General features: G+C 60.5%; 57 protein-coding genes (2 of these 57 cut by a window edge). 26 read left to right on the top strand and 31 right to left on the bottom strand.

Features of this window, described 5'->3' with window-relative positions:
• From gcvP to arcD (JMV15_RS19620), 8 genes are all read right to left on the bottom strand, one after another.
• Positions 1–2,012, bottom strand: the 5' portion of a protein-coding gene (gene gcvP, locus JMV15_RS19655; RefSeq protein WP_038451319.1) for an aminomethyl-transferring glycine dehydrogenase. The gene continues 826 nt to the left of window position 1, outside the view; 2,012 of the gene's 2,838 nt are visible here — the first part of the coding sequence; it begins with the start codon at positions 2,010–2,012; its stop codon lies beyond the left edge, outside the window.
• 10 nt (positions 2,013–2,022) lie between these two features.
• On the bottom strand, positions 2,023–2,406 hold the full coding sequence (gcvH, locus tag JMV15_RS19650) for a glycine cleavage system protein GcvH (protein WP_014719698.1): 384 nt from the start codon (positions 2,404–2,406) through the stop codon (positions 2,023–2,025).
• Positions 2,407–2,812: 406 nt separating this feature from the next.
• On the bottom strand, positions 2,813–4,321 hold the full coding sequence (locus JMV15_RS19645; RefSeq protein WP_003193823.1) for a sigma-54-dependent transcriptional regulator: 1,509 nt from the start codon (positions 4,319–4,321) through the stop codon (positions 2,813–2,815).
• Between the two features lie 173 nt (positions 4,322–4,494).
• Positions 4,495–4,857 (bottom strand): DUF5064 family protein, encoded by a 363-nt coding sequence (locus JMV15_RS19640; RefSeq protein WP_014719697.1) that lies wholly within the window; start codon positions 4,855–4,857, stop codon positions 4,495–4,497.
• Between the two features lie 18 nt (positions 4,858–4,875).
• Positions 4,876–5,805 carry a carbamate kinase gene (gene arcC, locus JMV15_RS19635; protein WP_019819394.1) on the bottom strand — a complete coding sequence of 310 codons (930 nt, stop codon included), beginning with the start codon at positions 5,803–5,805 and terminating at the stop codon, positions 4,876–4,878.
• Positions 5,806–5,941: 136 nt separating this feature from the next.
• Positions 5,942–6,952, bottom strand: a complete 1,011-nt coding sequence (locus JMV15_RS19630; RefSeq protein ID WP_014719695.1) for an ornithine carbamoyltransferase — start codon at positions 6,950–6,952, stop codon at positions 5,942–5,944.
• A 12-nt stretch (positions 6,953–6,964) separates the two neighbouring features.
• Positions 6,965–8,221, bottom strand: coding sequence for an arginine deiminase (gene arcA / locus JMV15_RS19625; protein WP_014719694.1), 1,257 nt, complete (start codon positions 8,219–8,221; stop codon positions 6,965–6,967).
• Between the two features lie 24 nt (positions 8,222–8,245).
• Positions 8,246–9,673, bottom strand: a complete 1,428-nt coding sequence (gene arcD / locus JMV15_RS19620; protein ID WP_014719693.1) for an arginine-ornithine antiporter — start codon at positions 9,671–9,673, stop codon at positions 8,246–8,248.
• Between the two features lie 397 nt (positions 9,674–10,070).
• On the opposite strand from arcD (JMV15_RS19620), the gene arcD (JMV15_RS19615) reads away from it, so the two are divergent.
• Both arcD (JMV15_RS19615) and JMV15_RS19610 read left to right on the top strand, forming a co-directional pair.
• A complete protein-coding gene (gene arcD, locus JMV15_RS19615) occupies positions 10,071–11,498 on the top strand; it encodes an arginine-ornithine antiporter (protein ID WP_014719692.1) in 1,428 nt (475 codons plus the stop codon).
• Positions 11,495–12,358: a DNA-3-methyladenine glycosylase family protein gene (locus JMV15_RS19610; protein ID WP_038451315.1), complete on the top strand. Its 864-nt coding sequence runs from the start codon at positions 11,495–11,497 to the stop codon at positions 12,356–12,358. Before arcD (JMV15_RS19615) ends, JMV15_RS19610 begins: the two co-directional genes overlap by 4 nt.
• Positions 12,359–12,473: 115 nt before the next feature.
• On the opposite strand, the gene JMV15_RS19605 is transcribed toward JMV15_RS19610, so the two are convergent.
• From JMV15_RS19605 to JMV15_RS19580, 6 genes are all read right to left on the bottom strand, one after another.
• Positions 12,474–13,823 carry a CoA transferase gene (locus JMV15_RS19605; RefSeq protein WP_038451313.1) on the bottom strand — a complete coding sequence of 450 codons (1,350 nt, stop codon included), beginning with the start codon at positions 13,821–13,823 and terminating at the stop codon, positions 12,474–12,476.
• 37 nt (positions 13,824–13,860) lie between these two features.
• Positions 13,861–15,207 carry a sensor histidine kinase gene (locus tag JMV15_RS19600; protein ID WP_014719689.1) on the bottom strand — a complete coding sequence of 449 codons (1,347 nt, stop codon included), beginning with the start codon at positions 15,205–15,207 and terminating at the stop codon, positions 13,861–13,863.
• A 64-nt stretch (positions 15,208–15,271) separates the two neighbouring features.
• A complete protein-coding gene (locus tag JMV15_RS19595) occupies positions 15,272–15,730 on the bottom strand; it encodes an LTXXQ domain protein (RefSeq protein ID WP_014719688.1) in 459 nt (152 codons plus the stop codon).
• A gap of 251 nt (positions 15,731–15,981) precedes the next feature.
• Positions 15,982–16,659, bottom strand: a complete 678-nt coding sequence (locus JMV15_RS19590; RefSeq protein WP_014719687.1) for a response regulator transcription factor — start codon at positions 16,657–16,659, stop codon at positions 15,982–15,984.
• A 100-nt stretch (positions 16,660–16,759) separates the two neighbouring features.
• Positions 16,760–17,059, bottom strand: a complete 300-nt coding sequence (locus JMV15_RS19585; RefSeq protein ID WP_014719686.1) for a YciI family protein — start codon at positions 17,057–17,059, stop codon at positions 16,760–16,762.
• Between the two features lies 1 nt (position 17,060).
• On the bottom strand, positions 17,061–17,657 hold the full coding sequence (locus JMV15_RS19580) for a septation protein A (protein ID WP_014719685.1): 597 nt from the start codon (positions 17,655–17,657) through the stop codon (positions 17,061–17,063).
• An 87-nt stretch (positions 17,658–17,744) separates the two neighbouring features.
• Between JMV15_RS19580 and JMV15_RS19575 the strand changes: the two genes are divergently transcribed.
• The 6 genes from JMV15_RS19575 (at position 17,745) to rluB (ending at position 22,674) form a co-directional block, all read left to right on the top strand.
• Positions 17,745–18,608, top strand: a complete 864-nt coding sequence (locus JMV15_RS19575; protein ID WP_003193798.1) for a PHP domain-containing protein — start codon at positions 17,745–17,747, stop codon at positions 18,606–18,608.
• Between the two features lie 13 nt (positions 18,609–18,621).
• The gene (locus JMV15_RS19570) at positions 18,622–19,251 is read left to right on the top strand and encodes an L-threonylcarbamoyladenylate synthase (protein WP_003193796.1); all 630 of its coding nucleotides are present in this window, start codon (positions 18,622–18,624) and stop codon (positions 19,249–19,251) included.
• 120 nt (positions 19,252–19,371) lie between these two features.
• A complete protein-coding gene (locus JMV15_RS19565; protein ID WP_164365898.1) occupies positions 19,372–20,070 on the top strand; it encodes a segregation and condensation protein A in 699 nt (232 codons plus the stop codon).
• Between the two features lie 12 nt (positions 20,071–20,082).
• A complete protein-coding gene (gene scpB / locus JMV15_RS19560) occupies positions 20,083–21,003 on the top strand; it encodes an SMC-Scp complex subunit ScpB (RefSeq protein ID WP_014719683.1) in 921 nt (306 codons plus the stop codon).
• A gap of 126 nt (positions 21,004–21,129) precedes the next feature.
• A complete protein-coding gene (locus JMV15_RS19555) occupies positions 21,130–21,321 on the top strand; it encodes a DUF1289 domain-containing protein (RefSeq protein ID WP_014719682.1) in 192 nt (63 codons plus the stop codon).
• Positions 21,322–21,465: 144 nt separating this feature from the next.
• Positions 21,466–22,674 carry a 23S rRNA pseudouridine(2605) synthase RluB gene (gene rluB / locus JMV15_RS19550; RefSeq protein ID WP_201491874.1) on the top strand — a complete coding sequence of 403 codons (1,209 nt, stop codon included), beginning with the start codon at positions 21,466–21,468 and terminating at the stop codon, positions 22,672–22,674.
• 193 nt (positions 22,675–22,867) lie between these two features.
• On the opposite strand, the gene JMV15_RS19545 is transcribed toward rluB, so the two are convergent.
• A complete protein-coding gene (locus JMV15_RS19545) occupies positions 22,868–23,827 on the bottom strand; it encodes a M29 family metallopeptidase (protein WP_014719680.1) in 960 nt (319 codons plus the stop codon).
• 73 nt (positions 23,828–23,900) lie between these two features.
• Positions 23,901–24,038, bottom strand: a complete 138-nt coding sequence (locus JMV15_RS19540) for a hypothetical protein (RefSeq protein ID WP_003175756.1) — start codon at positions 24,036–24,038, stop codon at positions 23,901–23,903.
• Between the two features lie 647 nt (positions 24,039–24,685).
• Here JMV15_RS19540 and JMV15_RS19535 point away from each other — a divergent pair.
• Both JMV15_RS19535 and arfB read left to right on the top strand, forming a co-directional pair.
• Positions 24,686–26,104, top strand: a complete 1,419-nt coding sequence (locus JMV15_RS19535) for an amino acid permease (protein WP_201491873.1) — start codon at positions 24,686–24,688, stop codon at positions 26,102–26,104.
• Between the two features lie 107 nt (positions 26,105–26,211).
• On the top strand, positions 26,212–26,625 hold the full coding sequence (gene arfB / locus JMV15_RS19530; RefSeq protein WP_003193787.1) for an alternative ribosome rescue aminoacyl-tRNA hydrolase ArfB: 414 nt from the start codon (positions 26,212–26,214) through the stop codon (positions 26,623–26,625).
• Here arfB and JMV15_RS19525 read toward each other — a convergent pair.
• Together JMV15_RS19525 and JMV15_RS19520 are read right to left on the bottom strand one after the other, a co-directional pair.
• Positions 26,622–27,818: an MFS transporter gene (locus JMV15_RS19525; protein ID WP_014719678.1), complete on the bottom strand. Its 1,197-nt coding sequence runs from the start codon at positions 27,816–27,818 to the stop codon at positions 26,622–26,624. The two genes, arfB and JMV15_RS19525, sit on opposite strands and share 4 nt — an antisense overlap.
• 103 nt (positions 27,819–27,921) lie before the next feature.
• On the bottom strand, positions 27,922–28,104 hold the full coding sequence (locus JMV15_RS19520) for a hypothetical protein (protein WP_014719677.1): 183 nt from the start codon (positions 28,102–28,104) through the stop codon (positions 27,922–27,924).
• A gap of 14 nt (positions 28,105–28,118) precedes the next feature.
• Here JMV15_RS19520 and JMV15_RS19515 point away from each other — a divergent pair, with 14 nt between their 5' ends.
• Positions 28,119–28,457, top strand: a complete 339-nt coding sequence (locus JMV15_RS19515) for a hypothetical protein (RefSeq protein WP_201491872.1) — start codon at positions 28,119–28,121, stop codon at positions 28,455–28,457.
• Between the two features lie 10 nt (positions 28,458–28,467).
• Here JMV15_RS19515 and JMV15_RS19510 read toward each other — a convergent pair whose 3' ends face one another.
• Positions 28,468–28,779, bottom strand: coding sequence for a DUF962 domain-containing protein (locus JMV15_RS19510; protein WP_014719676.1), 312 nt, complete (start codon positions 28,777–28,779; stop codon positions 28,468–28,470).
• Positions 28,780–28,939: 160 nt separating this feature from the next.
• Here JMV15_RS19510 and JMV15_RS19505 point away from each other — a divergent pair, with 160 nt between their 5' ends.
• Positions 28,940–29,998, top strand: a complete 1,059-nt coding sequence (locus JMV15_RS19505; RefSeq protein ID WP_073845677.1) for an AraC family transcriptional regulator — start codon at positions 28,940–28,942, stop codon at positions 29,996–29,998.
• Here JMV15_RS19505 and JMV15_RS19500 read toward each other — a convergent pair.
• From JMV15_RS19500 to JMV15_RS19470, 7 genes are all read right to left on the bottom strand, one after another.
• Complete coding sequence (locus JMV15_RS19500) at positions 29,955–31,409, bottom strand: TrkH family potassium uptake protein (RefSeq protein WP_003193780.1); 1,455 nt, start codon at positions 31,407–31,409, stop codon at positions 29,955–29,957. The two genes, JMV15_RS19505 and JMV15_RS19500, sit on opposite strands and share 44 nt — an antisense overlap.
• A gap of 303 nt (positions 31,410–31,712) precedes the next feature.
• Positions 31,713–33,050 (bottom strand): imelysin family protein, encoded by a 1,338-nt coding sequence (locus JMV15_RS19495; protein ID WP_201491871.1) that lies wholly within the window; start codon positions 33,048–33,050, stop codon positions 31,713–31,715.
• A gap of 126 nt (positions 33,051–33,176) precedes the next feature.
• Positions 33,177–35,228, bottom strand: a complete 2,052-nt coding sequence (locus JMV15_RS19490; RefSeq protein ID WP_201491870.1) for a putative bifunctional diguanylate cyclase/phosphodiesterase — start codon at positions 35,226–35,228, stop codon at positions 33,177–33,179.
• Positions 35,229–35,411: 183 nt separating this feature from the next.
• Positions 35,412–35,600 carry a hypothetical protein gene (locus JMV15_RS19485; RefSeq protein WP_019819367.1) on the bottom strand — a complete coding sequence of 63 codons (189 nt, stop codon included), beginning with the start codon at positions 35,598–35,600 and terminating at the stop codon, positions 35,412–35,414.
• Between the two features lie 152 nt (positions 35,601–35,752).
• Entirely contained in the window at positions 35,753–36,349 is a 597-nt protein-coding gene (locus JMV15_RS19480; RefSeq protein ID WP_014719672.1) for a superoxide dismutase, read from the bottom strand.
• 178 nt (positions 36,350–36,527) lie between these two features.
• Positions 36,528–37,127 (bottom strand): LysE/ArgO family amino acid transporter, encoded by a 600-nt coding sequence (locus JMV15_RS19475; protein WP_014719671.1) that lies wholly within the window; start codon positions 37,125–37,127, stop codon positions 36,528–36,530.
• Positions 37,128–37,132: 5 nt separating this feature from the next.
• The gene (locus JMV15_RS19470; RefSeq protein ID WP_014719670.1) at positions 37,133–37,534 is read right to left on the bottom strand and encodes an ACT domain-containing protein; all 402 of its coding nucleotides are present in this window, start codon (positions 37,532–37,534) and stop codon (positions 37,133–37,135) included.
• Positions 37,535–37,631: 97 nt separating this feature from the next.
• Between JMV15_RS19470 and JMV15_RS19465 the strand changes: the two genes are divergently transcribed.
• From JMV15_RS19465 to JMV15_RS19420, 10 genes are all read left to right on the top strand, one after another.
• The gene (locus JMV15_RS19465; protein ID WP_201491869.1) at positions 37,632–38,525 is read left to right on the top strand and encodes a LysR family transcriptional regulator ArgP; all 894 of its coding nucleotides are present in this window, start codon (positions 37,632–37,634) and stop codon (positions 38,523–38,525) included.
• Between the two features lie 52 nt (positions 38,526–38,577).
• Positions 38,578–39,576, top strand: coding sequence for an NAD-dependent epimerase/dehydratase family protein (locus JMV15_RS19460; RefSeq protein ID WP_014719669.1), 999 nt, complete (start codon positions 38,578–38,580; stop codon positions 39,574–39,576).
• A 127-nt stretch (positions 39,577–39,703) separates the two neighbouring features.
• Positions 39,704–40,528 carry a coiled-coil domain-containing protein gene (locus JMV15_RS19455; protein WP_014719668.1) on the top strand — a complete coding sequence of 275 codons (825 nt, stop codon included), beginning with the start codon at positions 39,704–39,706 and terminating at the stop codon, positions 40,526–40,528.
• Between the two features lie 148 nt (positions 40,529–40,676).
• Positions 40,677–41,936, top strand: a complete 1,260-nt coding sequence (locus JMV15_RS19450; RefSeq protein ID WP_014719667.1) for a D-mannose isomerase — start codon at positions 40,677–40,679, stop codon at positions 41,934–41,936.
• A 104-nt stretch (positions 41,937–42,040) separates the two neighbouring features.
• Positions 42,041–43,327 carry an ABC transporter substrate-binding protein gene (locus JMV15_RS19445; RefSeq protein WP_003193767.1) on the top strand — a complete coding sequence of 429 codons (1,287 nt, stop codon included), beginning with the start codon at positions 42,041–42,043 and terminating at the stop codon, positions 43,325–43,327.
• Positions 43,328–43,508: 181 nt separating this feature from the next.
• A complete protein-coding gene (locus JMV15_RS19440; RefSeq protein ID WP_003193765.1) occupies positions 43,509–44,417 on the top strand; it encodes a carbohydrate ABC transporter permease in 909 nt (302 codons plus the stop codon).
• The gene (locus JMV15_RS19435) at positions 44,410–45,255 is read left to right on the top strand and encodes a carbohydrate ABC transporter permease (protein WP_003193763.1); all 846 of its coding nucleotides are present in this window, start codon (positions 44,410–44,412) and stop codon (positions 45,253–45,255) included. The genes JMV15_RS19440 and JMV15_RS19435 overlap by 8 nt, the downstream gene beginning before the upstream one ends.
• 2 nt (positions 45,256–45,257) lie before the next feature.
• Positions 45,258–46,418, top strand: coding sequence for an ABC transporter ATP-binding protein (locus JMV15_RS19430; protein ID WP_014719666.1), 1,161 nt, complete (start codon positions 45,258–45,260; stop codon positions 46,416–46,418).
• An 85-nt stretch (positions 46,419–46,503) separates the two neighbouring features.
• Complete coding sequence (locus tag JMV15_RS19425; protein ID WP_014719665.1) at positions 46,504–47,853, top strand: carbohydrate porin; 1,350 nt, start codon at positions 46,504–46,506, stop codon at positions 47,851–47,853.
• Between the two features lie 97 nt (positions 47,854–47,950).
• Positions 47,951–48,796 (top strand): D-hexose-6-phosphate mutarotase, encoded by an 846-nt coding sequence (locus JMV15_RS19420; protein ID WP_014719664.1) that lies wholly within the window; start codon positions 47,951–47,953, stop codon positions 48,794–48,796.
• 113 nt (positions 48,797–48,909) lie between these two features.
• Here the strand turns inward: JMV15_RS19420 and JMV15_RS19415 are convergent, their stop codons facing one another.
• A complete protein-coding gene (locus tag JMV15_RS19415; RefSeq protein WP_169856377.1) occupies positions 48,910–49,770 on the bottom strand; it encodes a MurR/RpiR family transcriptional regulator in 861 nt (286 codons plus the stop codon).
• 220 nt (positions 49,771–49,990) lie between these two features.
• Here JMV15_RS19415 and zwf point away from each other — a divergent pair, with 220 nt between their 5' ends.
• From zwf to JMV15_RS19400, 3 genes are read left to right on the top strand one after another with little or no spacing between them, the layout of a single operon-like run.
• Positions 49,991–51,457, top strand: coding sequence for a glucose-6-phosphate dehydrogenase (gene zwf / locus JMV15_RS19410; RefSeq protein ID WP_014719663.1), 1,467 nt, complete (start codon positions 49,991–49,993; stop codon positions 51,455–51,457).
• A complete protein-coding gene (gene pgl, locus JMV15_RS19405) occupies positions 51,444–52,157 on the top strand; it encodes a 6-phosphogluconolactonase (protein ID WP_058409950.1) in 714 nt (237 codons plus the stop codon). The genes zwf and pgl overlap by 14 nt, the downstream gene beginning before the upstream one ends.
• 17 nt (positions 52,158–52,174) lie before the next feature.
• A complete protein-coding gene (locus tag JMV15_RS19400) occupies positions 52,175–52,840 on the top strand; it encodes a bifunctional 4-hydroxy-2-oxoglutarate aldolase/2-dehydro-3-deoxy-phosphogluconate aldolase (protein WP_019819350.1) in 666 nt (221 codons plus the stop codon).
• A gap of 205 nt (positions 52,841–53,045) precedes the next feature.
• Here JMV15_RS19400 and JMV15_RS19395 read toward each other — a convergent pair whose 3' ends face one another.
• Both JMV15_RS19395 and JMV15_RS19390 read right to left on the bottom strand, forming a co-directional pair.
• A complete protein-coding gene (locus JMV15_RS19395; RefSeq protein ID WP_014719660.1) occupies positions 53,046–54,221 on the bottom strand; it encodes an aminotransferase class V-fold PLP-dependent enzyme in 1,176 nt (391 codons plus the stop codon).
• 10 nt (positions 54,222–54,231) lie between these two features.
• The gene (locus JMV15_RS19390) at positions 54,232–54,468 is read right to left on the bottom strand and encodes a DUF3820 family protein (RefSeq protein ID WP_003193750.1); all 237 of its coding nucleotides are present in this window, start codon (positions 54,466–54,468) and stop codon (positions 54,232–54,234) included.
• Positions 54,469–54,672: 204 nt separating this feature from the next.
• Between JMV15_RS19390 and JMV15_RS19385 the strand changes: the two genes are divergently transcribed.
• Positions 54,673–55,140, top strand: coding sequence for a ferritin-like domain-containing protein (locus JMV15_RS19385; protein ID WP_014719659.1), 468 nt, complete (start codon positions 54,673–54,675; stop codon positions 55,138–55,140).
• Positions 55,141–55,276: 136 nt separating this feature from the next.
• Here JMV15_RS19385 and JMV15_RS19380 read toward each other — a convergent pair whose 3' ends face one another.
• Together JMV15_RS19380 and JMV15_RS19375 are read right to left on the bottom strand one after the other, a co-directional pair.
• A complete protein-coding gene (locus JMV15_RS19380; RefSeq protein ID WP_003193747.1) occupies positions 55,277–55,747 on the bottom strand; it encodes a MaoC family dehydratase in 471 nt (156 codons plus the stop codon).
• A gap of 56 nt (positions 55,748–55,803) precedes the next feature.
• Positions 55,804–56,376: the 3' portion of an alpha/beta hydrolase gene (locus JMV15_RS19375; protein ID WP_038451295.1), read on the bottom strand. Its footprint extends 372 nt past the window's final position; only the last 573 of its 945 coding nucleotides appear in the window; its start codon lies beyond the right edge, outside the window — the gene reads right to left on this strand; it ends in the stop codon at positions 55,804–55,806.

The raw sequence follows: 56,376 nt of genomic DNA, 5'->3' as shown, positions 1-56,376 counted from the left end.
ATGTACACCTGGCCGCCGTTGTCATGAATGATCCCGCAGATTTCGCGGATACCTTCCTCGAACACGCCGTGGGTGGACGGGTAGGTGATCATCAGCGCAGCGAGGTGCTCGCGGTGCTCGATGGCCTTGGCGCGCAGGTCTTCGATGTCGACGTTGCCGCGCGCGTCGCAAGCGGTGACCACCACGCGCATGCCGGCCATGTTGGCGGTGGCAGGGTTGGTGCCGTGGGCTGACGACGGGATCAGGCAGATGTCGCGACGTGCTTCGCCACGGCTCTGGTGATAGGCACGGATGGCCAAGAGGCCGGCGTACTCACCCTGGGAACCGGCGTTGGGTTGCAGGGAGATCGCGTCGTAACCGGTGGCCGCGCAGAGCATGGCTTCCAGTTCGCTGGTCAGTTGCTGGTAGCCGGCGCTTTGCGCGGCGGGGGCGAATGGGTGCAGGGCACCGAATTCGGCCCAGGTCACCGGGATCATTTCGCTGGCGGCGTTGAGCTTCATGGTGCACGAACCCAGCGGGATCATGGTGCGGTCCAGGGCCAGGTCTTTGTCGGCCAGCTTGCGCAGGTAGCGCATCAGCTCGGTTTCCGAATGGTAACGGTTGAAGACCGGGTGGCTGAGGATCGGCGACTGGCGCAGCAACGCGCTCGGCAGGGTGCTGTCGGTGGCGGCAAAGGCTGGCAGGGTTTTGCCGTCCGCGAAGATGGCCCACAAGGCCTCGATATCGGCCTGGGTGGTGGTTTCGTCGACCGACAGGCCAACGCGCTCGCCATCCACCACGCGCAGGTTGATGCGCTGGGCGCGGGCCTTGTCGTGCAGGGCGGCGGTGTGGGCGCCGGTGTTGAGGGTCAGGGTGTCGAAGAAGTGTGCCTGCTCGACGTTCTGGCCCAGGGCCGTCAAGCCCTTGGCCAGGATCGCGGTCAGCTGGTGAATGCGCTGGGCGATCTGGGTCAGGCCTTTGGGGCCGTGGTACACGGCGTACATGCTGGCGATGTTGGCCAGCAGCACTTGGGCAGTGCAGATGTTGCTGGTGGCTTTCTCGCGGCGGATATGTTGCTCGCGGGTCTGCATGGCCAGGCGCAGGGCCGGCTTGCCGAAGCGGTCGACGGAAACACCGACCAGACGGCCTGGCATGTCGCGCTTGAACGCATCCTTGGTGGAGAAGTACGCCGCGTGCGGGCCACCGAAGCCCAGTGGCACGCCAAAGCGTTGTGCGCTGCCAATGGCGACGTCGGCACCGAATTCACCCGGCGGCGTCAGCAGGGTCAGCGCCATCAGGTCGGCGGCTACGGCGACCAGGGCGTTGGCGGCGTGGAAGCGCTCGGTCAGCTCGCGGTAATCGAATACATCGCCGTTACTGGCCGGGTATTGCAGCAGGGCACCGAAGAACGCGCTGACGTCGGTCAGTTCACGCTCATCGCCGACCACCACATCGATGCCCAAAGGTTCAGCACGGGTGCGCAATACGTCGAGGGTTTGCGGGTGGCTGTGCACCGACGCGAAGAACGCGTGGCTGCCTTTGTTCTTGCTCAGGCGCTTGCAGAAGGTCATGGCTTCAGCAGCGGCGGTGGCTTCGTCAAGCAGGGAGGCGTTGGCAATCGGCAGGCCGGTGAGGTCGCTGATCAGGGTCTGGAAATTCAGCAGGGCTTCCAGGCGGCCTTGGGAAATCTCGGGTTGATACGGCGTGTAGGCGGTGTACCAGGCCGGGTTTTCCAGCAGGTTGCGCAGGATCGGCGACGGCGTGTGGCAGTTGTAATAGCCCTGGCCGATGTAGGTCTTGAACAGTTGGTTCTGGCTGGCGATGGTCTTGATCTTGGCCAGGGCCTGGGCTTCGCTCAGGCCGTCTTCCAGGCCGAGCACGCTGGTGCCCTTGATGCTTTCCGGGATCACGCTGGCGCTCAGGGCTTCGAGGGAATCAAACCCCAGGCTGGCGAGCATTTGCTGCTCGTCTTCCTGGCGCGGGCCGATGTGGCGGGCGATGAATTCGTTGGCGGTGGTCAGATTAACGGTCATGGCGCGCTCCTCAAGCTTCAGCGTTGGCTTTGATCAGACGGTCGTACGCATCCTGATCCAACAGCTTAGCCACTGCATCGGCATCGGCGGGTTTAAAGCGGAAGAACCAGCCTTCGCCCATCGGGTCTTCGTTGACCAGTTCCGGGCTGCCATCGAGCTTGTCGTTGACTTCGAGGACTTCACCGTCCAACGGCATGTACACACCACTGGCGGCCTTGACCGACTCCACGGTGGAGGCTTCGGCGCCCTTGGTATAAGCCTGCAACTCTGGCAGTTGCACGAAAACCACATCACCCAGCGCGTTCTGCGCAAAAGCGGTGATACCCACGGTGACGCTGCCATCGGCTTCGGCGCGCAGCCATTCGTGATCTTCAGTGAAACGCAACTCGCTCATGGAAACTCCTCAGGGCCAGAATCGTCTGGTGGACGGGATTGGAATAATGAGGAGTTGCTTAGCAATATCGCGGCCAACGTTATTAAATCGTTATAGATCAAAGGGTTAATAAATTCAGTCATAGGCGTAATCGAATATGCTGTAGCGTTTTCGCTACAGTCGAGTGCGTGAAAAAAAGCCTATGTGGATCAAAGCCTTGCATGGCGCGCAAAAAACAGGCTTGTAGCGATATCGTTACGCTGTAGCGCTTTCAGTACACGGAATGTCGTTCTCAGACCAAATCTGTAATGCGGTTTCTGTGGGAGCTGGCTTGCCTGCGATAGCGGTCTACCCGTCACTAAGGCGTTGGATGACCCAACGCTATCGCAGGCAAGCCAGCTCCTACAGTTGAACCGCGTTTATTCCGTCAGGGTTTGTTGGGAATGCCGTATTTGCGCAGGCGATGGGCGATAGCCGTGTGGGAGGTTTGCAGCCGGCTGGCCAGTTGGCGGGTCGAGGGGTAGCGGCTGTAGAGGCTTTCCAGCAGGCTGCGCTCGAAATCTTCCACGGCCTGTTCCAGGCTGTCGACTTCACCATCGCTCTGGCGAGCCACGGAGGTGCCGGCGATGTCCAGGTCGCCGATGTCCACCAGGCTGCTTTCGCAGATGGCGGCAGCGCGGAAGATCACGTTTTGCAACTGCCGCACGTTGCCCGGCCAGTGGTTGCCCAGCAGGGCTGGATAGGTACCCGGCGCCAGGCGGCAGACCGGGCGCTGGATCTGCGCGCAGGCTTGCTGCATGAAGTAGCGCGCCAGCAGCAGGATGTCCTGGCCGCGTTCACGCAAAGGCGGCACGGCGACGTTGAGCACGTTGAGGCGGTAAAACAGATCTTCGCGAAAGGTGCCTTCGCTGACCATCTTTTCCAGGTCGCGGTGGGTGGCGCTGAGGATGCGCACATTGACCTTTACTTCGCGGTCGCCGCCTACGCGGCGAAAGCTGCCGTCGTTGAGAAAGCGCAGCAGTTTGGCTTGCAGGTACGGCGACATTTCACCGATCTCATCGAGAAACACCGTGCCTTGGTTGGCCAACTCCATCAGCCCCGGTTTACCACCGCGTTGCGCGCCGGTAAAGGCGCCCGGCGCATAGCCGAACAATTCACTTTCGGCGAGGTTTTCCGGCAACGCCGCGCAGTTCAGTGCCAGAAACGGCGCACTGTGACGCGCACTGATGGCGTGGCAGGCGCGGGCCACCAGCTCTTTGCCGGTGCCGGTTTCGCCCTGGATCAGCAGCGGTGCATCCAGCGCCGCCACCCGTTGCGCCCGAGCCTTGAGCGTGCGGATCGCCGGGGACTCGCCCAGCAGCGCATCAAACCCTTCGGCATGGTCATGATGCAGCGCCGACAGTTGTTCGCCGATGCGGTTGGGCTGGTAGAGGGTAAGCAGGGCGCCAGCGTCGGTGATCGGCGTGGCGCCCAGCAGCAGGGTCTGGCCGTTGACGCTGATCTCGCGCAACGGTAAGCGAAAGCCCTGGTCCAGCAAGGTTTCCAGCAAGGCCGGATCATCGAACAGCTCGGCGATGCTCTCACCGGCCGGTTCACGCCCGTACAAGGCGATCAGCGCCGGATTGGCCAGCAGGATCTTGCCTGCACTGTCCAGGGCCAGCACCGGGTCGGTCATGGCCGCCAGCAGGGCGTCGAGTTGCAAGTGGCGACGCTGGCCCGGAAGGATGTCGACGACCTTTACCGCCTGCACGCCGTGCACGCTGAACAACGCATCGCGCAGCTCTTCAAGCACCTCGGCGCTGAGGGTCGGCGCATCGATATAGACATTGGGCGGCACCATTTCCACCGCATCCAGATTGAGATTGCGCCCACCGAGCAAGGCCAGGACTTCCTGGGTGATGCCGACGCGGTCGATGAAGCTGACGTGGATACGCATGGGGCGGATCTTGATTCTGGAGTGCTGAGGGTGGCCAGTATGCCTTGGAGCCGGTGGAGATCAAAATGTGGGAGCTGGCTTGCCTGCGATGGCGGTGGGTCAGTTACCGAAAATATCGTCTGACAGGTCGCTATCGCAGGCAAGCCAGCTCCCACATTCGATTGGGGGGCAGGTTATTCCAGGTGTTCGGGTTTGACCGGGTCGCCGGATTTCATATCCAACTGGTGGCGCACATCCTCAAACATCAGATCGTAATGCTTGTGCTGTGAACCGACGCTGCTATGGGTCTTGGGAATGCCGTATTTTTCGACAATCTTGGTCACATTGCTGGCGAAGTTATAGGCCTGGTCCTTGGGCAGGAAAAAGGTTTCCTTCATGCCCTTGCCCTGGATGCTGCCATGCAGGGTGAACTGCATGCCTTTGCCTTCGCGGTCATCCGTGACGACTTCGTAGTCCAGGCACAGGTCGTAGCTGACATCGTCCTTGTTCAGCGCGTGTCGCTCGATATGCAGGTGGCCGGGTTCAAAGATAGCCATAGGCGTTTCTCCTCAACTTCACAGGTAGGTGATGCCAGGTTTGGCCGTGCTGATGCGCGTGCCGGCGCTGCCCTGGACGATGGCTTCGATGTCCGAGAGTGAACCGATCACCGCAGTTTTGCCAGTCTGGCGGGCGAACTCGCAGGCGGCCTGGACCTTGGGCCCCATGGAGCCGGCGGCGAAGCCGAGTTTTTCCATGTCGTCGGGGTGGGCCTGGCCGATGGCCTTCTGGGTGGGCTTGCCGAAGTCGATAAAGGCGGCGTTGACGTCGGTGGCGATCACCAGCAAATCGGCCTCCAGTTGCGTGGCCAGCAAGGAGGAACACAGGTCTTTGTCGATCACGGCTTCAATGCCGCGCAGCTTGCCGTCTTCGCCATACATCGTCGGGATGCCGCCGCCACCGGCGCAGATCACGATGGCTTTTTTCTCCAGCAGCCATTTGATCGGGCGAATTTCAAAGATGCGTTTGGGGCGCGGGCTGGCGACCACGCGGCGGTATTTGTCGCCATCGGGCGCGATGGCCCAACCTTTCTCGGCGGCGAGTTTCTCGGCTTCGGCTTTGGCATACACCGGGCCGATGGGCTTGGTAGGGTTCTGGAAGGCCGGGTCCTTGGCGTCCACTTCGACCTGGGTGAGCAGGGTGGCGAACGGCACTTCAAAGTCCAGCAGGTTGCCCAGTTCCTGTTCAATGATGTAGCCGATCATGCCCTCTGTCTCAGCGCCCAGCACGTCCAGCGGGTAAGGCGAGACGCTGGTGTAGGCCGCTGCCTGCAATGACAGCAGGCCCACTTGCGGGCCATTGCCGTGGGCGATCACCAACTCGTTGCCGGCGTGGATTTTGGCGATCTGTTCGGTGGCGATACGGATGTTGGCCCGTTGATTGTCTGCGGTCATGGGTTCACCACGACGCAGGAGGGCGTTGCCGCCCAGGGCTACGACGATGCGCATACAGAATGTCCTTCTAGAATGATCGTTCCCACGCTCTGCGTGGGAATGCCTCACCGGACGCTCTGCGTCCGCTCTTGTGGCGCAGAGCGCCACTGGCTGCATTCCCACGCGGAGCGTGGGAACGATCAGAGTGGGGTTAGATGTCTGCCAACGCCGACACCAGAATCGCCTTGATGGTATGCATGCGGTTTTCCGCCTGCTCGAAGGCGATATTGGCCGGCGACTCGAACACCTCTTCGGTCACTTCCACGCCATTGGCCAAGTGCGGATAGCGCGCCGCGATGTCCTTGCCGACCTTGGTTTCACTGTTGTGGAACGCCGGCAGGCAATGCATGAATTTCACCCGAGGGTTGCCCGAGGCTTTCATCATCTTGGCGTTGACCTGGTACGGCAGCAGTTGCTCGATGCGCTCGTCCCACGCTTCCACCGGTTCGCCCATGGACACCCAGATATCGGTGTGGATGAAATCCACACCTTTCACGGCTTCTTTCGGGTCTTCGGTGATGGTGATGCGTGCGCCGCTTTCCTCGGCAAAGGCCTGGCATTGCTTGATGAAATCTTCATGGGGCCACAGCGCTTTGGGCGCGCCGATGCGCACGTCCATGCCCAGCTTGGCGCCGATCATCAGCAGCGAGTTGCCCATGTTGTAGCGGGCGTCCCCGAGGTAGGCGTAGCTGATGTCATGCAGCGGCTTGTCGCTGTGTTCGCGCATGGTCAGGGTGTCGGCGATCATCTGGGTCGGGTGGAATTCGGCGGTGAGGCCGTTGAACACCGGCACACCGGCGAACTTGGCCAGCTCTTCGACGATTTCCTGTTCAAAGCCACGGTACTCAATGGCATCGAACATCCGGCCCAGTACGCGGGCGGTGTCTTTCATGCTTTCTTTGTGGCCGATCTGCGACGACACCGGGTCGATGTAGGTGACGTGGGCGCCCTGGTCATGGGCCGCGACTTCGAAGGCACAGCGAGTGCGGGTGGAGGTTTTTTCGAAGATCAGTGCGATGTTCTTGCCCTGCAGGTGCGGACGCTCGGTGCCGGTGTATTTGGCGCGTTTGAGGTCGCGGGACAGGTCCAGCAGATAATGCAGCTCGCGAGTGGTGTGGTGCATCAGCGACAGCAGGCTGCGGTTGCGCATATTGAAAGCCATGATGAAATCTCCTTAATAGTCGATAGGGTCGCGGATGATCGGGCAGGTCATGCAGTGGCCGCCGCCACGGCCTCGGCCGAGTTCACCGGCGCTGATGGTGATCACTTCCACACCGGCCTTGCGCAGCAGGGTGTTGGTGTAGGTGTTGCGGTCGTAGCCAATCACCACGCCCGGTTCCACGGCCACCACGTTGTTGCCGTCATCCCATTGCTCGCGTTCGGCGGCGAAGCTGTTGCCGCCGGTCTCGACCACGCGCAGGGCCTTGAGGTTGAGCGCTGCGGCCACGGTTTCGAGGAAGTTGGTTTTCTCGCGCTGAATGTCGATGCCGTGGGGCTTGCTCTCGTCAGGGCGCAGGGTGAAAGGCACGATCTGGTTGACCACTTCGGGGAAGACGGTGACCAGGTCGCGGTCGCAGAAGCTGAACACGGTGTCCAGGTGCATCGCGGCGCGGGATTTGGGCAGGCCGGCCACGATGACGCGCTCCACGGCTTTGTTCTGGAACAGGTTGCGCGCCAGTTGGCCAATGGCCTGGTGGGACGAACGCTCACCCATGCCGATCAACACCACGCCGTTGCCAATCGGCATCACGTCGCCGCCTTCCAGCGTCGCGGCGCCATGTTCCTGATCGGGGTCGCCGTACCAGATCTGGAAGTCCGCGTTGGTGAACTCAGGGTGGAATTTATAGATGGCGCTGGTCAGCAGGGTTTCCTGGCGGCGCGCCGGCCAGTACATCGGGTTGAGCGTCACGCCGCCGTAGATCCAGCAAGTGGTGTCGCGGGTGAACTGGGTGTTGGGCAGTGGCGGCAAGATGAAACTGGCATGGCCGAGAAAATCGCGGAACATCTCGATGGTCTTGCCACCGAAGCTGCTCGGCAGGTCGTCGGCCGATACGCCGCCAATCAGGTACTCGCTGATTTTGCGCGGCTCCAGGCTGCGCAGCCACGAACCGACTTCATCGACCAGGCCCAGGCCTACGGTGTTGGCGGTGATCTTGCGTTCCAGAATCCAGTCCAGCGCTTCGGGGTTGGCGACGATGTCGGTGAGCAGGTTGTGCATTTCCAGCACATCAATGTCCCGCTCGCGCATCTTGGTCACGAAGTCGAAGTGGTCGCGCTTGGCCTGGGCCACCCACAGCACGTCATCGAACAGCAGCTCGTCGCAGTTGTTGGGGGTCAGCCGCTGGTGGGCCAAACCTGGGGAGCACACCATGACTTTGCGCAGTTTGCCGGCTTCGGAATGTACGCCGTACTTCACTTTTTCCGTGGTCATTACAGATCCTCCAGTGAACAACAATTACAGGGTCAGGAAGCCGTCGTAGAGCCCATAGGCCGCCACCAGGGCGCCAATGACCACTGCGGCGAAAATCAGCTTCTCGACGGGGGTGAAAATCGGTTTGCCCAGTTCACGCTTGGCTTTGGCGAACAGGATCGCGCCAGGGGCATAGAGCAGGGCGGAGAGCAGCAGGTATTTGGTGCCGCCGGCGTAGAGCAGCCAGATCGCATAGATCAGGGCGATAGCGCCGATGAACAGGTCCTTTCTGCGCTCTTTGAGGGCGTTCTCGTAGGTCTCGCCGCGCACCGCCAGCAGCAGGGCGTAGGCCGCCGACCACAGGTAAGGCACCAGGATCATCGAGGTGGCGAGGTAGATCAGTGACAGGTAGGTGCTGGCGGAAAACAGCGTGATCACCAGGAATATCTGCACCATTGCGTTGGTCAGCCACAGGGCGTTGACCGGCACATGGTTGGCGTTTTCCTTGCGCAGGAACTCCGGCATGGTGTGGTCCTTGGCGGCGGCGAACATGATCTCCGCACACAGCAGCACCCAGGACAGCAGCGCGCCGAGCAGGGAGATGATCAAGCCCACGCTGATCAGCACCGCGCCCCAGTGGCCCACCACATGCTCCAGCACGGCGGCCATCGACGGGTTTTGCAGTTTGGCCAGTTCCGGCTGGGTCATGATCCCCAGGGACAGCACGTTCACCAGCATCAGGAACAGCAGCACAGTGATAAAGCCGATCACGGTGGCCTTGCCCACGTCACTGCGTTTCTCGGCACGGGACGAGAAGATGCTCGCGCCTTCGATGCCGATAAACACCCACACGGTGACCAGCATCATGTTGCGCACCTGGTTCATCACACTGCCCAGGTCCGGGTTTTTCACGCCCCAGATGTCAGCGGTGAAGATGTCCAGCTTGAACGCGAACAGGGCGATGAGCACGAACAGCAGCAGCGGCACCACCTTGGCGACGGTGGTCACCAGGTTGATGAACGCCGCTTCCTTGATCCCGCGCAGCACCAGGAAATGCACGGCCCATAACAGCACTGACGCAGCGATCACCGCCGTCGGGGTATTGCCCTCGCCAAAGACCGGGAAGAAATAGCCCAAGGTGCTGAACAGCAACACGAAGTAGCCGACGTTGCCCAGCCATGCGCTGATCCAGTAGCCCCAGGCGGATGAAAAGCCCATGTAGTCGCCGAAACCGGCCTTGGCGTAGGCGTAGACCCCGCCGTCGAGGTCAGGCTTGCGGTTGGCGAGGGTCTGGAACACGAAGGCGAGGGTCAACATGCCGATGGCGGTAATCACCCAGCCGATCAACACCGCACCGACATCGGCGCTGGCGGCCATGTTTTGTGGCAATGAAAAGATACCGCCGCCAATCATCGAGCCTACGACAAGTGCGACCAGGGCGCCTAGTCGAAGTTTTCCGGGAGTTTCAGACATTGCATGACTCCAATGCAGGAGAAGAGAGACCACAGAATAATTCCGTGCGCTAATCAAACAGCTGACTCAGATCACTTCATTGGCACATTCCATTGTGAATTAACGACTTAGGGTGAGGTTTTTGCGGACGAACAAGTCCCGCAAAGGCGCTTGATAGAGCGCTCTTTGCTTTGTGGTTAATCATTTGGTCGAGGGCATGGGTGTTGACGCTAGTTCGTATTTGCGAATGTGCAAATTTTTTGTACGTTGTTTGACTATCGCTTCATAATTGACGTATTTAAATTCTAAATAAGCCTAAACTTCCTACCTTTACATATCCTTATGTTATGACAACGTCATTAATCTGAATTACTTGTGTGCGCAGTTGTCGCCCAACCGTTTATTTCGAGGAAGCTGCATGACCCAACCCGCCCAGAAACTCCGGCTCAGTGCCCTGATCGCCCTGGTGGTGGGCTCGATGATTGGCGGCGGCATCTTTTCATTGCCGCAGAACATGGCCGCCCGTGCCGAAGTGGGCGCCATATTGATCGGCTGGGCGATCACCGCCATCGGCATGCTGACCCTGGCCTTTGTGTTCCAGACGTTGGCGAACCGTAAGCCCGAACTGGACTCCGGGGTGTATGCCTACGCCAAGGCGGGTTTTGGCGACTACATGGGCTTTTCATCCGCCTGGGGTTACTGGATCAGTGCGTGGATGGGCAATGTCGGTTATTTCGTCTTGCTATTCAGCACCCTCGGCTACTTTTTTCCGGCGTTCGGCCAGGGCAATACGCCGCTTGCCATCGGCTGCGCGTCGCTGTTGCTGTGGGCCGTACATTTTCTGGTGATGCGCGGGATCAAAGAGGCAGCGTTCATCAATCAGGTGACGACGGTGGCGAAGATCGTGCCGCTGCTGATGTTTATCGTGATCGCCGCCGTTGCATTCAAGGCGGATATTTTCACCCGCGATATCTGGGGAATGGGTAACCCGCAGATGGGCAGCGTGGTCGAGCAGGTGCGCCACATGATGCTGGTCACGGTGTTTGTATTTATCGGGATCGAAGGCGCCAGTGTGTATTCGGCGCGGGCGCAGAAACGCTCGGACGTGGGGCGCGCCACGGTGATTGGTTTCGTGGGCGTGCTGGCCTTGCTGGTGCTGGTGAATGTGTTGTCCCTGGGCATCATGAGCCAGCCGGAGCTGGCGCAATTGCAGAACCCGTCCCTGGCCGGTGTGTTGGAGCATGTCGTCGGGCCTTGGGGCGCGGTATTGATCAGTATCGGCCTGGCGGTTTCGCTGCTCGGCGCGTTGCTCTCCTGGGCGCTGCTGTGCGCGGAAATCCTCTATGCCACCGCCCAGGACAAGACCATGCCGGCGTTCCTGAAGAAGGAAAACGCCAATCAGGTGCCGGTCAATGCCTTATGGCTGACCAACGTGATGATCCAGGCATTCCTGGTGATCACGCTGTTTTCCGCCAGCACCTACACCACCCTGATCTACCTGGCGTCCTCGATGATCCTGGTGCCTTATTTGTGGTCGGCGGCCTATGCGGTGCTGTTGAGCGCGCGCGGCGAAACCTATGCAGGCTGGCAGCGCCGGCGCATGAAAGATCTGCTGGTGGGGCTGGTTGCCCTCGGCTACGCGATTTGGCTGCTGTATGCGGGGGGCTTGAAGTATTTGCTGCTGTCGGCGTTGCTGTACGCCCCGGGTGTGATCCTGTTTGCCCTGGCCAAGCGCGAGCAGGGCCTACCCTTGTTTACCGCCGTGGAAAAAGGCATTTTCAGCGGCGTGATCGCGGGCGCCGGGTTAGCCGCGTATGGGCTGTATAGCGGGGTATTGTCACTGTGAGATTGGCGTATCAACCGCCCTACGACTGGGCGGCGATGCTGGGGTTCCTATCGGCGCGGGCGATTACCGGGTTGGAAACCGTGGTCGCCGGCGTATATCGGCGCAGTATCAGTGTGGCGGGCCGACATGGCTGGGTCAGCGTCGAACCGGGCGTGGGGGATTGGCTGGAGGTGACGGTCGACTTTCCCGAGCCTGCAGCGATGCCTGAGATCGAGCGGCGCTTGCGCAGGATGTTTGATCTGGATGCGGTGCCTGAGGTGATCAACGCGCAATTGTCGCAAGATCCCCTGATGACGCAACTGGCTGCGGCCCGCCCTGGCCTGCGGTTGCCAGGCACCTGGGACGGGTTGGAACTGGCGATTCGTGCAGTGCTGGGCCAGCAGATAACCGTGGTGGCGGCGATTCGCCTGGCGAGCAAGCTGGTGGCTCAGTATGGCCTGGCGCTGGCATCCCCGCACGCCGGTATCACCCACCTGTTCCCGACACCAGAAGTGCTGGCGGCGGCAGACCTGGCCACCCTGGGCATGCCCAAGGCGCGGGGTCGTACGTTGTCCGGTGTGGCCCAGGCGCTGTTGGATGATCCTCAGCTTTTCGAACCCAAGGCCAGCCTCCAGGACGGCGTTGCACGGCTGGTTGCGTTGCCGGGGATTGGAGAGTGGACCGCGCAGTACATCGCCATGCGCCAGTTGCGCGAGGTGGATGCATTTGCGTCGGGGGATATCGGGCTGATCAATGCTTTGGCAGCCTTGGAAGGTGGGCCGGTGTCGGCGCGGCAGTTATTGGCGCGGGCCGAGGCGTGGCGGCCGTTGAGGGCGTATGCGGCGCAGCATTTGTGGACGTCGTTGAACCGCAAAGATTAGCGGCGCCTGTCAGGCCCTCTTCGCGAGCAAGCCCGCTCCCACATGTTTATCGCATTTCAAAGAATGTACTCGGTCAAGTGTGGGAGCGGGCTTGCTCGCGAAAGCGGACGAGAAGTCACCACTGTGGCCGATGCGAGCCCAGTTCCACCGCCGGCAAATCCCACTGCAACGGCGTGCCACTGATGCTCAGCGGCGCCAGTAGCCGGTGGGCCTGGCCCCAGGCTGTCTGCTCCACGACCAGGCCCTGGTCATTGATGTCTTCCTCGCGCAATGCCGCTTGCCGTGGCACTTGCCCGGCCGCCACCAGCAACTTCGCCGTGCGCGCCAACGACAAGCGCGCCGAACCGCCGCGTCCGGAGTCCAGGCGCTCGGCCAAAGCCCGGATCGCACTGGCGGCCATCAAATAGCCGGTAGCGTGATCCAGCGCCTGCACCGGTAGCGGCAGCGGTTTATCCGTCTGTTTCCAGGCCATGCCGGCCTCGGCAATCCCGCTGCTCATCTGCACCAGGCTGTCAAAGCCACGCCGATTACGCCATGGGCCGCTCCAGCCGTAGGCGTTGAGGCTGACGTCGATCAGGCCGGGGGCGATGTGCTGACGTTCGCCAAGGGTATAACCCAGTTGCTCCAGGGCATCGGCGCGGTAACCGTGGAACAGAATGTCGGCGTCCTTGAGCAACGTTTCAAACACCTGCCGGTCGTCGTGGCGCTTTAGATCAAGGCGGGCGCAGCGTTTACCCAGGGTCATTTCCGGGACGACGCCAGGTTCGTTCCAGGTGGGCGAGTCGATGCGCAGTACGTCGGCGCCTAAGCCTGCGAGGAAACGACTGGCCACCGGGCCGGCCAGCACCCGGGTCAAATCCAGCACCTTGATGCCGGCCAGTGGGCGAGCGGCTGAGCCTAGCCAGGGTTTGTCGATGCCGGGTTCGAAGACCTGGCGCTGGATCAACGCTTCGGCGTTTACCGCCAAGCCTTGGGGATGCTGCTGCCAGGCTTGCCAGCTACGCATTTGCGCGGCACAACCGCCCGCATCGACAACCGCCTGTTCCAGTTCGGCGGCTTTCCAGGTCGCGACTCTACTCGCCATGGCGGCGCAATCAGCGGCAGGCCCCAATACCCGCTCGGCCGCCGCACGATGATGGGGCGCGTTGGTGTGCAGGCGGATCCAGCCATCGACGCTGGCGTAATCACCCGCTACCGGGTCCCACAAAGGCGGCACTTGCCACCCCACGGGGCGAATCGACGAAGAGAACCACAACGAGGCCAGGCGCCGATCCACGCTGACGCTGGGCAGACGCCCGGTTTGTTGCTCAATCAACTGGGCGATAGCCTGGCCCGCGGCGCCGATGCTGGCGGCCGCCAGGTCAGTCACGGCAAAGGTCGAGGGCAAGGCACCGGCCTGGGTCTGGGGCAGTGGGGCGTGCGGTAACGCGAGTGCGGCTTGGATGGGAGTCAGCAGGTCAGTCATCAAAGGCCCTCCGTAAGAGAAGGGCCACTATAGAAGATCATCCCACTGGTGTGGCAACCCCAGGGATCAAGGGCAGTTCGATGCTGGCGATAAAGCCGCCATCGGGATGGTTGGCCAGGATCAGGTTGCCGCCATGGCGCTCGGCGGCGCGACGGGCGATGGCCAGGCCCAGGCCATGACCTTGGGCGGTCTGGCCCGGCGCCCGATAGAACGGCTCGCCCAATTGGCTCAGGTGCTCGGCTTCAACGCCGGGGCCGTGGTCGCGTACGCTGATCAGAATGCGCCCGCCTTGATGCTGGGCCTGCAATTCAATCGGTTCGCCCACCGGGTTGAAGCGCTGGGCATTGCGCAGCAGGTTGTCCACGGCGCGTTCGATCATGGTCGGCCAGCCTTTAAGCTGCAAATCATTGGCAGTCGTCAGTTGCACCACTTGCTCGGGGGCACTGAGTTGGGCGTCCTTTTGCAGGGTTTTAAGCAACGGGGTGAGGTCGATGTCTTCGGCGCTGGCGTTGTCGGCGTCAACCCGTGCCAACACCAGGATCTCGCTGATCAAGGCTTCCAGGCGATCGCATTCGCGGGTCAGGCGCGGCCAGAGTTTTTCCCGCTCTTCGGGGCTGGCGCGTTCGGCCAGGGCCAGGGCGATACGCAAGCGCGCCAACGGCGAGCGCAGTTCGTGGGAGACGTCGCGCAGCAACTGGCGCTGGCTGCCGATCAGGCTTTGCAGGCGCGCGCCCATGCGGTTGAAGTCGTTAGCCAAGACACCGAATTCGTCGCGCCGGTTGGCCAGTTGCGCCAGGCTGTTTTGTTGATAGGTGGTTTGCCCCAGATCATGCACCGCGCCGCGCAAACGACTGAGCGGGCGAGTAATGGACAACGTCACCAGAAGGCTGAACAGGGTCAGCACCACCAGGGTAATCGCCAGGGCACTGAGCGGCCACAGCAGGCTGCTGCGGTGCCAGGCCTCCAGCTCCGGGTGGGGAATGCGGTAGATCAGCAGGTAGGTGTCGCCGGTTTTGTCGCTGGTGTACTCGGCGGTCAGGCGTCGCCACGGTAGGTGGCCGTCCTGGCTGTCGTTCTGCCGGGCTTCGAAGGCGGCGGCGCGGCGCGGGAAGGTGCCCCGCACCACCGGCTCGCCACTCTCGTTCAGCACTTGCACATCAATGTGGTACTGGCGTTTGCGCTGTTGCAGCAAGTCCTGGGCGGCGTCTTCGCCCTGGGCTTCATAGAGTTGCGTCCACTCTTGGGCCAGGTTGTTGAGGCCAGGGTGGCGGCTCAGAATCCAGGCGTCCTGGTTGAGCATATGCCCAAGCAAAATCGACAACCCGCCTACCAGGGCGATGGCCAGCCAGAAACTCGCCAGGATACGCCAGAACAATGAACGCACAGGAAACCCTCAAACAGGAAAAGCCCAGCGGCGCGAACCACTGGGCTGGGGTGAAGCTAGGCCATTATTGCGCTTTTTGCGCTTGCTGGGCTTTCCAGGCCTGGAACTCTTTCCATTCGGCGCGGCGCTCGGCTTGCTTCTTGACGATCTCGTCGTACTTCTTCTGTTGGTCGGGCTTGAGCACGGCGCGGATATCGGCCTGGGTTTTCTGCTTGCCGGCGGCGATTTCGTCCTGCATCGCCTTCTGGTCAGCGGCCGGCAGTTTGTCCAGGTACTTTTGGGTCAGGTCTTTGCGAGCGTGCCATTGCTCACCCATCAGCTTGCGGATCTGCTCACGCTGTTCCTTGCTCAAGTCCAACTGGCTGAACGGGCCACCTTTACCACGCGGACCGTGTTCACCGTGGCCTGGGCCACCCATCATGTGGCCTTCGTGGCCGCCCATCGGGCCCGGGCCTTCAGGCATGGCCATGGCGACGGTAGGCAGTGCAGCGGCGAGCATCAAAGCGATAAGGGTCTTGCGCATGGTGATTCTCCTGTCTCTATTCCGGTGAGTCCGGATGTGAGTAGGTTACGCAGCGCAAGGTCAGCGGCGGTCAGGGGAGGGTAAAGCTTCGGTAAAGACAGGTTTGACAGGAGCTGACAAAACCCTTGAAGGTGATGAAATCAATGGTGGGAGCTGGCTTGCCTGCGATAGCGGTGGGCCAGTTAGCATAACGGTGGACTGACACACCGCTATCGCAGGCAAGCCAGCTCCCACAGGGTTAAGCGGGATGTTTAGAGGCTGTAGTAGTAGCCACGACTACGCAGCGCCACGATGCGTGGCCGGCCATCCGGGTGTGGGCCGATCTTCTTGCGCAGGTTGCTGACGTGCATGTCCAGGCTGCGATCGTAGAGGGTCAACTTGCGGCCCAGGGCGATCTGCGCCAGTTCCTGTTTGTCCAGGGGCTCGCCGGGTTGACGCAGCAAGGCTTCAAGCAGGCGGCTTTCGGAGACGGTCAGGGTGAATTCCTGCTCATCAATGCTGACCACCCCGCGCACCGGGCTGAAGCACAAGTCGCCCAGTTCCAGCTGGGTCGATACCGCGGCCGGGTGGCTGCGTCGTAACACGGCGCGCAGGCGCGCCGTCAGTTCGCGCGGATCGCAAGGTTTGGCCAGGTAGTCGTCGGCGCCCAGTTCCAGGCCGAGGATGCGGTCCAGAGGCTCGCCCCGCGCCGAGAGCATCAGCACCGGCAACTCCGGGTGGTCGTTGCGCAGTTGCTTGAGCAACTCCAGGCCGCTGCCGTCGGGCAGCATCACATCGAGCACCACCGCCGCCGGGGCGGCTTCGGCCAAGGCTTTGCGGGCGCTCAGGCCGTTGTGGCAGGCGCGCACCTGGAAGCCTTCCTGGCTCAACCAACTGGTCAGCAGCTCACAGAGCTCCTGGTCATCATCTATCAGTAACAGCTCGCTCATGACTCACTCGATTTAGCCATTGTCGACGGCGACGACCCCACCGGTGACGCCGTGAGCCATTAGGAGTGCGCCGAAACGATTAGGTTCGACGCAGCCGGGTTCAAGGCAGGACTTGCTTGAACGGCTTGATCACCACATCGGCATAGACGCCTGCTGCAACGTAAGGGTCTGCCTTGGCCCAGGCCTCGGCGTCGGCCAGGGAGGCAAACTCGGCCACGATCAGGCTGCCGGTGAAGCCGGCGTCGCCCGGGTCATTGCTGTCGACCGCCGGGTGCGGGCCGGCCAGTACGATGCGGCCTTCGGCTTGCAGCTGTTTAAGGCGCTCGACGTGGGCCGGGCGTACGCTCAAGCGTTTTTCCAGGGAGTTGGCAATATCGGTGGCAATGATGGCGTAGAGCATGTCAGTCCTCGGTTTTCGGCGTGGTAGACGCGGTGTCATGCAGGTGGCGCGACAGGTAGATGCCCTGGCCGATCAGGAACAATACGGTCATGCCCAGGCTGCCGAACACTTTGAAGTCGACCCAGTAGTCCTGGAACGTGAAGGCCACGAACAGGTTGGCGGCACCGCAGAACAGGAAAAACACGATCCAGGCCACGTTCAGGCGCACCCACACCGGCTCCGGCAAGGTCAGCGCATGGCCCATGATTCGCTTGATCAGCAGGCGGTCACCAATGAAGTGGCTGCCGATGAACACCAGGGCGAACAGCCAGTTCACCACCGGGGCTTTCCATTTAAGGAAGGTTTCGCTGTGGAAGGCCAGGGTCAGGCCACCGAATACCAGGCAGGCGATAAGGGTCAGCCATTGGCTTTTTTCCAACTTGCGCTGGGAGATGAAGATGGCGCCGTACACTACGATGGAGCTGATGATCAGTACGGCAGTGGCACTGTAGATGCCTCCGAACGATAGCTCGTGGCCGGCGATTTCGATGACCCTGGGGTCGAGTTTGGTAACGATGAAAAACAGCAACAGCGGGATGAAGTCGATGAATTGTTTCACAGTAAGAGCCAGAAGCTGGATGTGACGGCATAATAACAAACATCCTTGGTTGCGATAGCGCCAGCTGACTTGAGGTTACACACTCCCGTGAATGTTGATTTGCACTGCCACAGCACGGCCTCCGACGGCGCCCTGGCGCCCGCGGTATTGGTTGCGCGTGCGTTTGAAAAAGGCGTGCGAGTTTTGGCATTGACCGACCACGACACCCTCGAAGGCCTCGATGAAGCCCGCCAGGCCGCGCATTCCCTGGGCATGCAGCTGGTCAACGGCGTGGAATTGTCCTGCACCTGGGGCGGCGCCACCATCCATGTGCTGGGCTACGGTTTTGATCAAAAGGCCCCGCCCTTGGTGGCGGCGATTGCCCAATTGCACGATGGCCGCTGGCTGCGGTCCGAAGAAATAAGCCGCAAGCTAAGCCTTAAAGGTATGCCTGGCGCCCTCGACGGCGCCCGCGCCATCCAGCAGGAGCTGGGCGACAGCGGCAACGCACCGGCCCGTCCGCATTTTGCCGACTGGATGGTGCGCGAAGGCTATGTCAAGGATCGCGCCGAGGCCTTTCGCAAATGGCTGGGCGCCGGCAAGTTGGGCGATGTGAAGCTGCATTGGCCGACCCTGGAAGACACCGTCCAGACCCTGCGGGCCTCCGGGGCCTGGGTCAGCTTGGCGCATCCCTGGCATTACGATTTCACCCGCAGCAAGCGCCGCAAGCTGATCAGCGACTATATTGGTGCGGGTGGCCACGCCATCGAGGTGGTCAACGGGCATCAACCGGCAGAACAGGTCGGCAGCCTGGCGATCCTTGCCCGCGAATTTGGTCTGCTGGTCAGTGCCGGCAGTGATTTTCATGGCCCAGGCGGCTGGTCCGAGATTGGCGAGTATCGTCAGGTCCCGGAAGATCTGCCGCTGTTGTGGGGGCGATTCAAGCATGACCCCATTATTGCCACCGTCTGAACAGGTAGAGCACGTGAGTCAATTCTTCCAGATTCATCCGGAAAACCCTCAGGCGCGCCTGATCAAGCAGGCCGTAGAGATCATCCGCGCCGGTGGCGTGGTGATCTACCCGACTGATTCGTCCTACGCCATTGGCTGCCAGATCGGCGACAAGGGCGCGGTCGAGCGGGTAAGACGCTTGCGCCAGCTGGACGACAAGCACAACTTTGCGCTGATCTGCAGCGACTTGTCCCAGCTCGGCCTGTTCGCCAAGGTCGACACCGGTACCTTCCGCCTGCTCAAAGCCCACACGCCGGGGCCTTACACGTTCATTCTCAACGCCACTCGCGAAGTGCCGCGCCTGTTATTGCACCCGAAAAAACGCACCATCGGCCTGCGCGTGCCGGAACACCCGATTGCCCTGGCGCTGCTGGCCGAGTTGGGCGAACCGCTGATGAGCGTGTCGTTGATCCTGCCCGGCGAAACCGAGCCGTTGTACGACCCTTACGAAATGCGCCGTTTGCTGGAAAAGCACGTCGACCTGATCATCGACGGCGGCTACGGCGGCAACAAGGCCTCCACGGTGATCAACCTGGCCGATGGCGAACCAGAAGTGGTGCGTGTGGGTTGTGGCGACCCGGCTCCGTTCATGGTCGAGGCCTGAATGTCAGCCGTGGAAGCCGCTGATCCCCAGGCTGGCGCCCAGCAAGAACTGCCGTTTGCCATGGTGTATGGCCAGGCGGTCATGGAAATGCCCCTGGACCTGTACATCCCGCCGGACGCCCTGGAGGTGTTCCTTGAAGCCTTCGAAGGCCCCCTGGACTTGCTGCTGTACCTGATCCGCAAGCAGAACATCAATATCCTCGATATTCCGGTGGCAGAAATCACCCGCCAGTACATGGGCTATGTCGAGCTGATGCAGTCGGTGCGCCTGGAATTGGCCGCCGAGTACCTGGTGATGGCCGCCATGCTCGCCGAGATCAAGTCGCGCATGCTGTTGCCGCGCTCGGAGACGGTAGAAGCCGAAGAGGATGACCCGCGCGCCGAGCTGATCCGCCGCCTGCAGGAGTACGAACGCTTCAAGGCCGCCGCCGAAGGCATCGACGGTCTGAGCCGTGTGGGCCGTGATGTGGTGGTGCCCAAGCTCGACGCTCCCGAGGCGCGCGCGCGCAAGTTGCTGCCGGACGTGAGTCTGGAAGAATTGCTGATGTCCATGGCCGAAGTACTGCGCCGTGGCGATATGTTCGAGAGCCACCAGGTCAGCCGTGAAGCGCTGTCCACCCGCGAGCGCATGAGCGATGTGCTGGAACGTCTCAAGGGCGGTGGTTTTGTGCCCTTTGTCGAGTTGTTCACCGCCGAGGAAGGGCGCCTGGGCGTGGTGGTGACCTTTATGGCGATCCTTGAGCTGGTCAAGGAATCCTTGGTCGAGCTGGTGCAGAATGAGCCTTTTGCGGCTATCCACGTGCGGGCGCGAGCCGAATAACGAGCTGAATCGATGAATCTGACTGAACCCCGCGAACTGGCCCCTTTGCTGGAGGCCTTTCTCCTCGCCTCGGGCAAACCGCAATCTTTGGAGCGCCTGTTCGAACTCTTTGAAGAAGCCGAACGCCCGGAGCCGCCGGTGTTCAAGAAAGCCTTGGAGATCCTGCGCAAGTCCTGTGAGGGCCGTGCCTTTGAGTTGCGCGAAGTGGCGTCGGGTTATCGCCTGCAGATCCGTGAGAAGTTTTCACCGTGGGTCGGGCGTTTGTGGGAAGAGCGCCCGCAGCGCTACTCGAGGGCGATGCTGGAGACCATGGCGCTGATCGCCTATCGCCAGCCCATCACTCGGGGCGAGATCGAAGACGTGCGTGGTGTGGCGGTCAATAGCCATATCGTCAAGACCCTGCTGGAGCGCGAGTGGATTCGCATCGTTGGCTACCGTGACGTGCCCGGCAAACCGGCGATGTTCGCCACCACCAAGGTGTTCCTCGATCATTTCAACCTGAAGAACCTCGACGACCTGCCGCCGCTGGCCGAACTGCGCGAAATGGAGGCCGAGCCAGTGCTCGATTTCGACGACGCGCCGGTGCCGCAAAGCCTGCAGGAACTGGCCGATGCCAGCGCCGAGCCGGAGGAGCCCAAGGACGAAACCAGTTTCCATACGTTGTTGCTGGAGCTGGACGACATGGAGCAGGGGATCAAGACCGACTTCGACGATTTGCTGCGTGATGGTGCGGCGGAGCCAGAAACCCAGGTGAACGTTGAATCCGAGCCTGAGGTCGAAGCCCAAGACGATGTGCTTGGCGTGGCCCAGGCCCGGGAAAAGCTCCTGGCCGCCGTCGCCGCCCTCGAACAGCCGCCCCTGAGTGACGAAGAAGACGAAGCCCGGGCGCTGGCCGAGGCCATCGAAAACGAGCGCCGCCAGCTCGAAGACTGACCGGCTCTGACGTTCACCGCGCAACCCATGTGGGAGCTGGCTTGCCTGCGATGCAGACACCTCGGTCTCTCAGATGCAAGGAGGTGATGCCATCGCAGGCAAGCCAGCTCCCACAGAGGATCGACCATGAGTGCCCTGAAAGACCCGTGCATCAGCATCTGCAAATTCAGCGACGACATCTGCGTCGGCTGTGGCCGCAGCAAGCGTGAAATCCGTGCCTGGAAGAAACTCGATAAAGCCGACAAGCGCACGGTATTGGCCGAAGCCCAGCTGCGTTTGCTGGCTCTGGGCGCCACCGGTCGGCGGAAAAGCAAATGACTTGGGCGTTATCGGCTAGTCTGTGATGCGCAACACGCGCCATGCGCGTATGATTCGCGACCCCTTGCCGACCTATTCGGCCTAGGCCCCGCTTTCAATACCCCTCAGGCCACGCCTGAATCGACCCACCGGGAGGTGCTTACGATGAATGACCAAGACCAGAAAGACCAGGAAATCGGCCCAGCAGGCGAAAAGCTGCAAAAAGTGCTGGCGCGTATCGGCGTGGGCTCGCGCCGCGACGTCGAAGCCTGGATCACCCAGAAGCGCATCAAGGTCAACGGCGTCGAGGCTACCCTCGGCCAGCGCGTCGACCTGCACGATGCAATCACCATTGATGGCAAGGTCATCAAGCGTGAAGAGGCCGCCGAATCGGTGCGCCGCGTGATCATGTACAACAAGCCCGACGGCGAGATCTGCACCCGTGACGACCCGGAAGGCCGTCCGACCGTGTTCGACAAGATGCCCAAGCCTAAAGAAGGCCGCTGGATCAACATCGGCCGCCTGGACATCAACACCACCGGCTTGCTGATGTTCACCACTGACGGTGAGTTGGCCAACCGCCTGATGCACCCGTCCTACGAGATGGACCGTGAATACGCCGTGCGTGTACGTGGTGAAGTCGATGACGAGATGATCGAACGCCTCAAGGCGGGCGTGGTGCTTGAAGACGGCCCGGCCAAGTTCACCGACATCAAGCAGGCGCCGGGTGGCGAAGGTTTCAACCACTGGTACCACTGCGTGGTGATGGAAGGCCGTAACCGTGAAGTGCGTCGTCTGTGGGAGTCCCAGGGCCTGGTGGTCAGCCGCCTCAAGCGCGTGCGTTTCGGTCCGGTGTTCCTGAACTCCGACCTGCCGATGGGCCGCTGGCGCGAAATGAGCCAGTACGAGGTCGATATCCTCAGCGCCGAAGTGGGCCTGACGCCGGTTGCCATGCCGCAGATGAACGCCAAGAGCAAAGACAAGCTTGAGCGTATGCAGCGCAAATCGTCGCGCCCAGTGCCACGTACCGAACGTGTTGCCCGCACCCTGCGCCCTGCGCTGGATGCACCGGCCACCGGCGGTCGTATCTCGCGTCAGCCGCACATTGAAGGTGAACGCCGCCCCACCACGCCATCGCGTCAGGAAGGCGAGCGTGCGCCACGTACGCCGCGTCCTGCTCCGGCGGGTGGTCGTAGCAACCGTGGTGAAGCGGATCGCCCGGCCGACAACGCCAGCACCAAGCGTCCAGCCAAGCCAGCGGCGAACAAGCGCCTTGGCCCGAAACTGGTCGCGGACGAGCCTTCGGGCAAGCGCCGTGGCGCACCGGCCGGTTCCGGCCAGCGTCCTGGTTTTGGTCGCAAGAAGCCGCAGTGATACGTTAAGCGCCGCATAAAAACGCCAACCCTAGGGTTGGCGTTTTTTTTTGCGATCTACATTTGAAATGCAATCAACTGTGGGAGCCAGGCTTGCCCGCGATAGCGGTGGGTCAGTGAGTAAAAAGGTGACTGACACACCGCTATCGCAGGCAAGCCAGCTCCCACCGGGATCTCTACACGTCTATGATTTTTTAAAAGGCAAAGGCGCCATCAAACACCGGCTTGTCATCCAGCGCCAGCACCCCACTGGCAAAGATCAGGTCCAGGTGATGACTGCCTTTCTGCCCGCCACCCAAGCCCAAGTGCAACCCGCAGTGACGCTCTTCAAACCCGGCATTGCGCGCATACAGGTCCTTGACCCCTTCATTGGTGCCAATCCCCAACTCCTCCACACGACGGTTGGACGGGTTGGCATTCAGGTACTTGTTGAAGTCATCTGCCAGCCCTGGCACTTCGCTGGCCACGCTGCAAACGGTGGAGTTCTCGATCCATAGCTCCAGCGGCAATTGCAGCACGCCGTATTTGCGTGCAAAGGGGATGGTACTGAGGAAGGTGCCGACAAACCGCACCTGGCCGTTGATGGCTTCGCTGTGGGTGGCGATTTCGCCGGGCGCCAGGTCGTGGTTGCCGACGCCGTTGATATTGGTCCACTTCTTGATGCTGCTCATCGGCGCTTCCAGGCGCGAACCGTGTTTGTCGGTAAAGCTCAGCACGTTGGCCTGGGCCATGCGCCGGATCAGTGTGGCGTTGAGGTCGGCGATGCGTTGGGGCTCGACGCTGAAGGTGTCGTAGAAATAGTCGCCGTAATCCTTGAACAGCAGGGATTTTTTCCAGTGCTCGGCCATCACGCCTTGCAGGGCACGGATAAAGTCCGGGCCTTCGGCGCGTGGGTTGGGCAGCGTGGAGGAATCATAGAGAAACAGGTACAGGTCGCAGCTTTGAATGGCCTGGGACAGGGTGTCGCTGGGCGCCAGGTCCAGGCGTTGCAGTTGAAAGTTGAAGCGGGCGGCGCTGCCGTGGGTAATCGCCTGGGCGATGGCGTCATAGCGCTCGGTGTGGCCCAGCAACACGGTGGGGCGGTTCAGGCCGTTGAGGGCGGGGTGGTGTGCCAGGTAGTAGAGAAAATGTTCGACGGCGCGGGCCTTGTCCATGACGGGTGTCCTTCTGTGCCTTGGGTAAGGGGGCAGGCGCCGTGCACAGCGCCTGCCGGATGCCTGCCGGGTATTAGAAAGGCCACATCGCGGTGCCAAAAGGCACAACGGCATCGGCTTGCATCATTTCAACGGCGGCCTCATGGGTCGGCGCTTCAAACCAATCGTCGAGTTGCAGTTCGGTTTCCAGGTCGTTTTCCAGTGCTTGCATGGTGTATCTCCTAGAGGACGTTGTTTGAGAACGGCTTGCCCACGGGCTTCGCGGGCAAGTGCAAAGAACCTAGAAGAGAGTGTTTCGAAATGCAAAAAATTTATTGACACGGTTTCATTTGGATTTTTTCTTCTGTTTTTCAGCAGATTTTTTTATTCAGGCAAAACAGTGAATTGGCTGAAGCGATTCTTCAGGCATTGCTTACCGACAGAATTCCGTTGAGGGTTGCCAAAGTCTGGCTGTAACGCGGATTTTCCGGGGTGTAACGATAGATTTACGCAACTGCCCTGGCTTTGTTGGGGGGCGCGCCGATGTAAGCATTAGCTGACAGAATCGCCCGTGCACTTTCCCGGTGCGTGCCGAAGCTGTCGAGCGGTGTACAATGCGCCGCGTTTTACTGTGACCCCCCTTGCGTACCCACGCAAAAGGCCAAGACCTCAGGGTTTGATCCCCCTGATCACTCCGCCTGGCCACGAGCCGGACGGGTTCGATTTCGTCACAGATAAAAACAAACAGGTGACGCATGACCATTAGAAAGACGCTGTACTCCTGGTGCCTGCGCTGGGGTTTGAGCGGCGCTGCTTGAGTCGGTAATTCAAGGCAGCAACCTGCATTCAACTCTTCAAACCTTGCGTGAGACCCTTTTCATGAGTGGACCCCATTCTTCTTCAGGCGAGCTGAAACGCGGCCTGAAAAACCGGCATATCCAGTTGATCGCCCTCGGTGGCGCCATCGGCACCGGCCTGTTCCTGGGCTCGGCCGGGGTGCTCAAATCCGCCGGCCCTTCGATGATCCTGGGCTATGCCATCTGCGGCTTTATCGCCTTCATGATCATGCGCCAGCTTGGCGAAATGATTGTCGAGGAGCCGGTCGCCGGCTCCTTCAGCCACTTTGCCCACAAGTACTGGGGCGGTTTCGCCGGCTTCCTCTCGGGCTGGAACTGCTGGATTCTGTACATTCTGATGGGTATGTCGGAGTTGACGGCCGTCGGCAAGTACGTGCACTACTGGTGGCCGGAGATCCCGACCTGGGTCTCTGCTGCGGCGTTTTTCGTGCTGATCAACGCGATTAACCTGGCCAACGTCAAAGTCTTCGGTGAAGCCGAGTTCTGGTTCGCCATCATCAAGGTGGTGGCGATCGTCGGCATGATTGCCCTGGGCAGCTACCTGCTGGTCAGCGGCAGCGGCGGCCCGCAAGCCTCGGTCAGCAACCTGTGGGAGCATGGTGGTTTCTTCCCCCATGGCGTCGGCGGTTTGGTGATGGCCATGGCGATCATCATGTTCTCCTTCGGCGGCTTGGAAATGCTCGGTTTTACCGCCGCTGAAGCCGATCAACCACGCACCGTGATCCCCAAGGCGATCAATCAGGTGATCTACCGCATCCTGATTTTCTACATCGGTGCCCTGGTGGTGCTGCTGTCGCTCACCCCGTGGGACAGCCTGCTGGCGACCCTCAACGCCTCCGGCGATGCCTACAGCGGCAGCCCGTTCGTGCAGGTGTTCTCGATGCTGGGCAGTAACACCGCCGCGCATATCCTCAACTTTGTGGTGCTGACGGCCGCGCTGTCGGTGTACAACAGCGGCACCTACTGCAACAGCCGCATGCTCTTGGGTATGGCCGAGCAGGGCGACGCGCCCAAGGCCCTGGCGAAAATCGACAAGCGCGGCGTGCCGGTGCGTTCGATCCTGGCCTCGGCGGCGATCACTCTGGTGGCGGTGCTGATGAACTACCTGATGCCCCATGACGCGCTGGAACTGCTGATGTCGCTGGTGGTGGCCACGTTGGTGATCAACTGGGCGATGATCAGCTTCTCCCACTTCAAGTTCCGCCAGCACATGAACCGCATTGGCCAGGTGCCGCTGTTCAAGGCGTTGTGGTACCCGTATGGCAACATCATCTGCGTGGCCTTTGTGGTGTTTATTCTGGGCACCATGCTGATGATTCCGGGCATTGACCGCTCGGTGTACGCGATCCCGGTGTGGGTGGCGTTCATGGGCGTTTGTTACTGGGTCAAGAACAAGCGGGCGCAGCAGTCCATGGATATGGCGGTCCCCGCGGTGAAGTAAGCGTCAATGTTGTTAAGCAGACCCGGCCTTGTGCCGGGTTTGTTGTTTGAGGGGATGGCCAAGGTGCATTCGCGTATCCTAGGGCTTCTTCCGGAGGACCGTGTTACATGCTGGTGATTTCCAACAACGTACAGCTGCCCGATGCCGAGATTGAGCTGACCGCCATTCGCGCCCAGGGTGCCGGTGGGCAGAACGTCAATAAAGTGTCGAGTGCGGTGCACCTGCGGTTTGATATTCCGGCGTCTTCGTTGCCGGAGTTCTACAAGGAACGCTTGCTGGCACTGCGTGACAGCCGGATCACCAGCGAAGGCGTGCTGGTGCTCAAGGCCCAGCAATATCGCACCCAGGAGCAGAACCGCGCCGATGCGCTGGAGCGCCTGGTGGAGTTGATCCAGAGCGCCACCAAGGTCGAGAAAAAACGCCGTCCGACCAAGCCTACCCTGGGCTCGAAGAAACGCCGCCTGGAGTCCAAGACCAAGCGCGGCAGCATCAAGGCCGGGCGCGGCAAGGTCGACTTCTAGGCGTCGCGTGTTTCGCGGGCCTTGGGCGCCTGGCGGTACAGGTAGACGCTCAGCAGCAAACCGGCGAAAGCGGCGAGGGCGGCGAACAGGAAGATCGAGGCAAAGCCAAACCCGGCCGCCACGGCGCCCGCCAGCGGCCCGGTGATGCCCAGGGACAAGTCGATAAACAGCGAATAGGCGCCCACCGCCGAGCCACGGCTGGAGGCCGGCACCAGGTTGACGGCCTCCACTCCCAACGCCGGGAACACCAGGGAAAAACCGAAACCGCTCAACGCCGCACCCGCCAACGCCAGTTGGGCATCCGGCGCCAGCCACAGCAACAGCAGGCCCAGTACTTCCACCGACAGGCAGGCGATTGCGACGCGAAAACCACCAATGCGGTTGATCAAATTGCCAAACAGCAAGCGCGCGCCGATAAAACTGGCACCGAACAGGCTCAAGGCCCACACCGCGTTATCCCAGTGCTGGGTGCTGTAATACAACGTGATAAAGGTGGCGATGGTGCCAAAGCCGATAGAGCCCAATGCCAGCGCGCAACCATGGGGGAGCACGCGGCCCAGTACATTCATGAACGGCAAACGGATGCCGGGCACAATCGGCGCGGCTTGTTTTTTCCAGGCCAACACCACACCCAGTACGGCCAACAGAATGATGCTGACGCCCATGCTCCACAGCCCCAACTGGCTGACCAGCAGCACCCCCAACGGCGCGCCGACCGCCAGCGCGCCGTAGCTGGCGATGCCGTTCCAGGAAATAACCTTGGCCGTGTTCGCGGCGCCGACACGGCCAATGCCCCAGCCAATCGCCCCCGAACCCACCAGGCTTTCAGCGCTGCCCAGCACTAGCCGACCGACCAGCAGGCAGCCGAGGCTCAGAGCCGGCAGGCTGGAAAACCACGCCGCAAACAACATGAACACGCCACTCAAGCCGCAGCCCACCAGGCCGATCACCACGGCGCGCTTGCTGCCCAGGTTGTCGATGATCTTGCCGGCATAGGGGCGGCTCAGCAGGGTTGCCAGGTATTGCACGCTGATCACCAGCCCGGCAATGACGGCGCCATAGCCCAGCTGGCTATGGACATAGCCCGGCAATACGGCCAGGGGGATGCCGATATTCAAATAGCCGATGAAGGTAAACAGCACGATGGAAACAACTTGCAGCGTGACCGCCATGGGGCGCTGGGTATCTGGCATGGGAGAGATCCACTGTCGCAGCAGGTAAAGATAGGCTGCTAATGATACCGGCGCGCAGGCCGGGCAGGGCGGCAAAAATGTAAAACGTCAGCTCTAAAGCCGATCAAGCTTGGGTGGGGGCCAGCAATTGAGTGGTCACCAGGGCAGCCAAAGCGTTTTCCTGGGTGCCAAAGCGCTTGAGCAGTGCTGCTTGCTTGTCGGCACTGAGGCGGTTCCAGACTTCGACCATCTGCAAGGCAGCGTCGAGTACAGCGGCGTCCGGCGTGTCGGAAGGGGAGGTGGTCATAGTGAAGGTCTCGGATGATTCAGGCAGTGTGGAAAGCGCTCAAAGGCGCGCTTTCCACACGGTCTGGTACGGCGTCAGTCCCGGCTTTCGCGCTCGACTGGTTTTGCTTCTTTGGCCTCAGGCTGCTTGTCGCTGGCCTGCTGCGGTGTTGGCTGCTCAGTTGGGTGCAGGCTTGGGAAGGGGAGATTAGGTATCTCGTGCATCGTGGTCGCTCCTCGCAAGGTCTGTTTTTTCAATCGCAGGTGATTCCGCGCTCTCAAAAAGCCTTGGCAGGATACAGCACCGTAAATGACAACAAGACTTTTATCTCGACGTATGCACAATTTTTAATGGTTCAGACGCAAGTGACATGAGGTCACACCTCTAGAACGGCACCTTGCCCAGAATCATGTCGCGGTACATCACAAAATCTCCCAGCAAGCTGTAGAACGGGTGTTGAAAGGTGGCGGGACGGTTCTTTTCGAAGAAGAAGTGACCAATCCAGGCAAAGCTGTAGCCCGCGAGCGGCAAGGCCAGCAGCAGGACCCATGAACCTCTGCCGATGGCGTACGCAAGAATGCCGATCACCAGGGTGGTGCCGATAAAGTGCAGGCGTCGGCAGGTGCTGTTGCCATGCTCGGCCAAGTAGTACGGGTAGAACTCGGCAAAACTGTTGTATTTCTTGATGTTTTCCACGGTCACCGGCCCTCTGGTTGTTGTGCCGCCAACGGGTGTGCGGCGGGGAGCTTATTTGAGTCTAGAGTGATCAGTGGTAACAGCCAGTGACAATAGATGCCACTTTAGTATCCTTGGCTTCCTGGCTGCCGTTTGAGCCTGCTTTCAACAAGAAGACGCCATGAGCGAACGAACAACTTCTGCAAGCTGGGCGATGGGCATCGTCAAGGCGCTGGAAATGGATGGCCTGGATTGCCGTGCCTTGTTCAAGCAACTGGGCCTGGATTATGCGGCCCTCAGTGATCCCGATGCGCGCTTCCCGCAAGACGCCATGACCCGCCTGTGGCAACGCGCGGTAGAGGTGTCGGGTAACCCGGCGATTGGCCTGAACATGGGCAAGGTGGTGCGCCCGGCCTCGTTTCACGTTGCCGGTTATGCGTTGATGTCCAGCAACACCCTGGCCGAAGGCTTTATGCGATTGGTGCGCTACCAGCGCATCATCGCCGAAAGCGCTGATTTGAGTTTTCGACTGTTACCCGAAGGCTATGCGTTGATTCTGACGGTGCATGGCGATCACCTGCCGCCCACCCGTCAAAGCGCCGAAGCCTCGCTGGCCAGCGCCCTGGCCCTGTGTGGCTGGCTCACCGGGCGCACCCTGCAGCCCCGCAAAGTGCTGCTGCAAGGCGAGCAGCCAGCGGACCTGGCGCCCTACCAACAGGCCTTTCATGCGCCTTTGCAATTCAATGCACCCTATGACGCGCTGATTTTCGAGCAGGCTGACATGGAGGCGCCGCTGCCCACGGCCAACGAAGCCATGGCGCTGTTGCATGATCGCTTTGCCGGTGAATACCTGGCACGTTTTTCCGAAAGCCGGGTGACCCATAAGGCGCGTCAGGTGCTGTGCCGCCTGTTGCCTCAGGGCGAGCCCAAGCGCGAAGCGGTGGCCCAGACGCTGCACCTGTCCCAGCGCACCTTGCAGCGGCGTTTGCAGGAGGAGGGCACCAGTTTCCAGGCCTTGCTTGATGACACCCGGCGCGAACTGGCCGAGCAGTACCTGGCACAACCCAATATGACCTTGCTGGAAATCGCCTACCTGCTGGGGTTTGCCGACCCGAGCAACTTTTTCCGCGCGTTTCGCCGCTGGTTCGATGCCACGCCCGGCGAATACCGGGCGCGCTTGCAGCAAATGTCGTCGGTCAGTGACGCCAGAACGCCGGAATGCACAACACAAACACGGTGATGATCTCCAGGCGCCCCAGCAACATGCCCAGGGACAGGATCCACTTGGCGGCATCCGGCAGGGTGGCGAAGTTGCCGGCCGGGCCGATGGTTTCGCCCAGGCCGGGGCCGACGCCGGAAACGGTACTGGCGGCGCCGGTCAATGCGGTCATCCAGTCCACGCCCAGCAGTGACAGCGCCAGGGCGATCATGCAGATGGTGATGGCGAAGAAAAACGAAAAAGTCAGAATCGAGCGCACGATCTCCTCATCGAGGCGATGGCCGTTGTACTTCTGCTTGATCACCGCGCGGGGATGGATCAACTGATTCAAGTTGGCTTTGAGCAGGATGTAGGCCACCTGGAAACGGAAGATCTTGATACCGCCTGCGGTGGAGCCTGAGCAGCCGCCGATAAAGCCCAGGTAGAAGAACAGCATCAGTGAGAAGTTGCCCCACAAGCTGTAGTCCCCCAGTGCAAAGCCGGTGGTGGTCACCACAGACGTCACGTTCAGCGCCACATGGCGCAAGGCATCGAGCCAATGCAGGTTGGTGGTCCACCAGTACCAGGTGCCGAGTACCAGCCAGGTCACCAGCAACAGGCCGAGCAAGCCTTGCACTTGCTGGTCCTTGATCAGCGCCCGACGGTTGCCGCGCAAGGTGGCCACGTACAGGGCGAACGGCAAGCTGCCAAGGATCATTACCACCACCGCGACCCAGTGCACCGCCGGTTGTTTCCAATGGGCCAGGGACTCGTCCGAGGTGGAAAACCCACCGGTGGAGATCGCCGACATTGCATGGTTGATCGCATCGAACACGCCCATCCCGGCCCACCAGAAGGCCAGGCTGCCGAAGATGGTGATGCCCACATAGGCGGCCACGATCAAGCGCGCCACCATGTGTGAGCGAGGCATGACCTTTTCAGAGCGGTCCGAGGATTCGGTCTGGAACAGGCGCATGCCACCAATGCGCAGCAGCGGGAGGATCGCCACCGCCATGCCGATAAAGCCGATACCGCCAAGCCAGTGCAGCAACGAACGCCACATCAAAATGCCCGGCGACATGCTGTCCAGGCCGCTCAACACGGTGGAACCGGTGGCGGTGATGCCGGACATGCTTTCAAAGAACGAGTCGGTGTAGCTGATGTGCTGGGTCAGCAAAAAGGGCAGGGCGGCGAAGATGCACACCACCACCCAACTGCTGACCGTCAGCAGGTACATGTCCCTGGGGCGCAGGTGCACGTGCTCGGGGCGGCCAGGAATGACCAACGCCAACCCGGCGATAAAGGTGATCAGGCTGGCCCACAGGAACGAGGGCAGGTCGCTGGTGCGTTCGAAGATCACCAGGGTCGCCATCGGGATTACCATGGCGACCGCAAGGGTGATCAGGAAGATGCCGATGATGAAACCGATGATGCGCAGGGTCGGCAACGCCATGAAGTTCGCTCGGGTGATTGGGCAGAGGCGCCATTCTACCTGCGGTGCAGGTCTTGTAAACCGAGGGCTGCGGGTTGATGGAGAACCCCTGTGGGAGCTGGCCTGCCAGCCGGCGTATATTCACCTGACGCCCCGCAATCCAATGTGGGAGCTGGCTTGCCTGCGATGGCGGTGTGTCAGTTACAGATTAGTCGACTGAACCACCGCCATCGCAGGCAAGCCAGCGCCTACAGGGATAGACGCGGCAGTTATTGCGCGCATGAAAAAGGCGACCCGCAGGTCGCCTCTTTTAACTGTGCTTGATCAGAACTCGTGATCAGCGCTGTCCGGGTTCAGGTCACTGATACCCAGCTTGCCAGCAGCGGCTTCGATCGAACCGGTCTGCTTGACCAGGGCGGCAATCGAGTCACGCACGATCTGGTTGCCCTTTTCATTGTCAGCGGCGATCAACTGGTCGTAGTGCTCGCCGTTGTTGGCGTGGTCAACCATCACCTGGATCTTCGCTTCGGTGGCTGTCAGGTCAGCCTTGAGGGCTGCGTCGGCTGCCGGGTCGAGCTTGGCCACCAGAGACGACAGGCTGGCGCCGGTCAGCTTGGTGCCGTCAACACGGGTGTATTCGCCCAGGTAGACGTTACGGATGCCCTTGGCGTCGTAGAAATGCGAGTAATGGGTGTTGTCGCTGAAGCAGTCCTGCTCGTCTTCCGGCGAGTTGGCTTCCAGGGACACTTTCATGCGCTCCCCGGCAAGCTCGCCCAGGGACAGGCTGCCCATGCCGAACAGCATTTTACGCAAGCCGTCGGTGCCCGGTTCCGACTCCAGGGTGGCGCGGTAGTTGTCTTCGACGTTGGGCTTCCAGTTGTCGACCATTTCCTGCAGGTCGCTGACCAGCAGTTGGGTGACAGCACGCAGGTAAGTGCGGCGACGCTCATTGTGACCGCCGGTTGCACCGTCACCGGTCATGTAGTCCGACGCCGGGCGGTTGCCCGCGCCTGGGCCGGTGCCGTTGAGGTCCTGGCCCCACAGCAGGAATTCGATGGCGTGGTAGCCGGTGGCGACGTTCGCTTCGGAACCGCCCAGCTCATTGAGGCTGGCGAGTTTTTCCGGGGTGATCTCCTTGACGTCGACCTTGTCTTCGCCCACCTGAATCTCGTTGTTGGCGATGATATTGGCGTTGGCACCTGGGTTGCCCAGCGCGTGCTCGTAGGACTTGTCGACGTAGTCGATCAGGCCTTCATCCAGGGGCCAGGCGTTCACTTGGCCTTCCCAGTCGTCGATGATGGTGTTGCCGAAGCGGAATACTTCGCTCTGCAGGTAGGGTACGCGTGCGGCGATCCAGGCGGTACGGGCCGCTTTCAGGGTTTCGTCGTTCGGGTTGGCGAGGAAAGTATCGATTGCGGTCTGCAGGGTTTTTGCGGTGGATTCGGCATCGCTGTACACCGCAAACACCATGTCTGCGTAGTGCGCGACCACGGCCTTGGCGGCTGCTTCGTCGACCTGGCCTGCCGGGGCAGCCGCCGGTGCGGTAGTGCTGGCGGCAGCGGGTGCCTGGGGCGCGGCGGCCTTGTCTTTACCTTCGCCGCAACCGGCGAGAGAAATGGCAATGGCCAGCAGACTGGCGGTGGCCAGGGGCATACGAATCATGGCGAACATCCTGCTTCGGTTGTTGAAAGGGCGCGCGGGGAGCGCAAACGCTGCGACATAATGCGAAAGATTTGCATTTTGTGTAAAGGCTTATACGCGGGAAATATTGAGTATCGAAGTGTAAATTCAAAGACTCACGGCGTTATTACGTTCGGACTGCTTCAGATAAGCCGTCAACTCCCGGGCCTGCAGCGGTTTGCTGTAGTGATAACCCTGCCCTTCATGGCACCCCTCGGAGATGATGTAGGCCTCCTGTTCGGCGGTCTCCACCCCTTCGGCAATCACCTGCATGCCCAGGCTTTTACCCAATTGGATAATGGCGCGCACGATGGTTGCGTCATCGTCGTCGTCCTGCAGGTCCTGGACGAAGCTCTTGTCGATCTTGATCTTGTCCAGTGGAAGGCTTTTGAGGTAACTCAGGGAGGAATAGCCGGTGCCGAAGTCATCAATGGCGATCAGCGCCCCGGAGCGACGCAGGCTCAGCAGATGCTGAGCGGCGGTGCTAATGTCTTCCATCAGGCCGGTCTCGGTGACTTCCAGCTCCAGGCTGCGTGGCGGTAGGCGATAGATCTGCATCAGGTTGTTGACCACCCTCGGCAACTCGGTGTGGTGCAGTTGCACCGTGGACAGGTTGACGGCCATGCGCAGCGCCGTGAAACCCTGGTCATGCCATTCGCGCAATTGCCGGCACGCTTGGTCCAGCACCCATTCGCCAATGGGAATGATGGTGCCGTTCTGTTCCGCCAGCGGGATAAACAAGTCCGGCGGTACCAGCCCATGTTCCGGGTGTTGCCAGCGCAGCAGGGCCTCCACGCCGACCACCTGATGGTCGCGATAGCTGATTTGCGGTTGGTACACCAGGTGCAACTGCTCGCGGCTCAGCGCATCGCGCAGGTCTTTCTCCAGTTCACGGCGCCGGCGCATTTCGCTGTCGACGCTGGCGATATAAAACTGATAGCGGTTGCGCGAGCGGCTCTTGGCCAGGGTCATGGTCTGCTCGGCTTTTTGCAGCAACTTCTCGGTGCTGTCGCCATCTTCCGGAAACAGCGTGATGCCGATGGTGGCGCGCAGGCGGATCAGGTCGTGGTCGAGGGCGAATTCAGCCTCCAGGTCATCGAGGATGCTTTGTGCCAGTTCGGCGGCCTCGTAGGGCTGGTCGATATCGGCTTGCACCAGGGCGAACTGGTCGCCGCCCAGGCGGGCGAGCGTGCCCAGGCGGCCACTATGGGCGCGCAGGCGGTCGGCCAGGGCCAGCAAGAGTTTGTCGCCGGCCTGGTAGGTGAATTGCTCGTTGACGCTCTTGAAGTCATCCAGCCCCACGCATAACACCGCGACACGGCGTTGCCGGCGGCCAGCGTCCGTTAGGATCTTGTCCAGCTGCGCCTGCAACTTCTGGCGGTTCGGCAGGCCGGTCAGGAAGTCGTACTGGGCCATGCGCAACAGGCTGGACTCGGCCTCGTGCCGCAGGTGGGTATTGCGCTCAATGGATTCGAGCAATTGGTTGGCGGTGTTTATCCACTGCCCCAGTTCGTTGCGTTCATGACCCTTGAGCTGAGGGATCTTGTGCTCGCTGGGGCGGTCCGGGTTGATCGAGGTCAGGTGTTGGAGCATCCGCGACAGCGGTTTGGTCAGCATCCAGTGATACACCAGGTACAGCACCAGCCCCATGACCAGGGCGCGCAATACGCCCGAGATAAAGATGATGACCGAGCTGACCAGGAAACTTCGGCCATAGGTGGCGGTGTCGAGGGTGATGCTCAGGTCGCCGTAATATTCGCTGTAGGGGCCCTTGCCGACTAACGCGGTAGTAAAGGATCGTTCCTGGCCAAGAATCAGGTCGGTCAGCCAGCGGCTGGGGGACCGCTGTAAAGGGCGGCTTTTTTCCGCCAACATGGTCTCGTTGGGATGGCCGATAGAGGCCATGCGCACAGCATCGTCCTGGAACAGACCTTCGATCACCTGCATGCCCATCTCGCGATCCAGGCTGTACACGGCCTGGGTCGAGGGGTCGCGAAACATGTCGAGGATGCGCTGGGCATCGCCCGCCACGGCCTGGCGTGTCTTGTAGGCATCAAAAACGATCTGCGCCACGCTCAGCGCCACACCCACGATCAAGGCCGACAGCAGCACAACCCGTAGCAACTTCACCGACAAGCTGTTCTTGAGTTCCAGCTTCAAAGGGGCATTCCTTGTCTCATGCGGGTGGCCGTCAATATGCCATGAGTATTGGCAATCTGGGGAGGGCAGTCAAAGGGACATTACTGTGGGAAGGGGGGTGGCGCTTTGCAGCGACGGTGGGCAGGAAAACGGCGGATGGAATCCGCCGTGAATGTTGCCTTGCGGGGGCAAGTGGTTGTTTGATTAAAAATTAATCTGTGGTGGGGCAGATGACTGTGGATCCGCGCCCAGTTGGCCGCCTTGGGCTCCGTCCGTGACACGGTCCATCACGTCCTTGAGTAGATCCATTCCCATCTCGGCCGCTTTTCCTGCAATGGGCAGTGCCACCGAGGCGGCGGCGCCGGCGGCGGCCATCATCGAAACTGGTTCCATAGTTGACTCTCCTGCGTTGGACGAGAGGTGTATTCCTCTCTTCGACTACGTGGCCGGTTCGTCTCAATGAGTTCCATTTTTTCGGCCGATCCACACTCGTCGCCCAAAAAAAAGCCCGGCAATCGCCGGGCTTTTCCTACTGCAAGCATCGCTTAGGCAGTGAAGGCCTTGCCTTCGAACTGCTCAGCCACGAACTTCCAGTTGACCAGGTTCCAGAACGCTTCCACATACTTTGGACGCACGTTGCGGTAGTCGATGTAGTAGGCGTGTTCCCACACGTCGCAGGTCAGCAGCGGGGTGTCGCCGTTGGTCAGCGGGTTGCCGGCGCCGATGGTGCTGGCCAGGGCCAGGGAACCGTCAGCCTTTTTCACCAGCCAGCCCCAACCGGAACCGAAGGTGCCAACCGAAGTCTTGGTGAACTCTTCTTTGAACTTGTCGAACGAACCGAACGCAGCGTTGATGGCTTCAGCCAGCGCGCCAGTTGGTTGACCACCGGCGTTTGGCGCCAGGCAGTTCCAGTAGAAGGTGTGGTTCCAGACCTGAGCGGCGTTGTTGAAGATACCGCCCGAGGAAGACTTGACGATCTCTTCCAGGGTCTTGCCTTCGAACTCGGTGCCAGGCACCAGGTTGTTCAGGTTCACGACATAGGTGTTGTGGTGCTTGTCGTGGTGGTACTCCAAGGTTTCCTTGGAGATGTGCGGCTGCAGGGCATCGTGTGCGTAGGGCAGCGGCGGCAATTCGAAAGCCATGATGATTCTCCTAATCAGGTCAGTTGCGGTGAGCGCAAGGCCGATCACGGGCGGCCAAACATGCGCCGGGGAGTTTGTACTCTTTGCGGCGCAGGGGTCCGATCATAGCACCGGGGGTGCGGCATAACCACGCAACAACTGTGTGGGATAGAGGTTCCAGAGCGTTTTGGAATATTGCTCAGGCGCTGATCAGTTGATAGGCCACCCAGAACATCATTACCGCGACCAGCAGGTCCAGCAGGCGCCAGGTGGCCGGGCGTGCCAACCAGGGTGCCAGCCATGCCGCGCCCAGCGCCAGGGTGGAGAACCACAGGAACGAGGCACTGGCTGCTCCGGCTACATAAGCACCCGGTTCGGTTTGTTGCGCGCCCAGGGAGCCGATCAGCAGGACGGTGTCCAGGTAGACATGGGGGTTGAGCAAGGTGACCGCCAAGGCGCTCAGCAGCACGGCGCGCATTGAGCGTGTCTTGAGGCTGTCGCTTTGGTCCAGGCTCTGTTTCGAGCAGGCCCTGCGTAGCGCGCATGCGCCGTACCAGAGCAAGAACGCTGCGCCGCCCCAGCGTGCCACCGCCAGCAGTATCGGGCTTTGCGCCAGCACGGTGGCCAGCCCGAATACCCCGGCGGCTACTAAAATCGCATCGCACACGATGCACAGCGCCGCCACCGGTAAATGATGTTCGCGGCGCAGGCTTTGTGCCAATACAAAGGCATTTTGGGTGCCGATCGCCATGATCAGGCCGAGAGCGACCAGCAATCCGTTCACATAGCTTTGCCACATAGGGTTTACTCCGCGTTCGCTGCCAATTGCCGCAATACGTCCATGGCCCGCTGGGCATCGGCGCGGCCGACGAACAGGTGGTCGTGGTAGTAGCCGGCAATCACGTTGCAACTGATACCGGCTTGGCCCAGCGCGCTGGCGAAGGCGGCGGTCAGGCCCACGGCTTCAAGGGCGGAATGCACATTCAGGGTGATCCAGGCGGCAAGATAGTCGAAGCTCAACCCAGCCTGTTCGGCCTGTTGTCGTTCGACAATCACCGTCAGCCCTTCCTGTTCACGAAAACTGCCGATGACCTCGCAGCCCGCAGGGATACGGTTGTCGGGAAGGGTGCAGAACACATAGTCGCCGTCATTCAACTGCGGGCTCATGCTGCGCAATAAAGTGGTCAGGGCGGTTTCGCCAGCCATGTGAGGTTTCCTTAAGTGGGGAAGCAATGCTGGTCATTTTCACGGGAGAGCCTGTATAAGAAAAACCAATATTGCTGATCGCTCATTAGAGAAACTGATGTTCGACTATAAATTGCTTTCTGCCCTGGCGGCGGTGGTGGAACAAGCCGGCTTTGAGCGCGGTGCCCAGGTGCTGGGGCTGTCGCAGTCAGCCATCTCTCAACGCATCAAGCTATTGGAAGCGCGCATTGGCCAGCCGGTGTTGATACGCGCCTCGCCGCCGACGCCCACCGATATCGGCCGGCGCTTGCTCAACCATGTGCAACAGGTGCGCTTGCTGGAGCGTGACCTGCAAAGCCAGGTGCCGGCCCTGGACGAGGAGGGCATGCCCGAGCGTCTGCGCATTGCCCTGAATGCCGACAGCCTCGCCACTTGGTGGGCCGAGGCGGTCAGCGACTTCTGCGCCGAACAGCATTTGCTGCTGGACCTGGTGGTCGAAGACCAGACCGTGGGCCTCAAGCGCATGCGCGCCGGTGAAGTGGCGGCCTGCATTTGCGCCAGCGAGCGTCCCGTGGCCGGTGCCCGCAGCCTGTTGCTGGGCGCCATGCGTTATCGGGCCCTGGCCAGCCCGGCCTTTCTGGCGCGGCATTTTCCTGGGGGCGTGCGGGCTGACCAATTGGCGCGCACGCCTGCGCTGGTGTTCGGCCCGAATGATTTCCTGCAGCACCGCTACCTGGCGTCCCTAGGAGTGGACGGTGGTTTCGAACACCATCTATGCCCGTCATCCGAAGGCTTTATCCGCCTGACAGAAGCCGGCCTGGGCTGGGGCCTGGTGCCTGAATTGCAAGTGCGTGACCAGTTGGAAACCGGCGTGCTGGTCGAGTTATTGCCAGATAAGCCCATCGATGTGCCGCTGTACTGGCATCATTGGCGCAGTGGCGGGCAACTGTTGGGCTTGCTGACCGACCATCTGGCCGATGTGTGTGGTCATTGGTTGGTGCCGTTGGAGTGATGGCGCGCGTCAAGGCAAGAGCGATGAAAAACGAAAGAACACGGAGTACGACATGAAAATTCTGGTCACCGGCGCAAGCGGCTTCATTGGCGGGCGCTTTGCGCGCTTCGCCCTTGAACAAGGCCTGGACGTGCGGGTCAACGGGCGGCGCGCCGAGGGTGTGGAGCACCTGGTACGGCGCGGTGCCGAGTTTATCCAGGGTGACTTGAATGATGCCGACCTGGTGCGCGACCTGTGCCGCGATGTTGAAGCCGTGGTGCATTGCGCCGGCGCCGTCGGGCTGTGGGGCAAGTATCAGGACTTCCACCAGAACAATGTGCTGGTCACCGAAAACGTCGTCGAGGCCTGCCTGAAACAGCGCGTCGGGCGCCTGGTGCACCTGTCGTCGCCGTCGATCTACTTTGACGGTCGCGACCATCTGGGGCTCACCGAAGAACAAGTGCCCAAGCGTTTCAAGCATCCCTATGCCGCCACCAAATACCTGGCTGAGCAGAAGGTCTTTGGCGCCCAAGAGTTCGGCCTGGAAGTGATAGCCCTGCGCCCACGATTTGTTACCGGGGCCGGCGATATGAGCATCTTCCCGCGCCTGCTGAAAATGCAGCGCAAGAACCGCCTGGCGATCGTCGGCGACGGCTTGAACAAAGTCGACTTCACCAGCGTGCATAACCTTAACGAGGCGCTGCTCAGCAGTTTGCTCGCCACTGGCTCGGCCCTGGGAAAAGCCTACAACATCAGCAACGGCGCACCGGTGCCGATCTGGGATGTGGTGAACTACGTGATGCGGCAAATGGAGCTGCCCCAGGTGACCCGTTACCGCTCCTACGGTGTGGCCTACAGCGTGGCGGCCCTGAATGAAGCCTTCTGCGCGATGTGGCCGGGGCGGCCGGAACCGGCGTTGTCGCGCCTGGGCATGCAGGTGATGAACAAAGATTTCACCCTCGACATCAGCCGCGCCAGGCATTATCTCGACTACGAGCCCAAAATCAGCCTGTGGGCCGCGCTCGACGAGTTCTGCAGCTGGTGGAAAGCCCAGGACCCGGGCCGCCAATAAGCTCATAAGCAGCAACACTTCGGGAACCCAATTCCAGGTTCCGAGTCGATCCATGCGCCGGGAGTGCGGTTTATACTTCTGCCGCTCGGCTTTGCAGCCAGCCATCTCATTGATTCAGGGTAGATTCATGCGTAACGATGCTAAAGACGACTTCGACAACGTTCCCAGCCTGCGGGCCGACCTTGGGGATGACGATGATTTCGTGCCGACCCCTGCGACGTCGGTGCGTTCGCGAACGACGCCCGTGGTCAAGGTCAAGAGCGCCAGCACTGGCCCGTTGTGGGCACTGGTCGGCGCGCTGTTGATTGCGTTTGCAGGCCTGGCTTGGTGGAGCTTCCAGCAGATTTCCCTGATGGGCCAGCAGTTGGTTGCCACCCAGGAAAGCTTTGCCCGCATCAGCGAGGAAGCGGCGGGGCGCCTGCAGGCGATTTCCGGCAAGGTCGTGGCCAGCGAAGCCAATGTGAACAACGGCAGCGAAGCGTTGAAGCTGCAGATCAAGCAACTCGAAGCCCAGTTGCAGGAACAGGGCAAGCAACAGTTGGGCGTCGCGGGTCAAGCCACCGAACTGGACAGCCGCCTGGCCCAGATGAGTGCCAGCACCGCCGAACTGACAGCGGCCAATACCAAGCTGCAAGGCCAGGTGCAGGCCCTTACTGACGCTGTCGCCAGCCTCACGGCAGCACAGGCCGAGACCAAGGGTCTGGCCACCGATGTGGCGGCCTTGAAGAAACAAGGCAACCCAAGCGCGGCCATCGCCCGTCTCGAGCAGGACTTGCTGGTGCTCAAGAGCGCTCAGGAAAACCAGCCGGCCAATATCGACGCGCCGACCAACAAGGAATTCGACGTGTTCCGCATCCAGACCACGCGCAATATCACCACCTTGCAGAGCCAGGTGCAGAACTTGAATCAGCGTCTCAATGCGCCTGCTGCGGCCACACCACTGGGTCAATGAACGCGAAATCGTCCTCTGTAGGAGCGAACAAGCTCGCTCCTACATGGATTGTCACCGCTCGGTGACATTTCTTCTCCCCTTCGTTACTTGCCCATCCCGCGCCCTTGTTTAGACTCCGGTCATCCCAAAAAAACAATAAGGGCCACCCATGACCACCCATCCACTGCCTGCCAGCAGTTGGCTGAATGCACCTGCCCATCACGCTTGGCTCGCCGCAGAAGGCCAGCGCCTGTTGGCGTTCGCCAAGGCATCGCGCCTGCCGGACGGTTTCGGCAACCTCGACGATAAAGGCCAGTTGCCGGCCACTGCCCGCGCCGAAACCATGAACACCGCGCGCATGACCCACAGCTTTGCCATGGCCCATGCCATGGGGTTGCCGGGTTATGCCGAGCTGGTGGCGCACGGTGTGGCAGCGCTCAGCGGCCCGCTGCGTGACAGTGAGCACGGTGGCTGGTTCGCCGCGCCCCAGGCGGCTGATGGCAACACCGGCAAGGCCGCCTACCTGCACGCCTTCGTGGCCCTTGCCGCCAGCTCTGCCGTAGTGGCCGGCGCGCCGGGTGCGCGCACATTAATGAACGACGCCGTCCATATCATCGACCAGTTCTTCTGGAGCGAAGAGGAGGGCGTCATGCTCGAATCCTTTGCCCGAGACTGGAGCGGCGTCGAAGCCTACCGTGGCGCCAACAGCAACATGCACGCCACCGAAGCTTTCCTGGCATTGGCCGATGTCAGTGGTGATACACGTTGGCTGGACCGTGCGCTGCGCATCGTTGAACGGGTGATCCATACTCATGCCGCTGGCAACCAGTTCATGGTCATCGAACATTTCGATACGCACTGGAAGCCGTTGCTCGGTTACAACCAAGACAACCCTTCCGATGGCTTTCGCCCTTACGGCATCACCCCAGGCCATGGTTTTGAATGGGCGCGGTTGCTGCTGCACCTGGAAGCTGCGCGCCTTGAGGCCAAGCTGGCCACGCCGGACTGGCTGGTGAGCGACGCCAAAGGCCTGTTCGCCAGTGCCTGCGAGTACGCCTGGGCGGTGGATGGTGCGCCGGGCCTTGTCTACACTTTGGATTGGAACCAACGCCCGGTAGTACGCGAGCGCCTGCACTGGACCCATGCCGAAGCCAGCGCCGCTGCTCAGGCGCTGCTCAAACGTACCGGTGAGCTGCATTACGAAACCTGGTACCGACGTTTCTGGGAGTTTTGCGAAACCCACTTCATCGACCGGCTCCAGGGCAGTTGGCACCACGAACTCAGCCCGCACAACCAACCCAGCAGTAATATCTGGGGCGGTAAACCTGACCTGTACCATGCCTGGCAAGCGGTAGTGCTGCCTGCACTGCCCTTGGCACCCAGCTTGGCCAGTGCATTGGGCGGCGGATGCTATGTCACCAAGTGGTGACATTTGTGCGTCCCTTTGTTACCTGCGCCCTGAAAATCCATGTTTAAACTCCGTGCAGCGCAAGCTCTAGACTTGCATGCATAACAACAAGAAAAGGTACTCAGATGAACGCGATTAATCGCCTCGCCGTCGCTATTTCCATTGCCTCGTTGTTCCCCCTCAGTGCATTTGCCGCCGACTCCAAAGGTACGGTGGAAGTGGTGCATTGGTGGACCTCCGGCGGTGAAAAAGCGGCTGTGGATGTCCTGAAGGCCCAAGTTGAGAAAGACGGCTTTACCTGGAAAGACGGTGCTGTAGCAGGCGGCGGTGGCGCCACTGCCATGACCGTGCTCAAAAGCCGCGCGGTTGCTGGTAACCCGCCAGGCGTTGCCCAGATCAAAGGACCCGACATCCAGGAATGGGCGTCGACTGGCCTGCTCGACACCGACGTACTCAAAGACGTCGCCAAAGAAGAAAAATGGGATTCGCTGCTCGACAAGAAAGTCTCCGACACCGTGAAATACGACGGTGACTACGTGGCAGTGCCGGTGAATATCCACCGCGTGAACTGGCTGTGGATCAACCCGGAAGTCTTCAAGAAAGCCGGCATCACCAAGAACCCAACCACCCTCGAAGAATTCTATGCAGCGGGCGACAAGCTCAAGGCTGCAGGCTTCATTGCGCTCGCCCACGGCGGCCAGCCTTGGCAGGACAGCACCGTGTTCGAAGCGGTGGTGCTCTCGGTGATGGGCGCCGATGGCTACAAGAAAGCCCTGGTCGACCTGGATAACGGCGCATTGACCGGCCCGGAAATGGTCAAGGCCCTCACTGAACTGAAGAAAGTCGCGACCTACATGGACGTCGACGGCAAGGGCCAGGACTGGAACCTGGAGGCTGGCAAGGTCATCAACGGCAAGGCCGGCATGCAGATCATGGGTGACTGGGCCAAGTCCGAATGGACTGCGGCCAAGAAAGTCGCCGGCAAGGATTATGAGTGCGTAGCGTTCCCGGGCACTGATAAAGCCTTCACCTACAACATCGACTCCCTGGCGGTGTTCAAGCAGAAAGACAAAGGCACTGCCGCGGGCCAGCAGGACATCGCCAAAGTGGTGCTGGGTGAAAACTTCCAGAAGGTGTTCAGCATCAACAAGGGCTCGATCCCTGTGCGTAACGACATGCTGACCAAGATGGAATCCTACGGCTTTGATTCCTGCGCCCAGACCGCCGCCAAAGACTTCCTGGCCGACGCAAAGACTGGCGGCCTGCAGCCAAGCATGGCGCACAACATGGCCACGACCCTGGCGGTACAGGGTGCGTTCTTTGATGTCGTGACCAACTTCATCAACGACCCGAAAGCCGACCCGGCCGATACCGCCAAGAAGCTGGGTGCTGCGATCAAGTCAGCCAAGTAAGACTTGGTAGCGGATTTTTGTGGGAGCCGGGCTTGCCCGTGATGCAGGCAACTCGGTGTGCCGGTTACACCGAGGTGATGCCATCGCAGCGGTGCGACGATTCGACAAGCCAGCTCCCACACAAACCGCGTTCGACAAGAGACTCACCTTGTAGTCCTTTTTCCCTGTACTGGATTTTCCCATGAGTTCTGTTGCTGTGTTCAGCAAGGCCTCGCCATTCGATGTGCTGCAGCGCTGGCTCCCTAAACTGGTGCTGGCGCCGAGCATGTTCATCGTGCTGGTGGGCTTTTATGGCTACATCCTGTGGACGTTCGTGCTGTCGTTCACCACCTCGACCTTCCTGCCCAGCTACAAATGGGCGGGCCTGGCGCAGTATCAGCGGCTGTTCGACAACGACCGCTGGTGGGTGGCGAGCAAGAACCTGGCCGTGTTCGGTGGCATGTTCATCGGTATCACCCTGGTGATCGGCGTGCTGCTGGCGATTTTCCTCGACCAGAAAATCCGCCGCGAAGGCTTTATCCGCACCATTTACCTGTACCCGATGGCGCTCTCCATGATCGTCACCGGTACCGCCTGGAAATGGTTGCTCAACCCGGGCATGGGCCTGGACAAACTCCTGCGGGACTGGGGCTGGGAAGGCTTCCGTCTCGATTGGCTGATCGACCCGGACCGCGTGGTCTACTGCCTGGTGATTGCCGCTGTGTGGCAAGCCTCCGGCTTTATCATGGCGATGTTCCTCGCTGGCCTGCGCGGTGTTGATCAGTCGATCATCCGCGCTGCGCAGATCGACGGCGCGAGCCTGCCGCGTATCTACTGGAGCGTGGTGCTGCCCAGCCTGCGTCCGGTGTTCTTCAGTGCGGTGATGATCCTGGCGCACATTGCGATCAAGAGCTTCGACCTGGTGGCGGCAATGACCGCAGGCGGCCCGGGCTACTCGTCCGACCTGCCGGCGATGTTCATGTACTCGTTCACCTTCAGTCGCGGCCAGATGGGCATGGGCTCGGCCAGTGCAATCCTGATGCTCGGTGCGATCCTCGCGATCATCGTGCCGTACCTGTATTCCGAGCTGAGGACCAAGCGTAATGACTAGTCTCGCCGCCAAACCTGCCATCAGCCTGAGCCGCATCGCGATCTACGCGGTGCTGATCCTGGCGGTGCTGCTGTACCTGGTGCCGCTGGTGGTGATGCTGCTCACCAGCTTCAAGACCCCGGAAGACATCAGCACCGGTAACCTGCTGAGCTGGCCCACCGTGGTCAGCGGCATCGGCTGGGTGAAAGCCTGGGCCACCGTGGATGGCTACTTCTGGAACTCGATCAAGATCACCGTTCCTGCTGTGCTGATCTCTACCGCTATCGGCGCCTTGAACGGCTACGTGCTGTCGTTCTGGCGCTTCCGCGGTTCGCAGCTGTTCTTTGGCCTGTTGCTGTTCGGCTGCTTCCTGCCGTTCCAGACCGTGTTGCTGCCCGCGTCGTTCACCCTCGGCAAGATGGGCCTGGCCAGCACCACCACCGGCCTGGTGTTTATCCACGTGGTCTACGGCCTGGCGTTCACCACGCTGTTCTTCCGTAACTACTACGTGAGCATCCCGGATGCGCTGATCAAGGCAGCACGCCTGGACGGAGCGGGGTTCTTCACCATCTTCCGCCGGATCATCCTGCCGATGTCGACGCCGATCATCATGGTCTGCCTGATCTGGCAGTTCACCCAGATCTGGAACGACTTCCTGTTCGGCGTGGTGTTCTCCAGTGGCGACTCCCAGCCCATCACGGTGGCGCTGAACAACCTGGTCAACACCAGTACCGGGGCCAAGGAATATAACGTGGATATGGCGGCGGCGATGATCGCCGGGCTGCCGACCCTGCTGGTCTATGTGATCGCAGGCAAGTATTTCGTGCGCGGCCTTACGGCTGGCGCGGTCAAGGGGTAATCATGGCTACGCTTGAACTTCGCAATGTAAACAAGACCTATGGCGCCGGCCTGCCCGACACCTTGAAGAACATCGAACTGTCGATCAAGGAAGGCGAGTTCCTCATCCTGGTCGGCCCGTCGGGCTGTGGTAAATCCACGCTGATGAACTGCATCGCTGGCCTTGAGACCATCACCGGCGGCGCGATCATGATCGGTGATCAAGACGTGAGCGGCATGAGCCCCAAGGACCGTGACATCGCCATGGTGTTCCAGTCCTACGCGCTGTACCCGACCATGAGCGTGCGCGAGAACATCGAGTTCGGCCTCAAGATCCGCAAGATGCCGCAAGCCGACATCGACGCCGAAGTGGCGCGCGTGGCCAAGTTGCTGCAGATCGAACACCTGCTCAACCGCAAGCCGGGCCAGTTGTCCGGTGGACAGCAACAGCGCGTGGCCATGGGCCGTGCCCTGGCGCGCCGGCCGAAGATCTACCTGTTCGACGAACCGCTGTCCAACCTCGACGCCAAGCTGCGCGTCGAGATGCGTACCGAAATGAAGCTGATGCACCAGCGTCTGAAAACCACCACCGTCTACGTGACCCACGACCAGATCGAAGCGATGACCCTGGGCGACAAAGTGGCGGTGATGAAGGACGGGATCATCCAGCAATTCGGCACGCCAAAAGAAATTTACAACGACCCTGCCAACCTGTTTGTGGCAAGCTTTATCGGTTCACCACCGATGAACTTCGTTCCCATGCGCCTAAAACGCCAGAACGGTGATCTGGTGGCGGTGCTCGACAGCGGCCAGGCCCGTTGCGAGTTGGCGTTGGGCATGAATGACGCCGGGCTGGAAGACCGCGATGTGATCCTGGGCCTGCGTCCGGAGCAGATCGTGCTGGCAGCGGGCGAGGGTAATGGCTCGTCGAGCATTCGTGCCGAAGTCCAGGTCACCGAGCCGACCGGCCCGGACACCCTGGTGTTTGTGCAGCTCAACGACACCAAGGTCTGCTGCCGTTTGGCGCCGGACGTGGCACCGCAAGTGGGCGAGACCCTGACCTTGCAGTTCGACCCGGCCAAGGTATTGCTGTTTGACGCCAAGACCGGTGAGCGGTTGGGCGCAGTGGCTTCATTGCCGGCACAGGGGCATGCCGACAATGTGACCCAGTTCAAGGGCCGTTAAGCAAGATAAGTGATTGTTTTAATTAAAAAATGTAACCCGCGTTAGATAAAAACAGTTTAATAACAATAAAGACGAGGATGTAGGGATGAAAAAGCAACACAACAACACCCGGCTGATCTGCCAACTGTCAGCGGCAGCAGCCCTTGTATTGTCCGCCAACGCGATGGCGGCCGATGCATTCAGCGCTGATTCCAAGTGGATGACCGGCGATTGGGGCGGCGAGCGTACCAAGCTGATCGAGCAAGGTATCGACATCAAGGCCGACTACGTGGGCGAGATGGGCTACAACGCCCACGGCGGCTACAACGACGACAAGACCGGTCGTTACTCCGACCAGTTCGGTCTGGGCGTGGCACTGGACCTGCAAAAACTGTGGGGCTGGGATAACACCCAGGCCAAGATCCAGTTGACCAACCGTAATGGCGAAAATATCTCCAATGACCGCATTGGCGATCCGCGTGCCGGCACCTTGAGTTCGTCGCAAGAAGTGTATGGCCGTGGCCATATGGTGCGTCTGACCCAACTGTGGATCCAGCACCAGTTCCTCGATGGCAAGCTGGACGTCAAAGCCGGTTACTTCGGTGAAGGCGAAGACTTCAACACCTTCCCGTGCGAATTCCAGAACCTGGCGTTCTGTGGTTCCCAAGTGGGTAACTGGGCCACCAACATCTGGTACAACTGGCCAGTCAGCCAAGCCGCCTTGCGTGTGAAATACCACATCACCCCTGAGCTGTATGCGCAAATTGGCGCGTACAACCAGAACCCGTCGCAAACCGAAATGGGCAACGGCTTCAAGCTCAGCGGTAGCGGCACCAAGGGCACCGTGTTGCCGGTTGAATTGGTCTGGTCGCCGAAGGTCAATGGCCTGCCGGGCGAATATCGTGTGGGTTATTACAAGAGCACGGCTGACGCCGATGATGTCCGTGAAGACGTCAACGGCGGCGATGCTGGTGCCACCGGCGATGCCTTGCGCGTTCGCAACAGCAAGAGCGGCTACTGGGGCGTGGTGCAACAGCAACTCACTACCCATAACGGGGATGCCTCCCGTGGTCTGAACGTTGCAGCCAACGTCACCTTCCACGACAAGGACACGAACTTCATCGACAACTACCAGTCGCTGATGTTTGTGTACAAAGGCCCATTCGATGCGCGTCCAAAAGATGACATCGGCATTGGTTTTGCCCGTATCCATGTCAACGATGATGTGAAGAAAACCGCAGAGCTGCGTAACGCAGCGGGTGGTTTCACTGACTACAGCCAGGCCGGTTACATGCCGCTGCAAGGTACTGAATACAACTACGAAATCAACTACGGCTTCCATGTTACTAACTGGCTGACCGTACGCCCTAACCTGCAATACATCACCCACCCAGGTGGTGTGGACCAAGTCGACAACGCCTTGGTCGCCGGCCTGAAAATTCAGTCTACGTTCTAACGCTGTTGCGATAAGCTCCTCTCTCTGTGCGCATTTGCGGGTAGCCATGGCTATCCGCTTTTTTTTGCGTGGCACTGTGATATTCGGGACCTGGCACATGCACGAGCAACCGCTGCAACGCTTTTTCAAATCCCTGCGCGAGCGTCCGGTGTTCGCCTGGGAGCGCTTTCAGATGCGCGATGTGTTGGTGATCGACCATCCGCTGTGCCAGGCGGTGTTCAGTCGCCAGGGTGCGCAATTGCTGCACTTTCAACCCACCGGCCAAAAGCCGTGGCTGTGGTGTGCCGCCAAATGGCCGCAAGTCGGGGCTATCCGTGGTGGCGTACCGGTGTGCTGGCCGTGGTATGGCCGTCACCCCAGCGAAAATGCCTGGCCTTCCCACGGTTGGGCCCGCTTGATCGACTGGAAACTGCTCGACAGCAGCACTGACGATGACGGCGTGCGCCTGCACTGGCAATTGCAACTGTGCGACTGGCAGGTGGACTTGCACGCACACTTGGGCGAAACCCTGGAACTGCGCCTGAGCACCGAGCATCACGACGAGCTGCCGTGCCAGTTGAGCCATGCATTGCACGCTTACTGGCGTATTGGTCACGTTGACGAGGTAGCGCTGTCTGGGCTCGAAGGGGCGCAGGGTTATGACCAGCTCAATCGCCAGGTTTGCCAGCAGGAAGGCGAATTGCGGGTCGATGGCGGATGCCAGCGGGTGTTCCAGCATGAGGGCGAACTGCAGCTCAAGGACCACGCCTGGCAGCGTGAACTGTGCATCGACACCGGCGACAGCGCCGACACGGTGGTGTGGCACCCGGGCAGCCGGCCGCTGTTGGGCGTGAGCTTTAACGAAGCGTCGGGGTTTGTGTGTGTGGAGGCGGCGATGGCGGCGGCGAGCCTGGCGCCGGGGGAGAGGGCGCATTTGAGTTTGCAGGCCAGGGCAGGGGTTTAGCGGTGTGGCTGATGGCGCTATCGCAGGCAAGCCAGCTCCCACAGGGGAATGCATTCCAAATGTGGGAGCTGGCTTGCCTGCGATAGCGCCGGTACTGCTGGTAGAGCTGCCTGCTAGTTGAACTCATCCCCCACCGGATATCGGCTGTCATTCAAGCTCTCTTTGATCTTGCGCAAATGCGGCTGGAAATCCACTCCGCGACGCAGGGTCATACCCGTTGCCAACACGTCCAATACCGTCAATTGGATAATCCGAGAAGTCATCGGCATGTAGATATCCGTGTCTTCCGGCAGCGGGATGTTCAGGCTCACCGTACTGGCTTTGGCCAGCGGCGAGTTTTCGGCGGTCACGCCCAGCACCGACGCACCGTTTTCCCGAGCGATACGCGCCACTTCCACCAGTTCGCGGGTACGGCCGGTGTAGGAAATGATCACGAACAACTCACCGGTGTGCGCCACCGAGGCGATCATGCGTTGCATCAGCACGTCGGCGTGGGCGGTCACTGCCAGGTTGAAGCGGAAGAACTTGTGCAACGCATCCATGGCCACCGGGGCTGAGGCGCCGAGGCCAAAGAAGTGGATCTGCCGTGCCTGGATCAACAAGTCCACGGCCTTGCTGATCAGCGCCGGGTCCAGGGCCTGGCAGGCACTGTCCAAGGAGGCAATGGCGCTGCCAAAGATCTTCTGGGTGTAGGCCTCGGGGTTATCATCGGCCTCCACGGCGCGGCTGACATACGCGGCGCCACTGGCCAGGCTTTGCGCCAACTGCAATTTGAGTTCAGGGTAACCGCTGACACCGAACGAACGGCAGAAGCGGTTGACCGTCGGTTCACTGACCGAGGCGGCCTGGGCGAGGGCGGCGATCGAGAAGCGTGTGGCCTGCTGCGGGTTGAGCAGGATCACTTCAGCGACTTTGCGCTCGGCCTTGTTCAATTCTTCGAGGCGGTTCCGGATCTGTTCCAGAAGATTTCGCACGCGGTCCATTCAGTCTTTCCTTCGGGCGACGATGCAAATAAAAAGGCGGTAACCAATCGATGAGTGGCTTTTCGCGGTGGCCTATCCTACTGAGGGTAGCTGAACACCACCACTCGCAATGCGTATTTCGGGAAAATGTTGTGGTTATTACTACATTTTTCCTTGAGTGATGCCTTGAAAAAAGGTATTTGTAGCTTAACTTGATAAAAGAACAAACATCATGCCTTCGATAACCGTGGAACCCTGCACCTTTGCCCTGTTTGGCGCCTTGGGTGATCTGGCGCTGCGCAAGTTATTTCCTGCCCTTTATCAACTCGATGGCGCCGGGTTGCTGCACGACGACACACGCATCCTGGCCCTGGCCCGTGAAGCCGGCTCCGAGCAGCAACACCTGGCCCATATCGAAAAAGAATTGCGTAAATACGTCGGCAAGGAACTCGACGAGGCCGTGGCCCAGCGTTTCCTCGCGCGCCTTTCGTATGTGCATGTCGACTTCATGAAGGCTGACGACTACGTTGCCCTGGCCGAAAAAGCCGGCAGCGATCAACGCCTGATTGCCTACTTCGCCACCCCGGCGGCGGTGTACGGCGCGATCTGCGAAAACCTGTCCAAGGTTGGCCTGGCGGAAAATACCCGCGTAGTGCTGGAAAAACCCATCGGTTCGGACCTGGAGTCATCGCGCAAGGTCAACGACGCCGTGGCGCAGTTTTTCCCGGAAAACCGCACCTACCGCATCGACCACTACCTGGGCAAAGAGACGGTGCAGAACCTGATTGCCCTGCGTTTCGCCAACAGCCTGTTCGAAACCCAGTGGAACCAGAACTACATCTCTCACGTGGAAATCACCGTGGCCGAGCAGGTTGGCATCGAAGGCCGTTGGGGTTACTTCGACAAGGCCGGCCAGCTGCGCGACATGATCCAGAACCACCTGTTGCAGCTGCTGTGCCTGATTGCCATGGACCCGCCGGCCGACCTGTCCGCCGACAGCATCCGTGACGAGAAGGTCAAGGTGCTCAAGGCCCTGGCGCCGATCAGCCCCGAAGGCCTGACCACCCAAGTAGTCCGTGGCCAGTACATCGCCGGCTACAGCGCTGGTAAAGCCGTGCCGGGTTACCTGGAAGAAGACAATTCCAACACCCAGAGCGACACCGAAACCTTCGTCGCCCTGCGTGCCGATATCCGCAACTGGCGTTGGGCCGGGGTGCCGTTCTACCTGCGTACCGGCAAGCGCATGCCGCAAAAGCTGTCGCAGATCGTCATCCATTTCAAGGAACCATCCCACTATATCTTCGCCCCCGAGCAGCGCTTGCAGATCAGCAACAAGCTGATCATCCGCCTGCAGCCGGACGAAGGTATTTCCCTGCGTGTGATGACCAAGGAACAGGGCCTGGACAAAGGCATGCAACTGCGCAGCGGGCCACTGCAATTGAATTTTTCCGACACCTATCGCAGCGCACGCATCCCCGATGCCTACGAGCGATTGTTGCTGGAAGTGATGCGCGGCAATCAGAACCTGTTTGTTCGCAAAGATGAAATCGAAGCCGCGTGGAAGTGGTGTGACCAGTTGATCGCCGGGTGGAAAAAATCCGGTGATGCGCCTAAGCCGTATGCGGCGGGGTCCTGGGGGCCGATGAGCTCCATTGCACTGATTACGCGGGATGGGAGGTCGTGGTATGGCGATATCTGAATTGAAACTGCCTCAGGGCGTCGCTGCCCATGAGTACCGTACGCCTGCGCTGCTGGCCGATGGCCTGGCCAATGACGTGGCCGAACAACTGCGCGCGGCCATCAGTGCCCGTGGCGAGGCGACGTTGGTGGTGTCCGGTGGCCGCAGCCCCGTGGCGTTTTTCCAGAACCTGGCCAAGCAGGGCCTGGACTGGTCCAAGGTCACCATCACCCTGGCCGATGAGCGCTGGGTGCCGGTCGAACACGCGGACAGCAATGCCGGCCTGTTGAAGCAACACTTGCTGCAAGGCCCGGCGGCCAAGGCGAAGTTCTTGAGCCTGTACAGCCCTGCCGCCAACCTTGAAGACGCTGCCGAGCAGGCCGATCGCCTGCTGGCCGAGCTGCCTGCCATTGATGTGCTGGTGCTGGGCATGGGCGATGACGGTCACACTGCCTCGCTGTTCCCCAACAGTCCCAACCTGGCTGAAGCCCTGAAGCCCGACGGTACCCGCCGTTGCTGGCCGATGCTGGCACCGACCGTGCCGCACCAGCGCCTGACCATGAGTCGCGCGCTGTTGGCGACGGCCAACTACACCGTGCTGTCGATTTCCGGCAGTTCGAAATTGACCACCTTGAGCGCCGCCCTGGCCAGCAACGATGTTGCTGCCATGCCGATTCGCGCGTTTTTGCAACCTACTCTAGAGATTTACTGGTGTCCATGAGCCAAGGATCAGCCGCTATGAAAAGCCCCCAATCGACCGTGTCCATGGCGGATAAAGTTGCCTTGATCGACAGCCTCTGCGCCAAGGCGCGGATCCTGCCGGTGATCACCATCGCCCGCGAACAGGACATCCTGCCGTTGGCCGACGCCCTGGCCGCTGGCGGTTTGACCGCGCTGGAAGTGACCCTGCGTTCCGAGTTCGGCCTCAAGGCCATTCAGGTCTTGCGCGAGCAACGTCCTGAGCTGTGCACCGGTGCCGGTACCGTGCTCGATCGTCACATGCTCGAAGCGGCCGAAGTGGCGGGCTCGCAATTTATCGTCACCCCTGGCATCACCCGCGACCTGCTGGAAGCCTCGGTGCACAGCCCGATCCCGCTGCTGCCGGGCATCAGCAACGCCTCCGGCATCATGGAAGGCTACGGCCTGGGTTATCGCCGCTTCAAACTGTTCCCGGCTGAAGTCAGCGGTGGTGTTGCTGCCATCAAGGCGCTCGGCGGCCCGTTCGGCGAAGTCAAATTCTGCCCGACTGGCGGTGTTGGCCCAGCCAACATCAAGAGCTACATGGCGTTGAAAAACGTGATGTGCGTGGGGGGCAGCTGGATGCTGGATCCGGAGTGGGTCAAGAACGGCGACTGGGCGCGTATCCAGGAAGTCACTGCCCAGGCGCTGGCGCTGCTGGACTGAACGGATTTATCGAATCGTTGTTGCTGTGCTTAACGGCATTTTTGCGGCGCACTTGGTCGGTGTGCCGCTTTTTTTTGCCTGTAGAAAAACCTCAAGCACATCGCCGCTCTGAAGGTGGGAGCTGGCTTGCCTGCGATAGCCATTTATCAGTTAGCCCATCTTTGGCTGATACACCGTTATCGCAGGCAAGCCCGCTCCCACAGTTTTAAACGGTGTTTAGTTTGGTGATCGCGTGGACTAGCGCATTGATGTCCGCCGCCGACGTCACCAGCCCCGGCGTCACCCGGATACAGGTGCCAAACGCTGCCCCCGTGCGCGTAGTGGTGAACAGGCCGTGCTCCTTGAGCAACCTGTCCACCATCGCCTGCTGATCACGCCCGATAAACTTGAAGGCGGTGATCCCGCAATACAGTCGCGGGTCATCCGAAGTCAGCACTTCGATCCCCGCCAACGGCCGCACCTGGTTCACCCACAGGTTGCGCAGGTAATTGACGCGTGCGCCCTTGGCTGCAGCGCCCCCCAATTGTCGATGCTCTTCAAACACCAGAGGCAAGGTCATCAGCGCCGGAAAGTTCGGCGTGCTGTAGGACGTACGCGCTCGCACATCGGTGTCTGGGTAATGGAACTCGCCCATATCCGGGTCGATATCGGCCAGGCGCTCCGGTGCGATGTACAAAAAGCCCAGGGTCAACGGCGCGCCGATCCACTTGTGCAGGTTGAAGCCTGCGAACTGAATGCCCAGTTCGGCCAGGTTGAATTCGATCTGGCCCAAGGCGTGGGCGCCGTCGAGGATCACGTCGATTCCTCGTTCGCGCGCTGCCTTGGCAATGGCCGCAACCGGCATGACCAGGCCCGTACGGTGGGTCACATGGGTCAAGGCCATTAATTTCAGGCGCGGGTACTGCACAAACGCATCGTGATAAGTCTGCACCAAGCTGTCGAAACGGGCCGGGTGGGTGTGGGCCACCTCTATGACTTCCACGCCGCGAGTCGCTGCCAGCCAGCGCATGGCGCCTTTGACTGTGTCGTATTCCAGATCAGTGATCAGCACCTGGTCGCCCGGTTGCAGGCGGTTGTAGTTGCGGATCAGCGACTGCAAGGCTTCGGTGGCGTTACGGGTGAAAGCGACCGACTCGGGGTCGACAGCAATCAACCCGGCCAACTGGCGGCGTATCTCGTTGTTTTCACCCTGTTCAAAACGCTGGCGCACATGCACAGCGTTGCTGCGGTTGATAAAGCTGATGTGCTCAAGGTATTGGGCCTGCACCGCCCGGCTCATGCGCCCGAAGTAGCCGTTTTCCAGGTTGATCGGGCCGGGCTCGCACTCGTAACGCTGAGCGATGGCCTGCCAGTGCGCTTCGTTATCGGCATTCCTTGGCATGGTGGGTCTCCTAGTGGCGGGGGGCGGGTCTGCCGTGTTTGGCGCGCAGTGGTTCGAGCAATTCGGACAGACCGTTGTGGTCGATTTCCTGCATCAACGCCAGCAAACCGCCCAGTTCCCCGTGGGGGAAACCTTCACGGGCGAACCAATTCAGGTAGGGCCCAGGCAGGTCGGCAATGATCCGGCCTTTGTATTTGCCGAAGGGCATTTGGCGGGTGATGAGCAGTTCGAGTTTTTCGGGATTCATGAGCGTCGCAGGGTTGAGGCCAGGCTTTCGAAAATACAGGCATTCTGCATGAAGGCCAAATGACAGATCATGCAAATAACCAAGATACAGATGGTTCAATAATTCGTAACTTATTGAAATAAAACGTAAAAATAATTTTTGAAAACCTGGCACGGGCGCTGCAATAACCAAGGCAACCTTCTAACCCGTACAAGGAATTGAAAAATGACTGATATCAACAAAGAATCGATCTCCGTACTGAACGACCTGATCGAGACCAGCATCGACGGCCAAAAGGGTTTCAAGGAATGCGCTGAAGACATCAAGCATCCAGAACTCAAGGCCCTGTTTGCCAAACGCTCCGCTGATTGCGCGACAGCCGCTGCTGAACTGAAAACTGCTGTGCGTGCCTTGGGTGGCGATCCTGAAGATTCCGGCAGCATGGCTGGCGCCCTGCACCGTGGCTGGGTCGACGTGAAGTCGATGGTCACTGGCAAGGACGAAGAGGCCGTATTGAACGAAGCCGAGCGCGGTGAAGACCACGCATTGAAGGCTTACCGTGAAGCGATCGAGAAGATCAACAAACACAACCTGGTGGGCATTCGTGACTTGGTTGAGCGTCAGTACCACGGTGTACAGCGCAATCACGACCAGGTAAAAGCCCTGCGTAACCAGGCCCGCGCTCAGTCGTAAGACCTACGCTGGGCTTAGTGTGGGAGCGGGCTTGCCCGCGAAAGCGGTGGATCAGTCACGGTTGTATTGACTGACACACCGCATTCGCGGGCAAGCCCGCTCCCACATTTGTTTTACGCAAAGGCTGGAATGTAGATCAGCCAATACTGATCGGCGGTAGCTCGGTCAAGGTCACCACTTGCTGCTTACGTGGCGCCAGAATTTCCGCCTCGCCATCGACGACCAACTCATCACGCTGGTTGAACACCCGAGTGGCAATGCGCACGCGAAACTTCGGCAGTTTCTCGAGGATTTCCAAGCGCACGGTCAATGTGTCGCCGATCTTTACCGGCTTCTGGAAGGTCATCTGCTGGCCGATGTAAATCGTGCCCGGCCCAGGCAACTCACAAGCCACCGCCGCGCTGATCAGCGCACCGCTGAACATGCCGTGGGCAATCCGCTCCTTGAACATGGTTGCCTTGGCGTATTCAGCATCCAGGTGCACCGGGTTGTGGTCGCCGGACATGGCGGCGAACAACTGGATATCACGCTCTTCGACGGTTTTGCTGAAGCTGGCGGTCTGGCCTACTTCGAGCGCTTCGTACGGGGTGTTGGTTACCTGGGTCATCTAAAGGTGCATCCTGTGGCTTATCGATAATTAATCGGCTGATTTTAAAGCAAAAACTATTCGCAGCGGGTTGGCCTGCGCAACGCCAGCGCCTGTTCCAGCCAGCTCAGAAGGTCGGCGGTGACTTCATCACGGTTGGTTTCGTTGAACACTTCATGCCGCGCCTGCGGGTAGAGGTTCAATTGCACGTTCTGGCAGCCGGCCTCACGCAGTGCGTGGGCCAGGTCCTTGAGACGCTTGCCTTCGCTCACCGGATCACATTCGCCGCCCATCACCAGGATCGGCAAGCCCGGGTCGATCTGCGCGAGATTGGACGCTTTGCTGATTTGCTGCAAGCCGCCCAGCAGGTCGATCCACAACTGGTTGGTGCAACGAAAACCGCAGAGCGGGTCATTGATGTACTTGTCGACTTCGTCCGGGTCGCGGCTCAGCCAGTCGAAGGCGGTGCGGTTGGGCTTGAACGCTTTGTTGAACGAGCCAAATGAGAGGAGCTCGATCAACGCACTACGGCCGCGCAACCCTTGGCGCAAGCGTTCGATACGTGCGATCAGCCGGGCCGCGCTATATAACACCACCGGCTGGAAATTCGAACCGCTGAGAATCGCGCCATGCAGGCTGGCGCTGTGGTG

The organism is Pseudomonas paracarnis (assembly GCF_904063055.1).
In the GTDB taxonomy this organism is placed as follows: Bacteria; Pseudomonadota; Gammaproteobacteria; order Pseudomonadales; family Pseudomonadaceae; genus Aquipseudomonas; species Aquipseudomonas paracarnis.
Note: the sequence above shows the minus strand (reverse complement) of the source record. Positions and strands in the feature narration are given on the sequence as shown.

Bases quoted from the DNA above. Each gene is read 5' to 3' on its own strand.
- gcvH (WP_014719698.1), bottom strand. From the start codon at position 2,406: ATGAGCGAGTTGCGTTTCACTGAAGATCACGAATGGCTGCGCGCCGAA.
- JMV15_RS19645 (WP_003193823.1), bottom strand. From the start codon at position 4,321: ATGCGTATCCACGTCAGCTTCATCGACCGCGTCGGCATCACCCAGGAA.
- JMV15_RS19640 (WP_014719697.1), bottom strand. From the start codon at position 4,857: ATGGCTATCTTTGAACCCGGCCACCTGCATATCGAGCGACACGCGCTG.
- arcC (WP_019819394.1), bottom strand. From the start codon at position 5,805: ATGCGCATCGTCGTAGCCCTGGGCGGCAACGCCCTCCTGCGTCGTGGT.
- JMV15_RS19630 (WP_014719695.1), bottom strand. From the start codon at position 6,952: ATGGCTTTCAATATGCGCAACCGCAGCCTGCTGTCGCTGATGCACCAC.
- arcA (WP_014719694.1), bottom strand. From the start codon at position 8,221: ATGACCACGGAAAAAGTGAAGTACGGCGTACATTCCGAAGCCGGCAAA.
- arcD (WP_014719693.1), bottom strand. From the start codon at position 9,673: ATGTCTGAAACTCCCGGAAAACTTCGACTAGGCGCCCTGGTCGCACTT.
- arcD (WP_014719692.1), top strand. From the start codon at position 10,071: ATGACCCAACCCGCCCAGAAACTCCGGCTCAGTGCCCTGATCGCCCTG.
- JMV15_RS19605 (WP_038451313.1), bottom strand. From the start codon at position 13,823: ATGACTGACCTGCTGACTCCCATCCAAGCCGCACTCGCGTTACCGCAC.
- JMV15_RS19595 (WP_014719688.1), bottom strand. From the start codon at position 15,730: ATGCGCAAGACCCTTATCGCTTTGATGCTCGCCGCTGCACTGCCTACC.
- JMV15_RS19590 (WP_014719687.1), bottom strand. From the start codon at position 16,659: ATGAGCGAGCTGTTACTGATAGATGATGACCAGGAGCTCTGTGAGCTG.
- JMV15_RS19585 (WP_014719686.1), bottom strand. From the start codon at position 17,059: ATGCTCTACGCCATCATTGCCACCGATATTGCCAACTCCCTGGAAAAA.
- scpB (WP_014719683.1), top strand. From the start codon at position 20,083: ATGAATCTGACTGAACCCCGCGAACTGGCCCCTTTGCTGGAGGCCTTT.
- JMV15_RS19555 (WP_014719682.1), top strand. From the start codon at position 21,130: ATGAGTGCCCTGAAAGACCCGTGCATCAGCATCTGCAAATTCAGCGAC.
- rluB (WP_201491874.1), top strand. From the start codon at position 21,466: ATGAATGACCAAGACCAGAAAGACCAGGAAATCGGCCCAGCAGGCGAA.
- JMV15_RS19545 (WP_014719680.1), bottom strand. From the start codon at position 23,827: ATGGACAAGGCCCGCGCCGTCGAACATTTTCTCTACTACCTGGCACAC.
- JMV15_RS19540 (WP_003175756.1), bottom strand. From the start codon at position 24,038: ATGCAAGCACTGGAAAACGACCTGGAAACCGAACTGCAACTCGACGAT.
- JMV15_RS19535 (WP_201491873.1), top strand. From the start codon at position 24,686: ATGAGTGGACCCCATTCTTCTTCAGGCGAGCTGAAACGCGGCCTGAAA.
- arfB (WP_003193787.1), top strand. From the start codon at position 26,212: ATGCTGGTGATTTCCAACAACGTACAGCTGCCCGATGCCGAGATTGAG.
- JMV15_RS19525 (WP_014719678.1), bottom strand. From the start codon at position 27,818: ATGCCAGATACCCAGCGCCCCATGGCGGTCACGCTGCAAGTTGTTTCC.
- JMV15_RS19520 (WP_014719677.1), bottom strand. From the start codon at position 28,104: ATGACCACCTCCCCTTCCGACACGCCGGACGCCGCTGTACTCGACGCT.
- JMV15_RS19515 (WP_201491872.1), top strand. From the start codon at position 28,119: ATGATTCAGGCAGTGTGGAAAGCGCTCAAAGGCGCGCTTTCCACACGG.
- JMV15_RS19505 (WP_073845677.1), top strand. From the start codon at position 28,940: ATGAGCGAACGAACAACTTCTGCAAGCTGGGCGATGGGCATCGTCAAG.
- JMV15_RS19500 (WP_003193780.1), bottom strand. From the start codon at position 31,409: ATGGCGTTGCCGACCCTGCGCATCATCGGTTTCATCATCGGCATCTTC.
- JMV15_RS19495 (WP_201491871.1), bottom strand. From the start codon at position 33,050: ATGATTCGTATGCCCCTGGCCACCGCCAGTCTGCTGGCCATTGCCATT.
- JMV15_RS19485 (WP_019819367.1), bottom strand. From the start codon at position 35,600: ATGGAACCAGTTTCGATGATGGCCGCCGCCGGCGCCGCCGCCTCGGTG.
- JMV15_RS19480 (WP_014719672.1), bottom strand. From the start codon at position 36,349: ATGGCTTTCGAATTGCCGCCGCTGCCCTACGCACACGATGCCCTGCAG.
- JMV15_RS19475 (WP_014719671.1), bottom strand. From the start codon at position 37,127: ATGTGGCAAAGCTATGTGAACGGATTGCTGGTCGCTCTCGGCCTGATC.
- JMV15_RS19470 (WP_014719670.1), bottom strand. From the start codon at position 37,534: ATGGCTGGCGAAACCGCCCTGACCACTTTATTGCGCAGCATGAGCCCG.
- JMV15_RS19465 (WP_201491869.1), top strand. From the start codon at position 37,632: ATGTTCGACTATAAATTGCTTTCTGCCCTGGCGGCGGTGGTGGAACAA.
- JMV15_RS19460 (WP_014719669.1), top strand. From the start codon at position 38,578: ATGAAAATTCTGGTCACCGGCGCAAGCGGCTTCATTGGCGGGCGCTTT.
- JMV15_RS19455 (WP_014719668.1), top strand. From the start codon at position 39,704: ATGCGTAACGATGCTAAAGACGACTTCGACAACGTTCCCAGCCTGCGG.
- JMV15_RS19450 (WP_014719667.1), top strand. From the start codon at position 40,677: ATGACCACCCATCCACTGCCTGCCAGCAGTTGGCTGAATGCACCTGCC.
- JMV15_RS19445 (WP_003193767.1), top strand. From the start codon at position 42,041: ATGAACGCGATTAATCGCCTCGCCGTCGCTATTTCCATTGCCTCGTTG.
- JMV15_RS19440 (WP_003193765.1), top strand. From the start codon at position 43,509: ATGAGTTCTGTTGCTGTGTTCAGCAAGGCCTCGCCATTCGATGTGCTG.
- JMV15_RS19435 (WP_003193763.1), top strand. From the start codon at position 44,410: ATGACTAGTCTCGCCGCCAAACCTGCCATCAGCCTGAGCCGCATCGCG.
- JMV15_RS19430 (WP_014719666.1), top strand. From the start codon at position 45,258: ATGGCTACGCTTGAACTTCGCAATGTAAACAAGACCTATGGCGCCGGC.
- JMV15_RS19425 (WP_014719665.1), top strand. From the start codon at position 46,504: ATGAAAAAGCAACACAACAACACCCGGCTGATCTGCCAACTGTCAGCG.
- JMV15_RS19420 (WP_014719664.1), top strand. From the start codon at position 47,951: ATGCACGAGCAACCGCTGCAACGCTTTTTCAAATCCCTGCGCGAGCGT.
- zwf (WP_014719663.1), top strand. From the start codon at position 49,991: ATGCCTTCGATAACCGTGGAACCCTGCACCTTTGCCCTGTTTGGCGCC.
- pgl (WP_058409950.1), top strand. From the start codon at position 51,444: ATGGCGATATCTGAATTGAAACTGCCTCAGGGCGTCGCTGCCCATGAG.
- JMV15_RS19400 (WP_019819350.1), top strand. From the start codon at position 52,175: ATGAAAAGCCCCCAATCGACCGTGTCCATGGCGGATAAAGTTGCCTTG.
- JMV15_RS19395 (WP_014719660.1), bottom strand. From the start codon at position 54,221: ATGCCAAGGAATGCCGATAACGAAGCGCACTGGCAGGCCATCGCTCAG.
- JMV15_RS19390 (WP_003193750.1), bottom strand. From the start codon at position 54,468: ATGAATCCCGAAAAACTCGAACTGCTCATCACCCGCCAAATGCCCTTC.
- JMV15_RS19385 (WP_014719659.1), top strand. From the start codon at position 54,673: ATGACTGATATCAACAAAGAATCGATCTCCGTACTGAACGACCTGATC.
- JMV15_RS19380 (WP_003193747.1), bottom strand. From the start codon at position 55,747: ATGACCCAGGTAACCAACACCCCGTACGAAGCGCTCGAAGTAGGCCAG.